At 64.6% G+C, this 43949-nt stretch carries 39 protein-coding genes and 5 pseudogenes; 25 read left to right on the top strand and 19 right to left on the bottom strand.

Annotation, left to right across the window (positions count from 1 at the left end; all coding sequences use genetic code 11):
- Positions 1 to 1028 (bottom strand): phosphoenolpyruvate carboxylase (locus BN9444_RS06195; RefSeq protein WP_141681570.1); only part of this gene is annotated, 1028 nt, incomplete at its 3' end.
- A 282-nt stretch (positions 1029 to 1310) separates the two neighbouring features.
- Here BN9444_RS06195 and BN9444_RS06200 point away from each other — a divergent pair.
- Positions 1311 to 1541 (top strand): helix-turn-helix domain-containing protein, encoded by a 231-nt coding sequence (locus BN9444_RS06200; RefSeq protein WP_068801604.1) that lies wholly within the window; start codon positions 1311 to 1313, stop codon positions 1539 to 1541.
- Between the two features lie 39 nt (positions 1542 to 1580).
- On the top strand, positions 1581 to 1823 hold the full coding sequence (locus BN9444_RS06205) for a helix-turn-helix domain-containing protein (protein ID WP_068801605.1): 243 nt from the start codon (positions 1581 to 1583) through the stop codon (positions 1821 to 1823).
- Here BN9444_RS06205 and pdxT read toward each other — a convergent pair.
- The gene (gene pdxT, locus BN9444_RS06210; protein WP_068801606.1) at positions 1820 to 2470 is read right to left on the bottom strand and encodes a pyridoxal 5'-phosphate synthase glutaminase subunit PdxT; all 651 of its coding nucleotides are present in this window, start codon (positions 2468 to 2470) and stop codon (positions 1820 to 1822) included. The genes BN9444_RS06205 and pdxT overlap by 4 nt on opposite strands.
- Positions 2471 to 2474: 4 nt before the next feature.
- A complete protein-coding gene (gene pdxS / locus BN9444_RS06215; protein ID WP_066484911.1) occupies positions 2475 to 3362 on the bottom strand; it encodes a pyridoxal 5'-phosphate synthase lyase subunit PdxS in 888 nt (295 codons plus the stop codon).
- An 80-nt stretch (positions 3363 to 3442) separates the two neighbouring features.
- Between pdxS and pdxR the strand changes: the two genes are divergently transcribed.
- On the top strand, positions 3443 to 4792 hold the full coding sequence (gene pdxR / locus BN9444_RS06220; protein WP_068801607.1) for a MocR-like pyridoxine biosynthesis transcription factor PdxR: 1350 nt from the start codon (positions 3443 to 3445) through the stop codon (positions 4790 to 4792).
- 35 nt (positions 4793 to 4827) lie between these two features.
- Here pdxR and BN9444_RS06225 read toward each other — a convergent pair whose 3' ends face one another.
- From BN9444_RS06225 to BN9444_RS06235, 3 genes and pseudogenes are all read right to left on the bottom strand, one after another.
- Positions 4828 to 5505 carry an anti-sigma factor gene (locus BN9444_RS06225; protein ID WP_068801608.1) on the bottom strand — a complete coding sequence of 226 codons (678 nt, stop codon included), beginning with the start codon at positions 5503 to 5505 and terminating at the stop codon, positions 4828 to 4830.
- A pseudogene (locus BN9444_RS06230) lies at positions 5502 to 6048 on the bottom strand (sigma-70 family RNA polymerase sigma factor). Before BN9444_RS06230 ends, BN9444_RS06225 begins: the two are co-directional and overlap by 4 nt.
- A gap of 53 nt (positions 6049 to 6101) precedes the next feature.
- Entirely contained in the window at positions 6102 to 6461 is a 360-nt protein-coding gene (locus tag BN9444_RS06235; protein WP_066484898.1) for a hypothetical protein, read from the bottom strand.
- A gap of 189 nt (positions 6462 to 6650) precedes the next feature.
- Here BN9444_RS06235 and BN9444_RS06240 point away from each other — a divergent pair.
- The 4 genes and pseudogenes from BN9444_RS06240 to BN9444_RS06255 form a co-directional block, all read left to right on the top strand.
- Positions 6651 to 6830, top strand: a pseudogene (locus BN9444_RS06240) (hypothetical protein); the annotation flags it as partial.
- A 126-nt stretch (positions 6831 to 6956) separates the two neighbouring features.
- On the top strand, positions 6957 to 8279 hold the full coding sequence (locus BN9444_RS06245) for an ISL3 family transposase (RefSeq protein ID WP_066509688.1): 1323 nt from the start codon (positions 6957 to 6959) through the stop codon (positions 8277 to 8279).
- A gap of 123 nt (positions 8280 to 8402) precedes the next feature.
- A complete protein-coding gene (locus BN9444_RS06250; RefSeq protein ID WP_478219559.1) occupies positions 8403 to 9725 on the top strand; it encodes a cytochrome c biogenesis protein DipZ in 1323 nt (440 codons plus the stop codon).
- A gap of 41 nt (positions 9726 to 9766) precedes the next feature.
- On the top strand, positions 9767 to 10375 hold the full coding sequence (locus BN9444_RS06255; RefSeq protein WP_066484883.1) for an MBL fold metallo-hydrolase: 609 nt from the start codon (positions 9767 to 9769) through the stop codon (positions 10373 to 10375).
- A gap of 98 nt (positions 10376 to 10473) precedes the next feature.
- Here the strand turns inward: BN9444_RS06255 and BN9444_RS06260 are convergent, their stop codons facing one another.
- From BN9444_RS06260 to BN9444_RS06270, 3 genes are all read right to left on the bottom strand, one after another.
- Positions 10474 to 11259 (bottom strand): SPFH domain-containing protein, encoded by a 786-nt coding sequence (locus BN9444_RS06260; protein ID WP_369799410.1) that lies wholly within the window; start codon positions 11257 to 11259, stop codon positions 10474 to 10476.
- Positions 11260 to 11325: 66 nt separating this feature from the next.
- A complete protein-coding gene (locus BN9444_RS06265) occupies positions 11326 to 11982 on the bottom strand; it encodes a hypothetical protein (protein ID WP_066510784.1) in 657 nt (218 codons plus the stop codon).
- Between the two features lie 24 nt (positions 11983 to 12006).
- A complete protein-coding gene (locus BN9444_RS06270) occupies positions 12007 to 14604 on the bottom strand; it encodes a nitric-oxide reductase large subunit (RefSeq protein ID WP_068801610.1) in 2598 nt (865 codons plus the stop codon).
- A 500-nt stretch (positions 14605 to 15104) separates the two neighbouring features.
- Between BN9444_RS06270 and BN9444_RS06275 the strand changes: the two genes are divergently transcribed.
- The 3 genes from BN9444_RS06275 (at position 15105) to metX (ending at position 18391) form a co-directional block, all read left to right on the top strand.
- A complete protein-coding gene (locus BN9444_RS06275; RefSeq protein ID WP_066484867.1) occupies positions 15105 to 15320 on the top strand; it encodes a hypothetical protein in 216 nt (71 codons plus the stop codon).
- A gap of 153 nt (positions 15321 to 15473) precedes the next feature.
- Complete coding sequence (locus BN9444_RS06280; protein ID WP_066484858.1) at positions 15474 to 16805, top strand: O-acetylhomoserine/O-acetylserine sulfhydrylase; 1332 nt, start codon at positions 15474 to 15476, stop codon at positions 16803 to 16805.
- A gap of 437 nt (positions 16806 to 17242) precedes the next feature.
- Positions 17243 to 18391 carry a homoserine O-acetyltransferase MetX gene (gene metX, locus BN9444_RS06285; RefSeq protein ID WP_066484850.1) on the top strand — a complete coding sequence of 383 codons (1149 nt, stop codon included), beginning with the start codon at positions 17243 to 17245 and terminating at the stop codon, positions 18389 to 18391.
- 146 nt (positions 18392 to 18537) lie between these two features.
- Here metX and BN9444_RS06290 read toward each other — a convergent pair whose 3' ends face one another.
- Positions 18538 to 18930, bottom strand: a complete 393-nt coding sequence (locus BN9444_RS06290; RefSeq protein WP_082723159.1) for a DUF3017 domain-containing protein — start codon at positions 18928 to 18930, stop codon at positions 18538 to 18540.
- A 13-nt stretch (positions 18931 to 18943) separates the two neighbouring features.
- Positions 18944 to 19801, bottom strand: a complete 858-nt coding sequence (locus tag BN9444_RS06295) for a bifunctional methylenetetrahydrofolate dehydrogenase/methenyltetrahydrofolate cyclohydrolase (protein ID WP_066484849.1) — start codon at positions 19799 to 19801, stop codon at positions 18944 to 18946.
- 24 nt (positions 19802 to 19825) lie between these two features.
- Between BN9444_RS06295 and BN9444_RS06300 the strand changes: the two genes are divergently transcribed.
- Positions 19826 to 20296 carry a tRNA (cytidine(34)-2'-O)-methyltransferase gene (locus BN9444_RS06300; RefSeq protein ID WP_066484846.1) on the top strand — a complete coding sequence of 157 codons (471 nt, stop codon included), beginning with the start codon at positions 19826 to 19828 and terminating at the stop codon, positions 20294 to 20296.
- Positions 20297 to 20387: 91 nt separating this feature from the next.
- Here the strand turns inward: BN9444_RS06300 and BN9444_RS06305 are convergent, their stop codons facing one another.
- The 3 genes from BN9444_RS06305 to BN9444_RS06315 are packed head-to-tail and all read right to left on the bottom strand — an operon-like array spanning position 20388 to position 24459.
- Positions 20388 to 21812 carry a PH domain-containing protein gene (locus BN9444_RS06305; RefSeq protein WP_369814865.1) on the bottom strand — a complete coding sequence of 475 codons (1425 nt, stop codon included), beginning with the start codon at positions 21810 to 21812 and terminating at the stop codon, positions 20388 to 20390.
- On the bottom strand, positions 21809 to 22282 hold the full coding sequence (locus BN9444_RS06310; protein ID WP_420888711.1) for a PH domain-containing protein: 474 nt from the start codon (positions 22280 to 22282) through the stop codon (positions 21809 to 21811). Before BN9444_RS06310 ends, BN9444_RS06305 begins: the two co-directional genes overlap by 4 nt.
- Before the next feature lie 38 nt (positions 22283 to 22320).
- The gene (locus BN9444_RS06315) at positions 22321 to 24459 is read right to left on the bottom strand and encodes a BCCT family transporter (RefSeq protein WP_082723158.1); all 2139 of its coding nucleotides are present in this window, start codon (positions 24457 to 24459) and stop codon (positions 22321 to 22323) included.
- Positions 24460 to 24678: 219 nt separating this feature from the next.
- Between BN9444_RS06315 and BN9444_RS06320 the strand changes: the two genes are divergently transcribed.
- Both BN9444_RS06320 and BN9444_RS06325 read left to right on the top strand, forming a co-directional pair.
- Positions 24679 to 24873 carry a hypothetical protein gene (locus tag BN9444_RS06320; RefSeq protein ID WP_066484840.1) on the top strand — a complete coding sequence of 65 codons (195 nt, stop codon included), beginning with the start codon at positions 24679 to 24681 and terminating at the stop codon, positions 24871 to 24873.
- A 160-nt stretch (positions 24874 to 25033) separates the two neighbouring features.
- Positions 25034 to 25360: a hypothetical protein gene (locus tag BN9444_RS06325; protein ID WP_141681509.1), complete on the top strand. Its 327-nt coding sequence runs from the start codon at positions 25034 to 25036 to the stop codon at positions 25358 to 25360.
- On the opposite strand, the pseudogene BN9444_RS06330 reads toward BN9444_RS06325, so the two are convergent.
- Positions 25353 to 28275 (bottom strand): annotated as a pseudogene (locus BN9444_RS06330) (helix-hairpin-helix domain-containing protein). The gene BN9444_RS06325 and the pseudogene BN9444_RS06330 overlap by 8 nt on opposite strands.
- Before the next feature lie 130 nt (positions 28276 to 28405).
- On the opposite strand from BN9444_RS06330, the gene BN9444_RS06335 reads away from it, so the two are divergent.
- From BN9444_RS06335 to BN9444_RS06345, 3 genes are all read left to right on the top strand, one after another.
- Positions 28406 to 29284, top strand: a complete 879-nt coding sequence (locus tag BN9444_RS06335; protein WP_066484834.1) for a MetQ/NlpA family ABC transporter substrate-binding protein — start codon at positions 28406 to 28408, stop codon at positions 29282 to 29284.
- A 211-nt stretch (positions 29285 to 29495) separates the two neighbouring features.
- On the top strand, positions 29496 to 30539 hold the full coding sequence (locus BN9444_RS06340) for a methionine ABC transporter ATP-binding protein (protein ID WP_231724972.1): 1044 nt from the start codon (positions 29496 to 29498) through the stop codon (positions 30537 to 30539).
- Complete coding sequence (locus BN9444_RS06345; protein ID WP_066484832.1) at positions 30536 to 31213, top strand: methionine ABC transporter permease; 678 nt, start codon at positions 30536 to 30538, stop codon at positions 31211 to 31213. Before BN9444_RS06340 ends, BN9444_RS06345 begins: the two co-directional genes overlap by 4 nt.
- Before the next feature lie 56 nt (positions 31214 to 31269).
- Here the strand turns inward: BN9444_RS06345 and BN9444_RS06350 are convergent, their stop codons facing one another.
- Positions 31270 to 32148 (bottom strand): sucrase ferredoxin, encoded by an 879-nt coding sequence (locus BN9444_RS06350; RefSeq protein WP_066510975.1) that lies wholly within the window; start codon positions 32146 to 32148, stop codon positions 31270 to 31272.
- 96 nt (positions 32149 to 32244) lie between these two features.
- On the opposite strand from BN9444_RS06350, the gene BN9444_RS06355 reads away from it, so the two are divergent.
- The gene (locus BN9444_RS06355; protein WP_066484829.1) at positions 32245 to 32874 is read left to right on the top strand and encodes an AMIN-like domain-containing (lipo)protein; all 630 of its coding nucleotides are present in this window, start codon (positions 32245 to 32247) and stop codon (positions 32872 to 32874) included.
- On the opposite strand, the pseudogene BN9444_RS06360 reads toward BN9444_RS06355, so the two are convergent.
- Positions 32871 to 34353: pseudogene (locus BN9444_RS06360) on the bottom strand (Y-family DNA polymerase). The gene BN9444_RS06355 and the pseudogene BN9444_RS06360 overlap by 4 nt on opposite strands.
- 47 nt (positions 34354 to 34400) lie before the next feature.
- The gene (locus tag BN9444_RS06365) at positions 34401 to 35120 is read right to left on the bottom strand and encodes a hypothetical protein (protein WP_233423558.1); all 720 of its coding nucleotides are present in this window, start codon (positions 35118 to 35120) and stop codon (positions 34401 to 34403) included.
- Between the two features lie 227 nt (positions 35121 to 35347).
- On the opposite strand from BN9444_RS06365, the gene BN9444_RS15445 reads away from it, so the two are divergent.
- The 3 genes from BN9444_RS15445 to BN9444_RS15115 all read left to right on the top strand — a co-directional run bounded on the left by BN9444_RS15445 (position 35348) and on the right by BN9444_RS15115 (position 36643).
- The gene (locus BN9444_RS15445) at positions 35348 to 35488 is read left to right on the top strand and encodes a hypothetical protein (RefSeq protein WP_478219568.1); all 141 of its coding nucleotides are present in this window, start codon (positions 35348 to 35350) and stop codon (positions 35486 to 35488) included.
- Between the two features lie 290 nt (positions 35489 to 35778).
- A complete protein-coding gene (locus BN9444_RS14220) occupies positions 35779 to 36036 on the top strand; it encodes a hypothetical protein (protein ID WP_141628582.1) in 258 nt (85 codons plus the stop codon).
- A 10-nt stretch (positions 36037 to 36046) separates the two neighbouring features.
- Positions 36047 to 36643, top strand: coding sequence for an SDR family NAD(P)-dependent oxidoreductase (locus BN9444_RS15115; protein WP_077210054.1), 597 nt, complete (start codon positions 36047 to 36049; stop codon positions 36641 to 36643).
- Between the two features lie 1069 nt (positions 36644 to 37712).
- Here BN9444_RS15115 and BN9444_RS15675 read toward each other — a convergent pair.
- Positions 37713 to 38366, bottom strand: a pseudogene (locus BN9444_RS15675) (FAD/NAD(P)-binding protein); the annotation flags it as partial.
- A gap of 48 nt (positions 38367 to 38414) precedes the next feature.
- Between BN9444_RS15675 and BN9444_RS06380 the strand changes: the two are divergent.
- The 5 genes from BN9444_RS06380 to BN9444_RS06400 form a co-directional block, all read left to right on the top strand.
- On the top strand, positions 38415 to 40067 hold the full coding sequence (locus BN9444_RS06380) for a TIGR04028 family ABC transporter substrate-binding protein (protein WP_068801614.1): 1653 nt from the start codon (positions 38415 to 38417) through the stop codon (positions 40065 to 40067).
- Complete coding sequence (locus tag BN9444_RS06385) at positions 40067 to 41080, top strand: ABC transporter permease (RefSeq protein WP_068801615.1); 1014 nt, start codon at positions 40067 to 40069, stop codon at positions 41078 to 41080. Before BN9444_RS06380 ends, BN9444_RS06385 begins: the two co-directional genes overlap by 1 nt.
- Positions 41080 to 41901, top strand: coding sequence for an ABC transporter permease (locus BN9444_RS06390; RefSeq protein WP_066484813.1), 822 nt, complete (start codon positions 41080 to 41082; stop codon positions 41899 to 41901). The genes BN9444_RS06385 and BN9444_RS06390 overlap by 1 nt, the downstream gene beginning before the upstream one ends.
- A complete protein-coding gene (locus BN9444_RS06395; RefSeq protein ID WP_066510754.1) occupies positions 41898 to 43508 on the top strand; it encodes a dipeptide ABC transporter ATP-binding protein in 1611 nt (536 codons plus the stop codon). Before BN9444_RS06390 ends, BN9444_RS06395 begins: the two co-directional genes overlap by 4 nt.
- Positions 43509 to 43521: 13 nt before the next feature.
- The coding region (locus tag BN9444_RS06400; protein WP_068801616.1) for a CMD domain protein at positions 43522 to 43949 on the top strand (428 nt) is incomplete at its 3' end.

The raw sequence follows: 43949 nt of genomic DNA on the forward strand, positions 1-43949 counted from the left end.
GTCAAGGGGGCGACGGTCGCCGCCTCGTCGCCGAAGAAGTGCCTACGCGTGGCGGCGACGCGGGCACGGATCCCGAAGATAGCGCGGCGGTAGGGCTCGTCGACGCGGGACTCCCAGTCATTATGGGCGGCATCGGCAAGCTGCTCCAGCTCCGTGGAACAGGAGGAATAGCGGTCCGAGAGGGAGAGCTCGCGCTCGAGCTCCGCGAGCTGATCTTCGTAGTACTTGAGCGCCGTCCCCGCCGCGCGCGAGGTGGCGTAGGTGAGCGTATCCGCGTTGACGAAAGGGTTGCCGTCGTGGTCGCCGCCGATCCAAGAGCCGGGGCGCATGAGAGCGGCTTCGGGAAGCTGCAGCCCGAAGGTCTCCTTGAGGCCCTCGCGGACGGCACGGTTGAGCGCCGGAATCTGCTCGAGCAGGGAAAGCTTGTAGTAGCGCAGCGCGACGTCAACCTCGTCTTCGAGGGTCGGGCGCGCGATGCGGATGAGCGCGGTCTGCCACAGCAGCGTCATACGCAGGTACAGCTCGCGTTCAATGTCCGACTCATCGCCGCCGAGATGCCACTGCTGGAGGAGCTTCTTAATGCGTGTCTGAGTATCGAAGACCGTGCGGCGGCGAGTTTCCGTGGGGTGCGCGGTAAGGACCGGCGCGACCACGGCATCACGGACGACGCGGGAAGCCTGAGCCGCGGTGACCGGCGAATCCTTGAGCTTGTCAAAGGTCGTGCGCAGGGAGACCGGCGCAGGCACGGACTCGTCCGCAAGGTCCTCGACCAAGTTGGCAAGCAGCGCGAAGTAGGAGAAGGCGCGAGCGACGAGGTTGGCCTTCGTGATGTCGAGGTCGCGGAAGACGGCAAGCAAGTCCTCAGCGCTGGCGTCCCCGTGGGCGACATCGAAAGCTAGGCGACGCGTGGACTCGACGAGTTCGTAGACACTCTCACCCTCCTGCTGCGCAATGACGCGGCCAAGTACCCGTCCAAGCAGGCGGATATCGTCTTTGACGAAGTCACGGGACGAGCTGGCAGTGGTCATGAGGAGTCCTTTCTATGCCGACTCGGCGCGGATTCTGTACTGTCTCAGCACAGCCGCTGAGTTAACACACTGTGGTTTACAGGATTTACATAAATGTAGCCCACGTCACTATTCTGCGCCGAGTTAAGGTGGCGCACTACCCCCAGTTGTGGTGCAAGCACGGGAAGCACGACCAGCACTCGCCCGCCGCGCCGCAGCCCCCTTTTCAAGTAGCGGCACCCGCCACGACGTTTTAGACTGGCGGGACACCATGCATATATCGGGGAGACGGGGGCCTACGCCATGCTCACGGCTGAAACAATCGGGGATATCGCGCGCGAACGCCGCCGCGAAGGAGGACTGACACAGCGACACGTCGCCCGGCGCGCCCGCGTGTCCGAGCGCTTCGTGCGCGACTTAGAAACAGGGAAAGGCACAGTACAGCTCGACAAGGCGCTCGCTGTGCTCGCAGCGATTGGACTGCACGTCCGTGTCGAAACGGCAGGCGCACTGCCGTTCGACGCGATGGCATAAAACGGCACGATCATGCCGGTTTTCCGTCGGGGAGGTTCGATGGACACACAGGAATTGGGCCGCTTCGCGAAGGAACAACGCCGCGAAGCTGGCCTGAGCCAGCATGACGTCGCTCTCCTCGCGGACGTGCCTGAGCGCTGTGTCCGAGCCTTCGAATCCAGCAAAGGCAGCGTTCACCTCGATAAGGCCATTTCCATCTTGTTTGTCGCGGGTTTCGACCCCCGGCGACGCCGCGACCTCACCCACGTGCTCGCGTATCGCTGCCGGTTGTGGGGCGCTTAGGCCACAGCCGAGGCCGCCGGAATCTGCGCCAACCACGCCGCATGGACGCGGGCATCACCATTTTCCTCAGGATGGAAACTCAGCGCGGTGATGGCGCCAGAGCGCACGCCCACGATGAATTCGCCCTCGCCAGCGTTACCGGAGACGGTGGCGATAGCCTCCACACCCGGACCGGTACGGGTAACGATGGGCGCGCGAATGAACGAAGCGTCCACGTCGACGACGTCGCCGCCGACTCCGGCTTCGCCGTCGACTCCCGCTTCGCCGTCGTCGAGAATGACTGGAACGACGCGCTCCGCGGAGAAACGCTGATTGCCAAACGCATTGCGGCGCACAGTGACGTCGAGCGCGCCCAGGGTCTGTTGGCCAGCGGCGGGATTTTCGAGCTCGCGTGCGAGGTAGATGAGCCCAGCGCAGGTGGCGAGCACGGGCAGACCGGCGTCGATGGCGGCGCGCAGCGGTTCGGCCAGGCCGAAGGACCGCGCGAGGCGGTCAATGACGGTGGATTCGCCGCCGGGAAGAACAAGGCCGTCGAGGCCCTCAAGGTCCGCCACCTGGCGCACTCGGCGCGTGTCCGCGCCAAGAGATTCGAGAACCTCGATGTGCTCTTCGACCCCGCCCTGGAGGGCAAGCACTCCAATGCGCATGGGATTACCAGCCGCGCTCAGCGAGGCGGTGCGGGGCCGGGACATCGGCGACGTTGATGCCGACCATGGCCTCACCCAGGCCGCGGGAGACGCGAGCGAGCGCGGACGGGTCGTCGTAGAGGGCGGCTGCCTCGACAATGGCCTTGGCGCGGGCGGCCGGGTTGCCGGACTTGAAGATGCCGGAACCGACGAACACGCCTTGGGCGCCCATCTGGCGCACGAGGGCGGCATCGGCAGGCGTAGCCACGCCACCAGCAACGAAGAGAACGACGGGTAGTTCGCCGGTCTCGGCGACCTCGGCGACGAGGTCGTACGGAGCCTGCAGTTCCTTCGCTGCGACGTAGAGCTCGTCCTTGTCCAGGTTGCGCAGGCGGGCGATCTCGCCCTTGATGGTGCGCAGGTGCTTGACGGCCTCGGAGACGTCGCCGGTGCCAGCCTCGCCTTTGGAGCGGATCATGGCAGCGCCCTCGGTGATGCGGCGCAGGGCCTCGCCCAGGTTCGTCGCGCCACAGACAAACGGCACGTCAAAGTCCCACTTGTTGATGTGATTGACGTAGTCCGCCGGGGAGAGAACCTCGGACTCGTCGATGAAGTCCACGCCCAGCTCGGCAAGAATCTGCGCCTCGACGAAGTGACCGATGCGCGCCTTGGCCATGACCGGGATGGACACGGCATCGACAATGCCCTCGATGAGGTCCGGGTCAGACATGCGGGCCACGCCGCCCTGCGCACGGATATCGGCAGGAACGCGTTCGAGCGCCATGACGGCGGCGGCGCCGGCGTCCTCCGCGATCTTGGCCTGTTCCGGGGTGACGACGTCCATGATGACGCCGTTCTTGAGCATGTCAGCGAGCCCGCGCTTCACACGGGTAGTTGCAATCTGTTCAGTCATGGCGACTATTTCAACGCCGCAAGTGGTCTATTACAAGAGCCAATTTCACCCAATTGAATTAGACCACTTACCCTTACCCCATGCACGTCATCCTCGACCCGGCTGATACCCGCACCCTTCCGGTGCAACTCGCCCACGCCATCCGCGACCAGATTTCCGCACGCATCCTCTCCCCCGGCGAGGCCCTGCCGTCGACGCGCCAGCTCGCCGCAGAACTCGGCATTTCCCGAGGTAGCGTCGTTGCTTCCTACGATCAGCTCCTCGCCGAGGGCTACCTCGAGGCCACCGTCGGCTCCGGCACGCACGTGAGCCGCCGCCTTCACCACAACCCCGTTTCCCCAGCCCCGGAACCGGCCATACAGAAGCCTGCCCGCGCGCTCGTGGAACTTACCCCCGGCGCCCCAGACACCGCGGGCATCATTACCCCCGAATGGCGCTCCGCATGGCGTCGCGCGGCGTCCACTCCGCTTTCCGATGCCCCCGCCTCCGGCCTCCCCGCCCTCCGCCACGAGGTGGCTGCACACCTCGGCACCATGCGCGGACTCGCCGTCGACCCAGCGCACATCCTCATCACCTCGGGCGCCCGCGAAGGACTGGCGCTATTACTCCGCGCGCTTGCGCCAGCGCTCGGCGGCGCACTCACCGTGGGCGTGGAGTCCCCCGGTTACCCCAGCTTGCGCCGCATTCCCTCGGCCTTTGGCCATGCCGTCGCGGAAATCCCCACGGACTCCGAGGGCGTGCGCGTCCCCGCCACGCCGCTCGACGCGCTCATCGTGACGCCCAGCCACCAGTACCCGTATGGCGAATCACTGTCGGCCGCGCGCCGTACGGAGCTCGTCGCGTGGGCACGACGGACGGACGCCCTGCTCATCGAGGACGACTTCGACTCGGAGCTGCGCTACGCGGGCCAGCCACTGCCAGCGTTCACGGCTTTGGAGCCCGCGCGCACGACGTTGCTGGGAACCTTCTCCTCGGTCATCTCCCCCGGCGTGGCCTGCGGCTATCTCGTCGCGCCATCCTCGCTCGTGCCGCGGCTACGCGCGGAACGCGAACTTACCGGCCAACCGGTCAGCCTCATCACGCAATCCGCGCTGGCACGCTATCTCGCTAGCGGCGCGTTGCGTCGCCACACCGGCTCCGTGCGCCGCGCCTATCGCCGCCGCCGCGACCTCGTAGATTCTTACCTCGGCGACCTTCCGGGCACGCAACTGCTCCCCATCCGAGGTGGCCTGCACGCGGTGTTGCTCTGCGAGAAACCCGCCGATGAGGTTGTTGCGGCGGCTGGGCGTCTGGGCGTGGGGCTCACCGCGCTCGCGGAGTACTGGGGCGGCGAGGACGCACCCGGCGGCGTGGTTCTCGGCTTCGGTCACTTAGCCGATAGCGAGCTCGACGCCGCGCTGCGCGTCGTCGCGACGGCAGCGCGGCTTTAGGCACAGCTCGACATGCCAGCTGCCCCGCGCGCGGCTTAAGCGTTGAGAGTCACCGACGCGAGCATGCGTCCAGAGGGCTCCGCGCTGCCAGCCATGGGCTCTTCAGTGACGAGCACCTTGGTGACGTCACCGTCGAAAGGCATCCACACGCCGTCGTGCGGGTCCTGCCCGATGACGCCGGCGGAGCTCATCTCGCCGGTGCTCGACACGGCCCACACCTGCGCGCCCATGCCAGCGTCTAGTTCCGGCTCGCCGTCGACCATCGCGCCGGCTTTGCCCATGTCCTCGGAAGACACAATCTGGAGGCGTGCGCCTTCGGCTTCGGCATCGGCGCTGCGCAGATCCTCCGCGCCCATGATGGCGTGCATTTCCTTCTCGCCAGGGCTCTCCGGGGCCGGTGCGTCTTGGGCCAGCTGCGTGTCCTCGCCAGCCGGAAGGAACTGCGCGACGGTCACGCCGCCGATAACGAGAACGAGCGCCGCGGCGACCACCGCGAACCAAGGACGCCGGCGCCGCGCGCCGAGATCAATGACGCCGCCGTCACCACTGCCGGTGTCGTTACCGCCCCCGGCAACCACAGTGGTCGGTTCCTGTGGCGTGCGCTCGAGGCGCTCGAAGACAGCGTCTTTCAGACGGGCCGGTGGCTCGACCTCGGGCACGGAGTCGAGGAAGTTCTCAAAGCTCGCGTCGTCGAATTCACGCGTATTACTCATCGTTCCTCCCTCGCCATCAGTTCCTTAAGTTTGCGGACGCCATCGCGCACGCGCGTCTTTGCGGTGCCCAGCGGTACTCCCGTTGATTCTGCCAGCTCGGCGTGGGTGAGGCCACCGAAGAAGGCCAGCTCCACCGCCGTGCTGTGGGGTTCACCAATAGCAGCGACGGCGGCGCGCAGACGCTGCGACTCCACACGGTCGAGCGCGTCTGTTTCCACGTCATCACCCCGCAGCGCCGCGCGGAGCGTGGCTTCGCGGTCATCCCGTTCGACGCTCGCGATGTGCGAGCGCAGGCGATCCACCGCGCGGCCGTGGGCGATGCGTCCCACCCAGGTGCGTGCCGAACCCCGCGCCGGATCGAAGTTTGCGGCCTTAGACCACACCTCGACGAAGACGTCTTGGGCGACTTCCNCGCAGACCGGGGAGCGTCCCGCCGTAGACGAGCGGTGCCAGTGCGTCGTAGAACTCGGAAAAGGCATGCGTATCCCCCGCCGCAGACGCAACGAGCAAGTCGTTGAGTCGATCTAGCTTATCGGGAGACATTGTCGACACAGACGTTGATCTTACCTTCCCCTCGAGGACGGGAGCGGACATCTTTAGTGTGACATTGAGCCGGACATAGGCGCTTCGGTCATCATCTCGTCCGACATCATCTCGTCAGTCATCATAGCGTCTGACGGCTTCATCTCATCAGACATCATCGAATCCGAGGGCTGCATGGAATCCGACATCATCGCGTCCGAGGGCTTCATCTCGCCGGACATCATGGAGTCAGAAGGTGCCATCGAGTCAGAAGCCACGGCACCGGACGGAGCCATGGAATCCGACATCATGGCATCCGAAGGAGCCATCGAGGGAGTCTCCGTCGCCGGAGTGTTCTTCGTGTCATTGCAGGCAGCCAAGCCAGTGGCAGTGAGCGCGAGGGCGGTAGCGGCGGCGATGAGTTTGATCTTCATGAGTGTTCTCCTTTAGAGGTAACGGGTTCTGCCGTGCGGGGGTGCGCGGCCTTACGTGAACTCATTCGGAGCACGCGGCTGGGGCGGATTGGAATCGACGAAAACTTTTTTCAAGCCATCCGCACTGGGGCTCGGCGCCGAATAAAGGGCAGACCGTACGAAAGAACCGTCTGAAAGAAGGAAACCATCATGGTCTCGACTACGCTCAACACCCTGGCAGTGGGGCTTGCCGGAGGGCTCATCACCGGCATCTCCCCCTGTATCCTGCCTATTCTCCCGCTCGTGCTGGCCGTGAGCGGCGCGCCTGGCGAGGAGCGCTCACGAGCGCGGCCGTGGCTCATCATCGCAGGCCTCGTCACGAGCTTTACCGGCTCTTCCGGTTTTAGAGTGCATTGATTAGTTCGCCGGGGGTTCGGGCGTGGCACAAGATATTGGGGTCCTTGGCTTTGTAGGAATAAGGGTGTCTAATCCATCCGTACAAACCAAGGACCTACTGTGCAGCCTAACGGAAATGTCATCGTCGATACCATCTGCCGCACCGCAGAACTAGGAGTTACTATCACCGGGGCCGCAGAACACGGCGATGTCACCGTCATCGAAGCCGAGCCCGTCGAGCCCATCAATGAATGCCCCACGTGCGGTCAGCCTGGAGTATTCCGCGACCACGTCATCCGCAGCCTGGTCGATCTGCCCATCGTCGGCCACCCAACACGCCTTCATGTGCGCCTTCCACGCTACCGGTGCACCAACAAGCGCTGCTTGCAGAAGATCTTCCGCGCGGGCCTTACCTGCGCGCCCGACAATTCAAAGACCACGGACAGGGTGACCCGCTGGATACTGCAACGACTCTGCCTAGATCGGATGAGCGTTGCCGCTGCAGCCAAGTCATTAGGCCTGGGGTGGGATACCACCAACGCCTTGGCCTTAGCCGCTGTCCAGGACTTGATCTACAACGACGAGCACTACCTCGACGGGGTCAAGGTCATCGGTGTTGATGAGCATCGCTGGTCGCACAACCGACGCACATGGCGCGACGGATACGTCACCGTCATCGTTGATATGACCGACCACCACGACAAGGATGGAAACGTCATCCGCCCCGCTCGGCTTCTTGACGTTGTCCCAGGCAGAAGCGCTGACGCGTTACGAACATGGCTGAATAATCACAGCGAGCAGTTCCGCGATCAGGTCAAGATCATCAGCATGGACGGCTTCCAAGGCTATGCCACCGCCGCTGGCGAAGTCATTCCCAACGCCACCCAAGTCATGGACCCGTTCCACGTTGTACGCCTGGCCGGTGACAAGCTCACCAAGTGCCGCGCCAGGCTCCAGTTAGAAACAACAGGCCGACGTGGCCGCAGCAAAGACCCGCTCTACCGCAACCGGAAAACTCTGTTGACCACCGAGGGCTTGCTCACCGACAAGCAGCGCGGGAGGCTTGAGGAACTGTTTGACTTCGACGACGACTACGCGCCGCTACAAGAGACCTGGACCTACTACCAACAAGTCATAAGCTGCTACAACAATCCCAACAAGCAAGCAGCCAAGAAAGCCATGAGCACGCTCATTGACACGCTTGTTGACATCAAAGACGCCGGGATCGCTGAGATCGCGCAGCTAGGCAGGACCATGAACAAACGCCGCAAGGACATCCTCGCCTACTTCGACCACGGAGTATCCAACGGACCTGTCGAAGCGATTAACGGTCGGTTGGAATTCCTACGCGGCATCGCCCTGGGATTCCGCAACCTCGACCACTACATATTGCGGTGCCTGATTCACGCCGCCAACATCCGACACAAAATCAATGCACTCTAAAACCGGAAGAGCCGCTTTACCGCCGTCACGCTCTTTGCCACGACGGCGCTCAACGCCCTGCATCTGCCCGGTGACCTCGTATGGAAGGTGGGCCTGGGGCTCCTCGTACTCGTGGGACTGGGCATGATCTTCCCCAAGGTCCAGGAGCTCCTCGAGTGGCCGTTTCTCAAGCTGCCGAAGGCCGGCGGGTTGCAGGCCAAGGTTCGCGACAAGGGCGGGTTCCTCGTGGGGCTCGCGCTCGGCGTCGTCTTTGTTCCTTGCGCCGGGCCGGTCCTCGCCGCCATCAGCGTGGCGGGCGCCACGGGCCACGTCGACGCCCATATCCTCGTGCTGTGTTTGTCCTTTGCCGTGGGCGTGGCCGTGCCGCTCCTCATCTTTGCACTCGGCGGTGAGCAGATCGGCCGGCGCGTGAGCTTCTTCCAGTCACATCAGCGCGGCGTGCGCCTCACCTCGGGCTTCCTCGTCATCGCCATGGCAGGTGCGATCGCCACGGGCGCACCGGCCTGGCTCCAGCAGAAGCTGCCAAGTCTCAGCCAACCCGAGGTACAGGCGGCATCGGCAAGCTCGGGTGCGGTCCCGGAATTTGCCGGGCTCACCGGCTGGTTCAACACGGATACACCCGTGGACCCGCGCACGAATGGCAAGGTGACGCTCATCGATTTTTGGGCGTATGCCTGCATCAATTGCCAGCGCAACAACGTGCATATCGCGAAGCTCTACGACACGTACAAGGACTACGGCCTGGAGGTCGTGGGCATCCACGCGCCGGAATACCCGTTTGAACGCGAGTCCTCCAACGTGCGCCGCGCGGCCGCGGAGCAAGGCATTGCCTACCCCGTCGCACAGGACAATGACTTCGCGACGTGGCGTGCTTTCGGCAACCAATACTGGCCGGCGCATTACCTCGTCGACGCGCAGGGGCAACTGCGCGGCAGCCACGCGGGCGAGGGCGACTACGCGGAGACGGAGCACCAGATTCGTTCTTTGCTGCAGGAACGCGACCCGCAGGTACGCCTACCCACGCCGGTCGAGAGCACTGAGGCCGCCGTGGGTGCAGCCGACCGCAATCCGGAAACGTACCTGGGCACCGACCGCGCGCGGTATTTCGACAACCCGGCGGCCGAGTATGTCGATGGCACGCATTCCTTCACGGCGGTGACGCCGCGGCAGGGGCGCTACGCGCTGGGTGGCGAGTGGACGCTGGCGGGTCAGCCGATTACCGCGGGCCGCGACGCGACGGTGGATCTGGCCTACCACGCGGCGTGGGTCCAGGTGGTCGTTGCAGGGCGCGGGACCATCACAGTGTCCGATGGCGACACGACTCAGGAGATTCCGGTTACCGAGGACGGGACGATTGACCTCCTGCGCGGGGACGCGGCCCGAGAGGGCACGCTCCATCTGGCGGTGACCCCGGGCGTGGAGCTGTTTTCGTTCACGTTCGGATAAACCTCAACGGCGCGTCGTGTGGCGCAGCTAGGCTGGGACGCATGAAGCTCACCATGCTCGGCCACTCCGCCATCGCCATCGACGCGCCTGAGGGCACCATCATTATCGACCCGGGTTCACTCACCGACCCGGCGTGCCTGAAGTCCGCGGACGCGGTGCTACTCACGCACGCGCACCCGGACCACCTCAACGTCGACGCGGTGCGCGACTCCGGCCTGCCGGTGTGGGGCACGGCCGAAGCTATCGCGGCTTTGGGTGACCGCGCGGAAGACACGGTGGTGCAGCGTGACTCGGAGTTCGACATTTTGGGCCAGCACATTCGCGTCTTTGGTGGCCAGCACGCAGAGATCCACCCGTCACTGCCACGGCCAGAGAACCTGGGATATTACATGGATGGCTTGCTCCATCCGGGCGACGAATACGTCGAGTGTCCTCTGCCCGTTGAGGTACTCCTCCTGCCGATTGCGGCGCCGTGGGTCAAGGGGTCCGAGGCCGCAGACTACGCAGTCAAGGTTGGCGCACGCGTGACCATCCCCATCCACGACGCGGTGCTCTCCCCCGGCGGCAAGGCGATTACTGACGGCATGCTGGGCAAGGTGGGCGTGCCCGGATACCAGCGTGTCGAGACCGGTGAGACCGTCGAGTTCTAGGCACTCATACACGACGCCGGCCCGCCCCATCATGTGATGGGACGGGCCGGCGTTGGTGTCTGCGGAGTTACACCGCGTAGCTCCTTCTCAGGTGCGTTCTAAGACTCTTTCTCAGACTGTGCAGTCTCGGTCTTGCCGGAGAGCTGCGACATGTTCTTGTTGAAGTCCTGGAAGCCCTTGGAGAAGGTGCCCAGGTTTTCCATGAAGCCGCCCATGATGTCGATGGGCAGCGGGAACACGATGGTCGAGTTCTGGTCTGCGCCCAGGTCGAGGACGGTCTGGAGGTAGCGCAGCTGCAGCGCGGCCGGAGCCTTGCCCAGCTCCTCAGCGGCCTCACGCAGCTCACGCGAGGACTGAAGTTCGCCGTGCGCGGAAATGACCTTTGCGCGACGCTCACGCTCGGCCTCCGCCTCGCGGGCCAGGGCGCGCTGCATCATCTCAGGAATTTCCACGTCCTTGATCTCCACGATGCGGGTGATAACGCCCCAACGTTCGGTCTGGCCGTTAATGATAGTGGCCAGGTCCTCATTGAGTTCCTCGCGGTGAGCAAGGAGATCATCGAGGTCCGCACGACCCAGCAGGGTACGCAGGGTGGTTTGGGCGATCTGGGAGGTCGCGACGGCGTAGTTTTCGACCTGCAGGACGGCCTTTTCAGCGTCCGTCACCTCGAACATGACCACGGCGTTGACGCGCACGGAGACGTTGTCCTTGGTGATGATTTCCTGCGGCGGGATGGTCAGCGTCACCACACGCTGATCAACGCGCTCAAGCTTGTCGATTCCCGGCCACATGAAGTGCAAGCCCGGCTGCAGGAGCGGACGCAAATGGCCAAAGCGGAACGCCACACCGCGCTCGTATTGCTTGATGACCTTCAGGGAATACATCAAGAACACGATAATGAGCGCGATAATAATGCCGATCACGATCGGCCAAAAGACGAATGCTGACATTTAACTTGCTTCCTTTTCCTTGCGGCGATCCGAGCCATAACGCGTCCGCGTACTATTTCCGTACTTCGAGCTGAAGCGGTCAATCTGCGCAGACAGCTCGGCTTCGCGGTTACTCATCTCCGGCACCACAATCTTCGGTGCGTTCGACGGCGTATTCCACAGATGGCGAGCCAACGGGTACACGCCGAGGCCCGTGATGACGATGAGGGTGCCGACGGAGATGAGAATCTCCGAGAGCGAGTGGTTGGTGATCATCGAGCACAGCGGCAACAGGTATGCCATCGCAGCGACTCCCAGAGCGATACCGCGATGGAAACGCCCGGAATCCGAGTGCGGCCACGGATCGAGCTGACGGGTGACCTCGCGGCCATGGTGCGAGACCGTGCAGGCGTCCTTGACGGGGCAGGTATTACACACCGTCGGGTTTGCGCGGTAGCGCATGACGCGGTTTTCCGGATCGAAGCTCGATGGCCACAGCCACTGATCCTCGGGGCACTGCCAGGCATCGTGTTCCTCGAGATAACGGAACGTGCCCGCCTGATTACTCATCGTGCGGTTCGCGGTCTGCTTCGCCATAAGGTCGAAGCCCCACGCCACCGCGACGAGAAAGAGACCATAGGCCGCCGCGAGGACGGTAAAGATTCCAGGTGCGTCCATAACGAATGTTCGCTTGCCTTTCTTTTACTTCTTATCAGCGTCGGTGCCGTCAGCACCGTTACGCTTGTCGGACCCGTAGGTGCCGCCCCACTTCGTGCGGGAATCGAACTTCGGATCCTGCGGACCGGAGGCCGCCGAGTCGCCGCGACCGGAATCCGGATCGACTTCCTCAACGAACGCACCGCGCTCGTCGATGTAGCCGTACTTCCGGCCAGCCACGCGGCGACGATCGTCGACACGGCCCTTGCCACCAGAGACCAGGCCCACGGAGGAGCCGACCGGAATCTCACCGGCGTGGTCATCGTCATCCGGAGCGATGATGTTAAAGAGCGGATCGGTCGGGTGCTCCTCGATGGTGGGGATCTCCTTGTTGTAGAGCACGCCCTTGAGCGCCATCCACAGGAACGGGAAGATACCGGCAAGGAACATGACGTCACCCGGCATACGCAGCCACTCCATGATGAAGTTGCCCGGCTCCGTGATGTAGCCCAGGGAGCGTGCCTCGACATACCCGGAAGCAACAGACTCGTAGAGCTGCATGATGCCGAGCGGCAGAAGGGAAATGACAACCATCCACAGCAGACCCAGGTTGGTGAGCCAGAAGGACCATGCCATGGCCTTATCTGACCACTTGTCCTTGGGGATGAGGTAGCGCAGGGCGAAGGCAGACAGGCCGAGGGCCAGGAAGCCATAGACACCCATCATGGCGCCGTGCGCGTGGTTGGCGGTAAGCGCCGTACCGATTTCGTAGTAGGAGACGATAGGCAGGTTGACCAGGAAGCCGAAGATACCGGCGCCCAGGAAGTTCCAGAAGCCCACGGCAACCAGGAACATGACGGCCCAGCGGTGCGGGAACGGACGCTCGCCTGAGGCACGCTGACGGGAACCGAGCTGCATGAAGGTCCAGGCCTCTACGGTAAGCAAGGTCAGCGGGACGACCTCGGCTGCGGAGAAGAAGGCACCGAGAGCCATGTGTTCGACCGGCGTACCGGAGAAGTACAGGTGGTGCATGGTACCCAGGACGCCACCCGTGGAGTACAGGATGATGTCGAGGAAGATAATGCCCAGGGCGATCTTTTCGCGAATGACGCCCAGGAGGACGAAGACGTAGGCCACCATCACGGTGGTGAACAGCTCAAGGAAGTCCTCCACCCAGAGGTGGACGACCCAGAAGCGCCAGAACTCGGCGACGGAGATGTGCGTCTCCGAGCCAGCCAAGTTACCCACGGCGTAGAACGCCGGGATGGCAATGCCGGCGTAGAAGAACATCCACGGCATGTTGGATTTGTTCTCAGTCTTCAAACGGCCACGCAGCTGGCGGAAGAGGATGAAGATCCACACGAACATGCCCACGGTGAGGAGCACCTGGAAGAAGCGAGGCAGGTCAAGGAACTCCCACTGCTGAGAAAACAGCGTGCCTTCCTTGATGTAGCCCATGGTGGACAGCCACTCGAAGGCCATCGAGCCGAAGACAACAAAGGCGATCGCGCCGAGCAGGAACCACACGAGCCAGTGCTGGCCCTTCGGTTCCTTCTTGCCCACGAAGGATGCAATGAAGATACCGGCGGCAAGCAAACCACCTGCGGTCCACAGCAGGGACAGCTGCAGGTGCCAGGTACGCGACACGTTGTACGGGAGGATCTCCTGCAACGGGATGCCGAAGAAGCCAGTGAGCTCGGTTCGGTAATGCTGCGAGGCCGCGCCTAGGAGGGCTTGGATGAGGAAGAGTAAGACGATGACGAGGACGAACCAGGCGACAACCTTCTGGGACTTGGTCAGACCCACCTCGCTCGGCTGAGTGAAGTCAAGGTTCGGAGCCTCTTCTGCGTGCCAGCCGATGGACTTGGACCAGCGGCCGTAGATGGCGAAGATGAGGCCGGTGCCGCCGATGAGCGCGATGAGCGAGAGCACAGACCACACGACGAGGTCAGCGGTCGGGCCGTTATCCACACGCGGCTCAGCAGGCCAGTTGTTGGTGTAGGAGTAATCGTGGCCCGGACGCTCAGCGGCCGAGGCCCACGCGGTCCAGCCAAAGAAACCGACCAGGTTGTTGATCTGCTTGTCATCGGTGATGAACTCGGAAGGAAGGCCCTTTTCATGGGAATCCTCGCCGAAGTACTTGGCGTAATAGGCCTTGTTGGACTCAAAGGCAGCAATCTGGTTGTCCGTCCACTCGAGAACCTTGGTGTCCTCGTTGTAACGGTTGGTACGGAATTCGTCGATGACCGCTTGTTCCGGCGTGACGTTTTCATCAATGAAGTCCGGGTAGCCGTTCTGGTCATTGAGTTCGCGCGCCTTGTCGGCCGCCATGCGCAGGTACTCTGCAGTGTAGTCGGGGCCGAGGTACGCGCCGTGGCCCATGACTGAGCCATACTGCTGCAAACCACGAGCCTGGTACAGAGCCTGGCCGTTGAGGATCTCTTCCTTAGTCAGGATGGTCTCGCCGGTCGACTGTGACACGATTTTGTCGGGCAGGGGCATTGAGGCGGTGTAGGTACGGTACGCCAAGAAACCCATGACCAAGAAGCCAAAGATCATGACGAGAGCGACACCCTGCACCCACACGCTACTCAGCTTCAGTACCGGCTTGGACCGGTCTTCGCTGCTAGTGGTGATAGACATGTATCTTCCTGTCGATTCAGATAGTGAACACCGCTTCCACGTCGCCGTGCACACCAATGAGATACAGCGTTGTGCTCAGTGTTGTACTCACACGGCTGTACTCACGCGGTTGTACTCACACGATGCACACGGAACGAGCGAGAGCGCGGTGCATTAGAGATATTCATGGGCCCCAAGGACGGAGTCCACCACGGATAATTATGAACGGAAAATCCAGTTTTAAATAGAGCGCGGCACTTCCACTGCCACAAATGAAGTCAACCGAAAGAGGTAGAGCGCGCCTTGACGCACGAACAGAGTGACCATTCACACCCCAAAGGATGTAGCCACACCAATCCCGCTCGCTGCAATTTTTACGGTAGAACCCGGATAATTTAACTTCATTATTCAACTTATAGCCCCTAATATATGACTTTGGCCACTAGTGGCCATATAGGAAACTTTTCCAATCGCGCGGCCGAGATATTGAATTAAACCGAAAAAGCCGTATTATTTGGATCATGAACTTCGCAGAACACACCAAGCGCAACTGGGTCATCACCCTCTTTGCCGCCATCTTCTTCGCAGCCATCGTGTCCATGATCTTCCTCAACGACCCGCACGAGACCATGCTCGTCGCCGTCGTCTTCGTCGCCTCAGCCCTCATCCTCTTCGGCGCCATCCTGGGCATCTGGTACCTCATCCAGAACCGCAAGAAGAGCTCCGCCGCCCAGTAGCGGCCACACTCCACCCCTCTCCCTGCGGAGCCCTAGATCGAGCGTATCTATTTACCGCTCGGTCTAATTTTATTCGTACCCCTACCGGGTGAAATGCGCGGAACTCCTGGAATCCTTGGCCACGTTTGGACAGCTTGGTCTAGTGTTTCTGGCATGACTACGAAATATGACAACACCAACTTCGCCGACTGGTCCATCGAAACCCGTGCCCTCCACGTAGGGCAGGATCTGGATGGCTCGACGAACTCGCGCAACATTCCGATTTACCAGACGACGTCCTACGTCTTCGACAGCGCCGAGCACGCTGCCGCTCGCTTTAACCTCTCGGATGCAGGCCCGATTTACACTCGCCTGACCAACCCGACGGTGGACGCCCTCGAGCGCCGCATCGCAGCCCTGGAAGGCGGCGTCGCCGCCGTGGCTTTCGCGTCCGGCCAGGCCGCTGAGACCGCCGCCATCCTCAACGTCGCTTCTGCCGGCGACCACATCGTCTCCTCCGCGCGCCTTTACGGTGGCACCACCACCCTGTTCGCCGTCACCTTGAAGCGCCTGGGCATCGACGTCACCCTCCTCGAGAACCCGGATGACCCGGCCGAGTGGGAGAAGGCCGTCCAGCCGAATACCAAGGCTTTCTACGGTGAGACCTTCGGCAACCCCATCGCTGACGTCCTCGATATCCCAGCCGTCGCCGAGGTCGCTCACAAGCACCATGTTCCGCTCATCGTCGACAACACGATCGCCACCGCGGCGCTTGTTCGCCCGCTGGAACTCGGCGCCGACGTCGTCGTCGCCTCCACCACGAAGTTCTACTCCGGCTCCGGTTCCGCCGTGGGCGGCATCCTCGTCGACGGCGGTAAGTTCGACTGGACCGTCGAGCGCGACGACAAGCCCGTCTTCCCCTATTTCGTGGAGCCGGATGAGGCTTACCACGGCCTCAAGTACGCCGAGCTCGGCGCCCCGGCCTTCGCCCTCAAGGCTCGTGCGGGCCTGCTCCGCGACACCGGCGCGGCCGTCTCCCCGTTCAATGCCTGGCTCACCCTCACCGGCCTGGAGACCCTCTCCCTGCGCGTGCGCAAGCACAACGAGAACGCGCAGGCCGTCGCCGAGTACCTCGCTGGCCACGACAAGGTCGCCAAGGTCAATTACGCGGGCCTCGCGGACTCCCCGTACAAGGCGGTCAAGGAAAAGATCGGTGCCGAGTACACCGGCTCCGTTCTCTCTTTCGACATCGCCCCGGGCGAGCGCGACGCCAAGGAGGTCGCATGGGCTTTCATCGACGCCCTGAAGCTGCACTCTAACCTGGCCAACATCGGCGACACCCACTCGCTCGTCGTCCACCCGGCCACCACCACGCACTCCCAGTCGGACGAAGAGGGCCTGCGCGTCGCCGGCATCAACCAGGCCACCATTCGCCTGTCCGTCGGCATCGAGGACATCAAGGACATCCTCGCCGACCTCGAGCTGGGCTTCGCGGCCATCGCCTAACCGCACCTCACCAGCCAACGGTCGGCAAACGCTGGACATCGGCCGGCTCATGCTGGCCCCGCTTTCTTCCGCGGCCGCTCCTCCTGGAGGCCGCGCGTGCCACAAAAGTCCCGCCGCTCGCGTCCTGGGAAACGCGAGCGGCGGGATTTCTGCGTCAAGGTTGCTTACAGGTCGAGGGTCTCGACCCACTCCTTCGCGATGCTCTCGGCGGGGACTTGGCCATTGACGCTGCGCGCGTTCATGAGGAAAAGTCATCCACTCCAATTATCGCCAACGTCCGCCGCTCCGTCACGACAGCACGCCGCCGCTACCGCACATGAATCTAATACCAAAACAGACCAAGCGGTTCATCTACACTTTGAACCAGACGCCTGGACACTCAATCCGGGTTTCGCCATGAAATCGATTCGCCCCTCCGCAGAAAGGATCGCCGCTAGATGTCGTACCCCACGTTCGCGCTCGAAGGCGAGCTCGCCTTCACCGATATCGGAACCCTGCGGACTGAGGCGGGCGCCGAAATCCCTGCGGCGACCATTGCCTATCAGCACTGGGGTGCTTTCGCCGGCGACCCGGATGGCGCCAATAACGTCCTCCTCATCGAGCACGCGCTCACTGGCGACTCCGACGCAGCGGACTGGTGGGGCGATCTCATCGGACCTGGCAAGGCGCTCGACACCACGCGCTGGTGCGTCGTATGCACCAACGTCATCGGCGGCTGCAAGGGCTCTACCGGCCCCGCCAGCAAACACCCGGACGGCGGCACCTGGGGCTCACGCTTCCCGGCACTTTCCATTCGCGACCAAGTCCAGGCGGAAAAGCAATTCCTCGACGCGCTCGGCATTCACCGCGTCCACGCCGTCATCGGCGGCTCCATGGGCGGCGCCCGCACGCTGGAATGGACGCTGCTCTATCCCGAAAAGATGGACGCCGCCTGCGTCATCGCCGTGTCCGCGCGTGCCTCCGGCTGGCAGATAGGCATTCAAACCGCACAGATTTCCGCCATCGTGCGCGACCCGAATTGGGTCGGCGGCGATTACTACTCCACCGGCAAAGTCCCCGGCGACGGCCTCGCCGCCGCCCGCCGTATCGCGCACCTCACCTATCGCGGTGAGCAGGAAATCGACGAGCGTTTCGGCGCCCAGCCCCAGCGCGGCGAAAATCCTCTGGGTCCCTACCGCAGCAACGACCAACGCTTCGCCGTGAACTCCTACTTGGACTACCAGGGCGCTCGTCTCGCCGATCGCTTCGATGCCGGCAGCTACGTTGCGCTCACGGAATCCCTCAACCGCCACGACATCGGCCGCGGCCGCGGCGGACTCATCAAAGCGCTCGCCCAAAGCAAAGTTCCCACCATGGTCGTCGGCGTGGACACAGACATTCTGTACCCCTACCACCAGCAGGAACACCTCTCCCGCAACCTCGGCAATCTCCTCGCCATGGCGAAGGTCGTCTCCCCGGTCGGTCACGACGCCTTCCTCACCGAGACACGCCAGATGGACCGCATCCTGCGCAACTTCCTCACGCTCTCCGCGCCGGATGGCCTGAACTTCGGCCCGGCCTACGTCGGCGACGAATACTACATCTAATCGCCGACGCCGCACTCACACTCTCCGGAGCATGTGCTGCCGCGCGCCTAGAACTTCACGCCGAAACGCGCGAGTGCCTCACGCGCCTGAAGCTGAATCTGGGTCCACTTGCGATCGATAGCCACCATGACGCGCTTACAGCACGACTAACTCCCCAGCGCGTCCACCGACGTCGACAGGAAAAGCATCGCCGCGCCCACAGCTGCGGTGAAGACGGCGTCAAAGTGGCGCGAACGCACCGCGAGAATTCCCACGCGCTCTGAGTCGCAGGTCAGACGCACGACGGTGAGCCACAGCAGCCCAGTACCCAGCGCAAAGGACGCACGCCGCCAGTGTTCAAACGCAGCAAAGCCTGCCGATGCCGCCACCAACACGACGAAGATCCCAATCATCACCCATTGCACGGTGCTCGGCAGCCGCGAGGCCTTGAGACCGATGTCGTGCGGATTAGCCAGGGACAGCCCCTCCGGAGTCGTCTGCGCAGACGCGGAACGAGCAACCGAGCGGCGCGGGTCGTGCTGGTCGCGCTGTGGCTCCATGCCGTGCACGCTCTTAGGCCTGGGCAGCAAGTTGCTCGGCACGCTCGACGATGTTGTAGACAAGGAACGCACGCGTGAGAGGGCCCACGCCGCCCGGGTTCGGGGAGACGAAACCGGCCTTCTCCCAGACGTCCTCGGCCACGTCGCCAGCGAGCTTGCCGTCGACGCGGGAGACTCCGACGTCGAGCACGGCCGCGCCTTCCTTGACCATGTCCGCGGTGAGCATGTGTGCCTTGCCGGCGGCAGCGATGATGACGTCCGCCTCGCGGGTCTCCGCGGCAAGGTCCTTCGTGCCGGTGTGGCACAGCGTGACGGTGGAATTCTCGCTGCGGCGGGTGAGCATGAGGCCGATAGGGCGGCCGACCGTGACGCCACGGCCGATGACGACGACTTTGGCGCCATCAAGCTCCACGCCGTAGCGGCGCAGCAGGTGGATGCAGCCGTTCGGGGTGCACGGCAGCGGGGCCGGCTCATTGAGAACCAGCTTGCCCAGGTTCACCGGGTGGAGGCCATCGGCATCCTTGTCTGGATCGATGCGCTCGAGGATTTTGTTTTCGTCGAGGTGCTTGGGCAGCGGCAGCTGCACGATGTAGCCCGTGCAGTTCGGATCCGCGTTGAGCTCGTCGATGACAGCTTCGAGTTCTTCCTGCGTGGTTTCCTCCGGCAGATCCTTGCGGATGGAGTTGATGCCCAGTTGCTCGCAGTCACGGTGCTTCATCTTCACGTAGGAATGGGAGCCCGGGTTGTCGCCCACGAGGACCGTCGCCAGGCCCGGGGTCACCCCCTGCTCCTTGAGCTTCGCCACACGAGTGGCCAGGTCTGCAAAGATCTCGTCGCGGTACAGGGTGCCGTCTAGTTTGGTAGCGCTCATGCCCACCATCCTAGACTGAGCACTATGAGCCAGCTGCACATCGTCTTTGATAACCCCGTCATTCCTACTAATACGGGCAATGCCATTCGCACCGCCGCCGTCACCGGTGCCACGCTCCACCTCATTGAGCCGCTGGGCTTCAACTTCGATGACAAGCACTTAAAACGCGCTGGCCTCGACTACCACGACCTGGCAGATCTACAGATCCACAAGGACTTCCAGGCCTGCATGGATGCCCTACCCGGCGCGCGCGTCTTTGCCTTTACCACGCACACCACCAAGTGGTTCACCGATGTCGAGTACCGCGACGGCGACGTGCTCCTCTTTGGCACCGAGCCCACCGGCCTGCCCAAGGAACATCTCGAGCACCCACGCATCACCGAGCAGGTCCGCATTCCGATGATGCCCGCGCGTCGCTCGATGAACCTGTCGAACGCCGCCTCGACCGCCGTCTTCGAGGCGTGGCGCCAGCTGGGCTTTGAGGGAGCTGTCTAGTCCCGCCTCGACGTGCTCTGCGCAAGATCAGCGCGTGGGAGGACACCCTCAAGCACAAGCCCGAATCCACGCCGGAGTAAAGCTCACCGTCTTAGGCTTCTGGCTCGCCGTCCCCGGCCTCGGGCACGGCGGCGAGCTCCGGCAGACGCCGGGCGCGCAGGCGCTCCATGAGGAGGGCGGCATCGGCAGGCTCGAGCTCTTCGGCGGCCATCTTCACGGGACCGTTGACGAGCTCGAAGCGCACCGTGCCCACTGTGAGCAGCTGCGCGAGCGGCCCCGCCTTATAGGTGACCTCCTGGATGTGCGGCAACGCGACGGCCATGACCCGGCGCGTGAGCCGCCCGCGATGGACGATGGCTACGCCCTCATGCAGGGTCACCGACTGGCGCGCACGGTCCATGGGCGACGCCCACCAGGCCCGGCGCGGCGAGGTAAACGTGGGCTGGGTATGGCCTTCTGGCAGGGCTACGGCGTCGATCTCCGCAGGCGAGAGATCGGAGACCACCGCGAACATCGCGAGCGCCTGCTCGCGCGTGCCCACCGGGACGATGCGCGTGGAACCCGACTGCTTGCCGCCTGCCGTGCCATAGCCAGCGACGGAGACGTGCACCTCGTACCAGCCGAAAGGCCGCCACGTCCACGGCTGGGACACGCGCACGCCATGGATGCGCGAGAGACGAATAGCCTGCCGGCGCCTATCCGCCAGACCATAGTTCACGTTGAGGACGCCACGGTCCGCGTCGAGGCGCGCGCTAAAACGCCACGAGGTGTCGACGAGATTCCACATAGACGGCACGAAACCAACGATGATGGGGATAACCGAGGCATTCGCCACCGGTAACGCAAGCAGGCCGAAAGCCACGGCGACCATCACGAGGGTGCCGGGTCGCAGGGCCTCTGCGAGAAGCGTGCGGCCAATGGGAATCTCCGGCAAGACCGCCGAGTGCTCCGCGTCCTCCGACTCTGTCACCGCACCGCCGTCCGCCATGGGTCGCGCATGCACGTGCGCCAAGACCTCGCGGCGCACCTCCTCCGCCTCGGGCTTGGGCAGATACCCAATCTGGATAACCGACGCGGTGCCGCCGGCGGTTTCCACGCGCACCTGCGCCAGTCCGAAGATGCGGGCGATGACGGACTCGACGACGTCGACGGCTTGAATGCGGTCATAGCGCGCCGAACGGAAGGAATTAGACAGCACGCCGTGGCGCAGCGATACCTCTTCTTCGTCGATTTTGAAGCCCAGCTTGCGCCACCACAGCTCGCTCACGAACCAGATGACGACGCACACCACGACAAAACCCGCGAGGGTGAGCAGCGAGTCGCGCCCCATGTCCCGCCAGTGGCCGTCGCGCAGGTAGGTCACGAAGTCCGCGACCATCTCTAGGTTGAAGTTGAGGATAAAGATCGCGACGATGGCCAGGATGAGCGACCAGAACCGCAGCAACGGCGTGAGGCGATGGACGCGGCGGAAACTCTCCTCGTCGACCGGCATGCGGCCACGCGCGTGACGGCTCACAGCCCGCTCATCCTCTCGCGTGCTTGGACTGCCAGCCGTTCGCGCAAGGCGTCAGCTTCTTCTGCCGGCAATCCCTTAATGGTGGCGTCCGTGCCTGCCGATGCCGTGTGCAGCTTCACCGTCTTCATCCCATAGGCCCGCGCCACAGGCCCCGCCGTGACATCGACGAATTGAATGCGGCCATAAGGCACGACCGTAAACTTGTGCCACAACTTGCCCTTGGTAATGAGCAGCTCATCCTCAGTCTCGAGCCATCCCATGTTACACACCTGCGCCGGAATGAGCCACAGCAGCCATACGAAGAGCACGGCGAAGAAGGCCGTACCGATGTGCCACCACGATCCCCAGAAGTACGCCGCCACCACGCACGTCACCGCACAAAGGACAGTCCACGTGAGGTTGACGATATAGCGCACCTTCACCAGCGCGGGCGAGACCGCATTCATATTCGGCGGAACGACAGGATTCATGATGGTCACACTAGCAAAAGGCCAGTGTTTTCTTCGCGCTACTTCTGGTTGCCAGAGTCTTCCTCCGCGACGCTGTCAGTCGCGGCGGTATCCTCCCCCATCGCCTCGACAACGTCCTGGATATCCGCGTGCCCACGCTCACGTGCTTCTTCTTCGGAGATGTACTCACCCTCCTCGTAGTCGTAGGGGATGGGCGTGCCTTCCTCGTCCGTGCGCACGTACCACTCGGTGGCTTCTTCCGAGGTGGAGTCGAAATCGGCGCCGGCCGCGTACTCCGAGTCAGGCTCGGTGGGCTCGACGGCAAGCGCGAAGTCGTCGCCGTGCTCGCGCACGCCTTGAACCACGGCGTTGGCAAGTGCGTGTTCCTCGTAAGACTGGCGAATGACGGCTGGATCAAAGCGCAGCTCACGAATGAGAGCGACGACCATGAGCACGATGATGAACGCGAACGGCAACGCCGTGACGGTGATGAAGTTCTGCAGGCCCTGCAGCGCCTGCTGGCCACCGGCGACGAGGATAACGACGGCGATGCCCGCCATACACGCCACCCAGAAGATGGTCACCCATTTCTTGGGATGTGGGTTGCCCCGCTGCGAAAGCTGGGAGTTCACCAGGGACGCGGAGTCCGCCGTCGTAATGAAGAAGACGGCGAGCATGACGACGACCACCGGTGCGATGAACTGCGCGCCCGGCAGGTGGTCGAGCACGATAAAGAAGATCTCCGCCGCAGCCGGCATGGAGTCCGCCGTGCCATCCGGCGCGATGGTGCCCTGCGTGCGCTGTATCCACATGGTCGTACCGCCCAGAATGGTAAACGCCGCAACGATGATAAACGACGGGATAAACAGCACGCCGAAGACGTACTGACGGATGGTGCGCCCGCGCGAAATCTTCGCCACGAACACGCCCACGAAGGGCGACCAGGACACCCACCAAGCCCAGTAGAAGGTGGTCCAGCTCGACAGGAACTCCTGCATGTCCTCGCCCTGGCCCATATTCGCACTGAGCATTTCCGGAGACTTGGAGATGTACTCGATGATCGTCGCGGGCAGCACGTTGGCGAGGAACGCGGTAGGGCCGACAATAAAGAAGAACAGAGCGAGGACGAGCGCGAGTGCCAGGTTGATATTAGATAACCAGCGCACGCCCTTGGCAACGCCGGACACGGCGGAGATGATGGTGCCAATGGACAAGACAACGATGATGCCGATGGCGAGCGCGTTGCCCGTCGGTGACCACCCAGAGACGACTGTGACGCCCTGGGAGATCTGCATGGCGCCGATGCCCAGGGAGGCCGCGGTACCGAAGAGCGTGGCGATAATAGCCAGACCATCAATGATGCGGCCCTGCCACGAGTCTGTGGATTTCGCACCGAACAGCGGCATGAGGATGGAGCTCATGAGCGGCACGCGTCCGCGCCGATAGGACACGTACGCGACGGCGAGGCCGACCACGGCGTAGATGGCCCACGCGTTGATGCCCCAGTGCATGGCAGCCTGGGCGAGCGAACCCATGATTGCTTCTTCCGATGCCGCCTCATAAGCGCCCGGCCGCGGCGAGAGGTAGTACGTGAGCGGCTCGAACGGACCGAAGAAGATGATGCCGATGCCGATCCCGGCACCGAAGAGCATCGCCGCCCAGCTCACCGTCGAGTATTCGACGTCCTCGCCGTCGACGCCAAGCGGGATGCGCCCGTACTTCGACACCGCGAGGTAGAGCAGGAAGAACAAGAGTCCGGCGGCGAGCGTGGTGAAGACCCACCCGAAGTTGTGCATGACCCAGGTCAGAGCCGTAGACGAGATGTCAAAGACCTGTTGTGGCTTGGCCACACCCCAGACGACGAAGGCGATGATGAGGCCACCCACGACGAAGAGGATGGGTTTATCCACGCCGTAGCGCACTTTCTGTGAGTCGATGGACACGCCAGGCACCAGCGCCGGGTGGATATTGTGCGGATAAATGATGTCTTTGAGAATCCGCTTGGCGGTGCGCGTGCGGCTGCGGTCCGCCACGGTGGGCTCCACCGTGGTCGCTGGTTTCAGCCCGTGGGCATCGGCCCGCGGGCTGGCGTGCGCGTTGCGTTCAAAGTTCGACGCGCGGTCATCGGCTTGGTCACCGGAGGAATTCGAGACCCCCGAGACGCCGTCAGAATTTTTCTTACTGCTGTCTCTATTCATTGCGTGAAAGCTTTTCCATGATTGGTCTACTAACTCCTTACCCATTCAGGCTAACGAAAATCTGCAGCGCACACACCCAAACGCTGCAGTTTCCCTAAATACAGACACATTGCTTCTGCCCCGAATGCCCGTCCCTGTGGCTCGCGCCCCGAGGCACTCGACGAGTACGAGCTCCAGCGCCTCGCCGAGGCCCGCAACGATGGTCTCCGCGCTGCGCTCATGGCGAGCATCGGGCTCCTCATCGTTACCGGCCTCATCGCGGTCAGCGCCCGCCTCACCGGCTTCATGGACGGCGTCTTCGTCGCGCACATCTACTTCAAGCTCATCTGCGCCCAGCTCGCCTTTGTCCCCTTCACCGTCACCCGCTCCCTCGCCGGAAAAATCAACCGCGACGAGCTCATCTCCTCCGAATAACCTCATCCCGCCTAGTTCAAAGGAAACGACCATGTCACGTCAGACCTTCTTGCACCTTGCACTTGTTTCCCTCGTCCCGCTACTTGTTGCAGTCGCGCTCAATTCCCTCGAGATGGAGTGGGCCGTATATCTCTGAGTCTTTGGCATAATCCTCATGTCAGTGGCGATTGGAGTTCTCCAAAAGACTATTGGCAAAGACAATTCGGATCCCGGTTTCGCTGACGAATACCAGCGTGCACGCATCGATCGCGCGCGCACCCATTCGTTGAGCTTCGCTCTCTTCGTTCTGGGCGGACTTATGGTAGCGCTGCTATTCCTCCCGCTCCTCAATCTCACTGGTTCAGACATCCCGTGGCCAGAAGTACTCCGCTCCGTGGGCATGCTCGCTGGCGTGCTTATGCTTGGAGTCTCGCTAACCCAGCTCGGCACCATCTCGCTGGGCATGAGCGCAGACGAGCGCGCCGACTCTACACCCGCCACTATCTAAAGTCCCGCGACCCCCTTGAGAGCCACTCGGATAATTCGAGTGGCTCGAGTTTGTCCGCGGCCACGGTCACCGCCCCCGAGGCATTCTGCACGATGCCGCGCACGACGAGCGCCCGCGCCGTGCGCGCGAGCGTCTTATGCCGCGCCCACAGCCCGGGCGTCACCATGACGTTGAGCAACCCCGTCTCGTCTTCCAGTCCAAAGAAGGTCACGCCGGACGCGGTCTGCGGCCGCTGGCGGTGCGTGACAATCCCCGCGATCCGCACGCGCGAGCCATCCTCCACACGCTTGAGGTCGCGCGCCGTGAGCACGCCGCGCAGTTCTAGGTTCGCGCGCACGAAATCCATGGGCTGATGGTCAGCCGTCACCCCGGTCGCCGCAATGTCCGTGGCCATGAGCTCGAACGCGCTCATCCCCGGCAGCGACGGCGCCTCAATCGCGGAGAGCCCCGGCAACATCCCGGTGCGTTCCGTCGCGGCCACACCCGCCTGCCAGAGCGCCTGGCGCCGGTCCACGCCGAAGCAATCCAGCGCGCCCGCGGTCGCAAGCGCCTCGACCTGCTCGACATTAAGGTCCGCTCGGCGCGCAAGGTCCGAGATATCCACAAACGCCGCGCTTGCCGATGCCGCCTCCACCCGCTCCGCAGCTTTCCCACCCAAGCCTTTGACCAGGTTGAGGCCCACGCGGATGCCAAAGCCGCTGGCAGAGCCTTCGACCGGCACGACGCGGGCTTCCTTGCCCGACGCATTGACGTCCACCGGCAAGATCGAAATCCCGTGCCGCCGCGCGTCTTGGATCAGCGATTGCGGCGAGTAAAAGCCCATGGGCTGCGCGCGCAGCAGGCCAACGCAGAACTGCGCCGGATAGTAGCGCTTGAACCACGCCGAGAAATAGACGAGCGAGGCGAAAGACTGCGAGTGCGATTCCGGGAAGCCGTAAGCCGCAAACGCCACAATCTTGTTCCACAGCGTGTCCGCGCTCTGCCCCGTGATGCCGTTGGTCTCGCGCAGGCCGGTGTAGAAGCGGTCGCGCAGCGCTGCCATCGTCGCCGGCGAGCGCTTGGAGCCCATCGCGCGGCGTAGGCTGTCGGCCTCCGCACCGGAAAATCCCGCAGCGTCGACAGCAATCTGCATGAGCTGCTCTTGGAACAGCGGAATGCCCAGTGTCTTGCCCAGCGACTTCTCGAGCACCGGGTGCTCATACGTCACCGGCTCAATCCCATCGCGGCGGCGCAGGTACGGGTGCACCGAGCCGCCCTGGATGGGGCCCGGTCGGATGAGCGCCACCTCCACCACGAGGTCAAAGAAGCGCCGCGGTTTCAGGCGCGGCAGCGTGGACAGCTGCGCGCGCGACTCAACCTGGAACACACCCACAGCATCCGCGCGGCAGAGCATGTCGTAGACTTCCCCGTCCGCGAGGTCCAGCTCCCACAGGTTGACCACGCGTCCGGTCGTTTCCTCCACCAGATCGAGCATGTGATGCAGAGCTTCCAGCATGCCCAAGCCCAGTAGGTCGAACTTCACGAGCCCCGCCGCCGCGCAGTCATCCTTATCCCATTGCAGGACCGAGCGAGCTTCCATGCGCGCCCACTCCATGGGCACGACGTCCGAAATCGGCCGGTCGCACAGCACCATGCCACCGGAGTGAATGCCCAGGTGCCGCGGTTGTCCCTTGAATTGTTCCGCAAGCTGCCGCACNGCGCCCTTGCGCCGGTACGTAATGACGTTGGCGACCTGCGCCGCGCGCTCGCGCCCGTGTGACTCGTAGACATACTGGATGACTTCTTCGCGCCGCCCTGACTCGATGTCGATATCGATATCGGGCGGGCCGTCACGGTCCGGCGAGAGAAAGCGCTCGAAGAGCAGGCCCGCGGAAATCGGCTCGGCGTTGGTGATGCCCAACGCGAAGCACACTGCGGAATTCGCCGCCGAGCCGCGACCCTGACACAGGATATTCGTCTTCTTACAGAAGTCCACGAGGTCGCAGACGATGAGGAAGTAGCCTGGGAAGCCGAGCTTCTCGATGACCCCCAGCTCATACTCGATCTGCGTCCACGCCCGTTCCCTAATATCGGCGTCACGCGAAGCGTAGCGGACTTCGGCACGTTCCCACGTGAGGTGCTCGAGCCAGGACATCTCCGTGTGCCCCTCCGGCACGCCATAGTCCGGCAGACGCGGGGCGAGCGAGGTCCACGTAAAGGAGCACTCCTCCACCACGCGCAGCGTTTCCGCGAGCAGCTCGGGGCGCCCCGGCAGCAGTTTCGCCATCTGCGCTCCGCCGCGCATCCAGCTCGCCCCCATGGGATGCGCATTAGGCTCCGCCTCGCCCACGGAGTTGCGGCGCGCAAGCGCCCGCTTNGTCCAGAATCGCCTCGAGCGGCGGGTAGGCAACCTCGCCTTTTGCGCGCGCATCCATGCGCGCGCGGGCGACGAGTCGACTCAGCCGCCGGTACCCCTCCGGCGTGCGCGCGAGCACCGTGAGCCGCCGACCTTCCGTCGCCACAATCCCCACCGGCCGCGTGCCGCGCGCCGTGTCGCCAGGCGCCCGCTCGACCGAGAGCTCCACGCCATAGACCGCCGGTAAACCCGCCTCCGCTGCGGCTTCCACAAACTTCATAAGGCCATAAAAACCGTCCCTATCCAGGATCGCGAGCCCCGAGAGCCCCAGCTCCAGCGCGCGGGCAACCATATCCTCTGGTTCCGAGGCACCGTCAAGGAAAGAGTAGGACGAAACGGCATGGAGCTCCGCAAAGGCGGGACCCTGCGCGCGGCCCCGCGCGGCGGCATCGGAAGCCCCGGCGAGAGCCACCTCGAGCGCCGAGGGGGCATCGGCAGGCACGGGCGTAGGCCCAGGGCGGCCGGACAGGATGCGCTCCACGCGTGACCACGGCAGCGCCTCACCTCCATTGAACCTCATGCGCCACATAATATTTCGAAAACTCGTTCCAATCAAAACTTTCCGTTCGTCCGACCCGGGATAGACAAAGCGGTTCGTTCGTTGCTACGTTGAGCAACAGCAAATTACCCCAAGTAAGAAAGTCTCCATCATGTTCCTCCGTCGCGTTCTCGCCACCACCGCCGCCGTGGCCATTTCCGCCACCGGCCTCGCCGCCTGCTCTTCCTCCGATTCGTCGGATTCCGCCTCCGGCGATAACCCCACCATCAAGGTCGGCACGACGGATGCCTCCAAGAAGGCCTGGGCCGCCTTCGAGGACGAAGCTAAGAAGGAAGGCTTCAAGGTCGAAATCCAGAACTTCTCGGATTACACCACCCCGAACCAGGCCCTCGACCAGGGCGCCCTGGATACCAACAACTTCCAGCACCTCAAGTTCCTCTCCGAGTACAACAAGGCCAACGGCACCGACCTCGTGCCGATCGTCGCCACCGAGATCGTTCCGCTCGCCCTGTTCTGGAAGGACCACGACTCCCTCGACGGCATCGAGGGCCAGGAAATCGTTATCCCGAACGACTCCACCAACCAGGGCCGCGCCATCAACGTGCTCGTCCAGGCTGACCTGGTCAAGCTGAAGAAGGAAGGCCTCATTACCCCGGCCATCGCCGATATCGACGAGGGCGCCTCCAAGGTGAAGGTCACCGCCGTCGATGCCGCCCAGACCCCGGCCGCCTACGGCGAGGGCACCCCGGCGATCATCAATAACTCGTTCCTCGACCGCGCCGGCATCGACCCGACGACCTCCGTCTTCCAGGATGACCCAAACTCCGAAGAGGCCGAGCCCTACATCAACGCCTTCGTCGTTCGCGCCGAGGACGCCACCAACGAAAACATCACCAAGCTCGCCGAGGTCTGGCATTCCGATGCCGTCCAGGCAGCCGTCTCCGAGGACTCCAAGGGCACCTCGGTTGAGGTCGAGCGCACCCCGGAGGAGCTCAAGGCCATCGTCGACCGTCTCACTGAGCAGCTCTAGTCCCGACCCCTCTCCCCTTCCCCTTTCACTCCCGCACCCCCGGCTCCCTGCGCACGCACCGGGGGTCGCGCCCCTTTTCACCACCGTCTTCTTGTTAAATACGGTGCAGCAGACGCTGTAGTGACGCTGCAGTCGACATTGTCAGCCGCGTCGGGCACACTCAAAGCCCGACAAGAACACCCATAGTTTGAACCCATAAAGGACCCCACTCGTGACCACATCTTTGCCGCAACGCCACGGCACGCGCGTCGAGTTCCGCAACTTGAGCAAGGTCTTCAAGAACAAGAAGACCGAAACCGCCGCGTTGCAGGACGTCAGCTTCGCCATCGAGCCCGGACAGATCGTTGGCATCATCGGCTACTCCGGTGCCGGTAAGTCCACGCTCGTGCGCATGATCAACGCCCTCGACACGCCCACCTCCGGTGACGTGCTCCTCGACGGCACATCCATCGTGGGCCTGCCGGAGAAGAAGCTGCGCACCATCCGCCGCGACATCGGCATGATCTTCCAGCAGTTCAACCTGCTCACCTCCCGCACCGCGGCAGGCAATATCGAATACCCGCTGCAGCTGGCGGGCATGCCCAAGGCCGAGCGCACCAAGCGCGTCAAGGAACTTCTCGAGTTCGTCGGCTTGGCCGATAAGGGCGGCAACTACCCGGAGCAGCTCTCCGGCGGCCAGAAGCAGCGCGTGGGCATCGCTCGTGCGCTTGCGGTCAACCCCTCCCTGCTGCTCGCAGACGAGGCGACGAGCGCCCTCGACCCCACCACGACGCACGAGGTCCTCGAACTCCTGCGCCGCGTCAACAAGGAACTAGGCATCACCATCGTCGTCATCACTCACGAGATGGAGGTCGTGCGTTCCATCGCGGACCACGTCGTGGTCATGGAAAACGGCCGCGTCGTCGAAAACGGCTCGGTCTACGAGGTTTTCTCGCACCCGCAGACGGACACCGCCGCGAAGTTCGTATCAACCTCGCTGCGCAATACCCCGGACCTCGTCGAGGCCGATGACCTACTCGCCCACGAGGGACGCCTGTTTACCGTCAACCTCACCGAACACTCCGGATTCTTTACCGCCGCGGCGAAGCTCGCCGAAGCTGGAGTGACCATCGCCATCGTCCACGGCGGCATCACGACGCTGCAGCGGCATTCCTTTGGCAAGGTGACGGTCCGCCTCAACGGCCCCGACGCCGCCATCGAGGAGTTCTACGCCACGCTTGCCCGCACCACCGACATTGAGGAGATTCAGCGATGACCGTCACCACCCTCGCCGCAGACTGGGATCGCCTAGGCGATACCCTCGTCACCGCCATCGTCGACACGCTCATCATGGTCTCCGTCACGCTTCTCGTGGCGGGCATCCTGGGCCTGGCGTTGGGCGTCCTGCTCTATACCACCCGCCCCGGCGGAATCCTGCAAAACAAGTTCATCTATTTCCTCATCAACGTCGCGGTGAACTTCGTCCGCCCTATCCCGTTCATCATTTTGCTGGCCTTCGTCCAGCCGCTCACCGTTGCCGTCATGGGCGGGTCTATCGGCCGTAACCCCGCGACCTTCGTCATGGTCATCGCTGCGACCTTCGCCGTGGCGCGCATCGTCGAGCAAAACCTCATGGCTATTGACCCGGGCGTTATTGAGGCCGCCCGCGCCATGGGGGCGAGCCCCTGGAAGATCATCACTTCCGTCATCGTCCCCGAGGCCCTCGGCCCGCTGGTCCTCGGCTACGCCTTCCTCTTCATCGGCATCATCGACATGTCCGCGATGGCCGGTTACGTGGGCGGCGGCGGCCTGGGTGACTTCGCCATCGTCTACGGTTACCGCTCCTTCGACTGGGAAGTCACCGTCGTCGCGACGCTTATCATCATCGTCATGGTCCAAGCAGCCCAGTTCTTCGGCAACTGGCTCTCCGCCAAGATCATGCGCCGCTAAGTCCCCGCGCATGCGCGTGGCCCCGCCCTCACACGAGGACGGGGCCGCGCTTCGTTCTAGAGCGCCTCTACGGAATCCGCGACCCACGCCTGCGACGTCTTCGGCTCGTCCCCACACGAGGAGACAATCCCGTAAACCTCGCGCTGGGTAAGCGTCACACGCCACGCACGCCCATCCGGGTGGCGCACGGTGACGGCACCCTCGCCGGGGTCTACCACCTCGAGTTCGCCGTAGTGCAGCCCCGTGATCATGGCCGCGACAGCCAGCTCCGCCACCTGCCCGCGCGGGGGCAGCAGGCCGGAGCCGCGATTGGCGGGAACAAACATCTCGCCGCGCAGCGCCGCACGCGTCATCTGGCGCGCCGCCTCCTCATTGAGCCGGCCAAAGGAGTACGCCCACGGCATAAGCAGCAGCGTCGGCGCGAAGCGGTGACCCTTCATATGCGAGGCTTCCCAGACCATCTTGCCGGGGAATTCCTCGTTGAGCGCCGCAGCGAGCGGACGGCCCTTGATAGCGCAGCACTGGTCGCGCTTGGCGTGCGTGCATACCAGCACCAAGGGGGTATCGACAGGCTCGCCGCCATTGCGGCCCGGACCGGTGAGATCCAGGTCGAGCATGTCTTCCGGCTTTTCCAGCAGGAGCAGCTCCATCACCTGCTCCTTCGCCCACACGAGGTAGCAACGGTGCAACTTACCGACGTCACGGCCCTCACGACCTGGCAGGCGAATGAGCTGCAGGCCAGCCTGGCCCTTCATCTTCGCTTTGAGTTGCGCCGTGAGCTCCTCGCCAAACGTGTGGCCGTCCATAATGTCGTGCGACCACCGGCCTGGCTGTTCAAAGAGAACATAGACGGACTCTTGCTTCGCGGTACCGGGCAGCGGCTCCGGATCGCCGTGCAGGTACGCGTCGGAGCACAAGTTGTGCGTGGAAGTCATGTCCCCCAGCATAGCTTTGACAACAATCCGGTTAAGAAATGTGCTTTCTCACGATAGTAATTTTCGCTTTCTCCAGTGAACCTTTACGGTGGAGGAATGCATCCCTCTCAGGCCACTCCGTCCGCCGCACTCGCGTGTGCTCTCGGCGCCGCCTGCGTCCTGGCTCTCACCGCATGCTCCGCCGCTCCCACCAGCACTCCGGCCGCACACGAGGCCTCGTCTGCCAGCACCACGCTGAAGACGATGGCCGCGTCCGCCGAGTCCGGGAATACCGGCGCCGGACTCACTCCCTTGGGAGACGCCAACACCACCCTCAAGACGGAGCGCCCCGGCGCGCCTAGTCAGCTGCTCGTCACCAATATCCGCACGGGCAAGCACGAGGGCTTCGAGCGCGTCGTCTTTGATCTCGAAGGCACCGGCACGCCGGGCTGGTTCATCGACTTTACGGACCGCCCCACGCAGCAGGGCTCCGGCAACACCGTCAAGGTCGACGGCGACGCCGCCCTCAACGTCAACATCGACGGCACCGTCCTCCCCTTCGAGGTAGGCCACGACGACCCCGGCCTGAAGACCACGGACGGCCACGGCGGTTTTATCACCCAAGTCGTCCCCGTCGGCACCTTTGAGGGCCGCTCCCAATTCTTCATCGGACTCAAGGGCCAGCACGCCTACTCCGTGCAGGCTCTCGAAGAACCCACGCGCCTGGTCATCGACATCCTGTCCTAAAAATAGGCCGCCTCCACACGCCACGCCCCGCGCGCGAAGTACAGCAGCCACGCCCGCTGCACCTCCTCGCCGTCGGCTTGTCCCACGAGCTGCAGCCGCGCCACTCGGCTTCCCGGCTCCGCCGTCCACCATTGTGCATCCACGGGCCAGGGCCCTGCCCAGCCCGCCACGCGGTAGACGTACGCGCCCCACTTCGCGGCATAGGGCTCGGCGTTGAGCTCCGCCTCCGCCGTAACGATAACCGGCTCATCTTTCGCGCTCACCAGGTAAAAACGCGAAGNCGCCATAGGGCACGAATTCCACGCGCTCAGCCACGCCGCGCCCGCCCGCCGGCCGCGGGACCAGCACTTTATCCACGCCCAGCTGCGACTGTACGCGCGCCACCGCGCGCCGCACCTGCTCATCGCTCGTCCGCGCGCCAAAGAGCTCACCCGCCTCCGGCGGCGCTACTTCCACCGGAACAAGCTCCAGCCTTCCGATGCCCCCAGCCTCCGCCGCCCGCGCCGTGCTCAGCCACCCATCAAGCTGCCAGCGCACCCGGTTGGCCGTCGCTTCCTCATCCAAGGCATCGCGCGTGCGCCACACGCGTTCCAGGCGCTGGCCGCTCGTGAACTCCGCGACGACCTCGAGGCGCACGCACACGAGTCCCGCCGCGTCGAGCTTGCCATGCAACAAGCTGGCGAGTTGGCGCGCGGCGAATGCAGCGGCATCGACACGCTCGATGGGCTCTTCCGGGGTAAGCCCCACGCGCAGCTCCGTGACCGCCAGCTCCGGCGCGACACGACGGTCGGGCGTGGCTTGCGCGATGGACTGGGCCTTCGCACCCGCCTGTCCAAAGCGCGTGACAACCTGCCCGCGCGGCAGCCCGGCGAGCTCGCCCAAACGTCGCACGCCAAGCTTGCCCAGTTGTTCCACGAGCCGCGCATCCACGCCCAGCGCTGCTTCCGCGATGAGCACGCCCACCGGTTCACCCGCGAGAAACTCCCGCGACTCGCCCGCCGCGACAACCGCGCCGCGCCCGGCATGCCGAGCCGCGATGAGCGCCGTGGCAATCTCGTCCGCCGCGCCCACAAGACAATCCACACCCGCGCGTGCGGTGGCGTCGATGAGCATCTCCAACGCGCGATCTTCCCCACCATGGAACGCACCCGCCGCCGCGAGGTCCACGATCACCAGCCCCGGCCGCAGGATCTCCACCGAGGACGCCACGTCATCGAGCGAGTCCGCAATCGCCCCAAAGACCGCGCCGTCACGCTCCGGGTTTGCATCGAGGACGACCAGCTCCGGGCACACCGCCTGTGCCTGACGCACGCGCATGCCACGCCGCACGCCGGCCCCGCGCGCCGGTCCGTTGCACACCTCGACGTGATGGTTCGCCGCCACCGCCACCGGCCCCGCAACCACGCCCGGCGCCACCTCCTCGTCCAAGTCCGCGGCCTGCACCGGCCAATCCGGAAACCACAGCGCCGCAACACGCATGCCCGCCGCGCGCGAGCCATGCCGCTTTCTGCGCACTGCTGGCGCGCTCATACGAGCTCCAAACGGCGCCGCTGCCCGGCGGTTACGGTGCCGCGCTGCTCGCCCCGCTTCGTCCGCGCCGTCACCGCAAGGTCCACACCGCGAATGCGTCCCGCCCCGCGGCCGATGCCCCGGTAGGTCGTCACCTCACCGCGCAACGTCAACCGCGCGCCCGGCAGGTGCGGGCCTACCGTGACGAGCGCCGCATGCCCCGCACGCAGCTTCGCTAAGATGGGGCGCGCCCGCGTAGGGCTGAGCTCCGCGGCCGCGCCGTGATGGATGACAAGATCGAGACCCTCAACGAGCACGCTCGTGGCCTCCCACGGCTGCGCACCCGGGTCCGGCACCGCGATGATCCGCGCCGCTTCCCCCTCGTCGATCACCCGTGCGAGAGAGAGTTCGGGCCACCCCACAACAGCGGCGAACCCACCCGCCCGCGTAACCCGCGCAAGCAGTTCCACTGCGAGCGCCGGACAGTCGTTCAACTCCGTGACCGCACGGCGCTCCAGCCCGCCACCCGGCAACAAGCGCGCCAAATCGCCGCCCACTTCCAGCAGGTCAGCGCCCTCGACCGGCGGTTCCGCGTCGGGCACAGCACGCAGCACGCGAGCCGCCGCACCGCTTCCCGCCAGCGCCGATCCAGACTCCATGGCCGCAACCTGGGCGCGCAAAGCCGCGACGCGGGACGCTTTGTCCTCGCCGAGCTTTCGAACACCTGATCCAGTCACGCAACACAGTTTATTCACCCGCCCGACATGTGCAAACTACTGTTCGAAAAGCATGCTCAGCGTCATGCGGTTCCCCGTTCCTCAGCGCAGAATACACCCATGTTCGACCAGACGCTCACACTCAACGACAATCACACCATCCCCAGCTCGAACTAGGCACCTGACTTATCGATGACGACGCTGTCGTCGAGCCCGTCTACCACGCCATCGCACACGGTTACCGCCACATCGACACCGCACAGGCGTACGGCAACGAGGCGGGTGTAGGCCGTAGCATCGCCCGCGCGAAGAACTTTGTGTCACCACCAAGATCCAGGGCGAGATCAAAGACCACAACACCGCCCTCGCGTCGATTACCGAGTCCCTAAATAAGCTGGGGCTTATCTCCCTGCCCAAGTCCGCGACCACGAGCGCATCGACTCCAACGCCGACGTCGAGTTCGAGATTTCGGACGCCGACATGGAAACCCTCAACAACCTGCCGCCGCTCGAGAACTACGGCGAGGACGGCTTCTTTCCTGTCTTCGACAAGGCCGCCGCTCACCGCGAGGCCTAGTTCACACGCTCAAAGGCGTGCTTCCCGCAACGGGAAGCGCGCCTTTTGCATGCGGTTTTAGAGCGCGTCGTACTCCGCATCCGCGACCGGCTCGAGCCCTTCGTTGGTCGCGCCCTCGACCGGAGCGGAGCTCGCGCACCGGGTGAACGCGGCGAACCTGCGGCATAACCGAGAGCACTTCAATCCTTTCGCGCATCTGCCCGCCGCGGAGCAGGCCATGGTCAACAATTTCATGGTGTCGAGCTCCGTGGGCCTTGACCGGCACTGGGTCACTACAGGCAAGGCGATGCCCCTGCCCAGGCTGCTGAAGCTGTCCGGCCAGTTGCTCGAACATGGCGCCGCGGCGGTCGCACGCCGCTAGGGTTGTACGCATGGATAAAATCGCAGTAGTAACCGGAGCCACCGGCGGCATGGGCCGCGAAATCATCGCGGACTTGGCCCGCACCCACCACGTCTACGCGCTGGGCCGTCGTGCCGAGGCGCTCGAGGGCCTCGACAACATCACGCCCGTCGCCATCGACTTAGTCGCCGATATCGAGGACCTCCCGCTGCCGGAGCTCGAGCGCGTCGACGTCCTCGTCCACGCCGCCGCCCGCGCCGAGCACTTCTCGGTCGACTCGGCCCGCCCCGCGGACTGGCGCGCGCAGATGGATCTCAACGTTCACGCCCCCGCCGAGGTCACCCGCCTGCTCCTGCCTGCTCTGCGCGCAGCGGGCGGTACCGTGGTCTTCATCAACTCGGGCGCGGGCCGTCACTCCTATGCAGACAACGTCATCTATGCCGCAACGAAGCACGCGCTCTACGCCCTCGCGGATGGCCTGCGCCTCGCCGAGCCCGATATTCGCGTCTNCGCTCGTCCACCGCGCCGTCCGCGTGCACGGTCCGGCGCTCGTGCGTCGTCTCCGGCGAACCGGTCTCCTGCCCGTCATCCACGAACGGCCGCACGCGCTCCCCCAGCGACAGCGTGAGCGGGTCCGCGCGGTGCCGCACGTCCGGGCCGTGCATCCACGCATCAATGAGCACGCTTGCCGATGCCGCCTTCGTCCCCGCCGTGAGCGTCACCTCACCGTCGGCGAGCGCCAAGGCTGGGCGTGCGCCGAGAAACGTGACCAGCCCGGCATCGACGAGCGCGAGGAGCTCACGCGTACGGAACAGCGGCGGGCCCGAGCCCACCATCTGCCCTAGCGCCATGAACTGGTTGAAGGATCCCGAGCGCGAGTCCCAGCAGAACCGTCCATTCGAGCCTGCGATGGACGAGGGCTTGCGGCCCGCAGAGATCGCCCACAGGCCCGCCTTGAGCGGCGAGCGACGCGCGGCGACGGCCTCCGCGATGTCGCGTTCCATGCCCGTTGCAATATGTGCGGTGAGCTCCTCGCGCGTCATGCCTTCGGTGCCGGCGAGCGGGTAGAACCAGTCGGTAAGAACAAAGGGCTCGGAGGTGGCACGGCCAAGCTTGGCCTCGAGCGCGGCCGGGGTGACCGTCGCGTCGAACTGGTCGACGGGCAGGTCCTCGTCAATGGTCGCGAGAATCTCGGCGAGCGGGACGGTGAGCGCCTCGGGGCGTACCTCGGCGAGCGTGCGGTAGTACTCCGCAAACGCATCGCGCACGAGCGCCGGCCACAGCACTCGGCCAAAGTTGAGCGAGTTGGAGCCCGCCTCCACCTGGTTATCCGCGATGGTCGTACGCAGGCGCTCAAGGTTCGCCTTGGGCGGCAGCGAGTGATACTCGCTCTTCGGCAAGTACGGGTAGCCGCGGCCCGAGGAGACGATAAGGCGCGGCTCGCGGCCGGATGCGATGTAGCGCAGCCCGGCGCGCGCCGAGTCATCCTCAATGAAGCGGCCGCCGCGGTCCATGGTGAGGCGCGCCATGACGTCGAAGAAGCCCATGCCCAAGCCACGCACGAGCACGTCCTCGCCCGCAGGCACGGCGCTCAGGTTCTGCTCCACCGGGTTGGCCGGCGCGACCCACTCAATCTCCGCAGCCGCGAGCGCGCGCTCCTCCGCGTTCAGCGCAGGCGTCGTCCAGCCCGAGGCTATGACGGTTGTCGCGGCTTCAATGCGCGTGCCGTCGGAGAGCTCGATGCCGTCCACGCCGTCGCTCTCAGTCAGGCGCACCGCGCGGGCTGCGTGGCGCTCCACCGTCGCCGTCTCCGGCAGCTCGCCCAGCGCGACCTCGAAGACCCACGCGATGTACTCGCCGTAGAGCGCGCGCGACGGGTTCGACTCCGGCACAGTGGCATCCAGCTCGGCTTTAAATTCATCCGGTACGTGCGCGGGGTAACGCTCCACGAGCGCGGCCTTCGCGGCCGGAATTTCCTCGCCGCGCAGCGCCTGAATCCACTCGAACATCGTAGGGCCTTCAAGCACCGGCGCACCCACCGTGGAGCCCGGCTCGGTAAAGAGCGTCACGGCGCCGGCCAGCGTGTTCATGCACAGCGTACGGGTCTGTTCCGTGTTCCAGATGCGGCCGGAGCCAACCTGAGCGTCATCGATGATGTGGAGCTCCACCGCACGTCCCGCGTAGGCAGGCTCGCGCAGGTAGGCACCCAGGCGCTCGACGAGCGAGACGCCGCGCGGACCCGCGCCCACGATCGCAATCGCCGGAGCGGCGGAAGGAATTTTATTATCAGTCACCTCGTTGACAGTACTACTAGACAGATCAGTATGTAAAGATGAGACAAAATCGTCCACCGTGGTGTACTGTTCACTCTCGTTAAACTTCAACGCTAAAGGAAAACCGTGAAATCTCCCTTCCGTGCGACGCTCGCCGCCGCGCTGGCTCTCGCCCTCGCCGGGGCGGTGACGAGCTGCGCGTCTCCATCCTCATCGTCGGCGTCTACCGACGAGAATTGGATTACCTACCTCGAGCCCCAAATGTTTAGGACGCTTTATCCGCCGGCCGCAGGCTTTTACCCCAACGGCGGCGTGGTCAACCAGGTCACCGACCGCCTGCTCTACCAAGATCCGGAAACGCTTCAGCTCTCCCCGTGGATCGCCACCGACCTGCCTAAGATCAACGCGGACGCCACGGAGTACACCTTCAACATCCGCACCGATGTTACGTACTCTGACGGCACGCCGCTCACGGCCGAAAACGTCGTCGCGAACTTCGACCTCTACGGCAAGGGCGATAAGTCGCGCACGCTCAACTCCTCGGAGCAGATTACGAACTACGACCACGGAGAGGTCGTCGATGACGACACCGTGAAGTTCTACTTCTCGGCGCCCTCGCCCGGCTTCGCCCAGGCCACCGCCGGTTACAACGCGGGCCTCGTCGCCGACTCCACGCTGCAGCTCGACAACGAGGGTTTTGCCCCCGGCAACGCCGAGGCCGTCATCGGCTCCGGTCCCTTCGTCATCACAGGCGAGACGCTCAACCCCGCCCTCGACCTCACCGCGCGCGACGATTACAACTGGGCCCCGCCCGCCGCCCGCCACCAGGGCCGCGCTCGTCTCGATGGCATCCACTACCGCCTCGCCGCGGAGGAATCCACCCGCGCCGGCGCGCTCGTCTCCGACCAAGCACAGATCGCCCGCCAGGTCTCCGCACCCGTGGAAAAGCAGCTCGAGGCCCAGGGCATCAACATCATCGCCCGCGGCACTAACTCGATGAATAACCAGCTCGCCTTCCGCTTCAACCACCCCATCCTCAAGGACAAGCGGGTGCGCGACGCGATCATGAATGGCATCAACCGCGAAGAGATCATGCGCATCCTCTTCTCGCCCACCTACCCCCTGGCCACGTCCACCGTCGCCGCGACCGGTCTGGGCTACAAGGACCAGTCCGCCGCCTACTCCTACGACCCCGAACACGCCACGGCGCTCCTCGACGAGGCTGGCTGGGTCCCCGGCGAAGACGGCATCCGCGTCAAGGACGGCCAACGCCTCACCCTGCGCGTCAACACCGCCCTGCCGCAACCGCGCTCCAAGGAGGTCCAGACCATGGTCCAGGAAGACATGCGCGAGCTCGGCATCGAATGGCTCATCAACGCCGGCGACCAAGCCACGCAGAACGCGGATGCCAAGGACATCGACAAAATCCAGGTCTATCACTCCATGGTCGGCCGCGCGGATTACGACGCCATCCACTCGCTGTACTCGGTCACCAACCGCGACGCCTTCCTCAACCAGGACGCCAAGGGCAACCCCATCGACCAGCACCTCGAGGACCTGCTCACCACGGTCATCTCCGCGCCCGCCGACGCCGAGCGCAAACAGGCCACCGAGGACGTCCAGGACTACATCACCGAGCAGTCCTACTCCCTGCCGCTCTTCGAAGAACCCGTTGTCTACGCCGTCGCGCCCTACCTCAAGGGATTTAGCCCCGAGGCCGTCGCGCGTCCCTGGTTCTACGAGGCCTACATCGACCACGCCGCCAAGGAGGCCCAGTAATGGCCCACATCGCACGCCGCATCGGACAGGCCGTCCTCGTCCTGTTCATCACCTTCACCGTCGCCTTCCTCCTGCTCTCGGCCCTGCCCTCTGACGGCGTCATGGCCCGCTTCGGCGACCCGGCCCTGGGCCTCTCCCAGGCCGAGATTGACGGCATCCGCGAGGAGATGGGCATCGACAAGCCCCTGCTCACGCAGTACCTCACCTCGCTCGCCGGCTTCGTCACGGGCAACTTCGGCATCTCCACGCAGACCGGCACCGCCGTGAGCTCCATGGTCGCCACCGCACTGCCGCACACGCTCGCGCTCGCCGCGAGCTCCATCGCCCTGGCCATCGTCGTCGCGNCCGCCCCCGCCGCGAGCTCCACCGCCCGGGCCATCGTCGCCGCGCTCGCCTCCGCGTTCCCCGCCACACCGGCCCCCGCCGTGGGCGGCTTCTTCCGTGCCCTGCCGTCGTTCATGGTCTCCCTGCCGGGCTTCTGGATCGCCATCCTCCTGCTGCAGTTCTTCTCCTTCAAACTCGGCTGGGTCCGCGTCATCGACCCGAGCCCCTTCGAGGGCCTCATCCTGCCCACGCTCACCCTCGCCGTGCCCATGGCCGCACCCCTCACTCAGGTGCTCATCCGGTCCATCGACGACACCCGCGCCATGACCTTCGTCCAGGTCGTCCGCGCCCGCGGCGCCTCCGAGTCCTGGGTCTTCTGGCGCAATATCCTGCGCAACTCGCTCCTCCCCGCGCTCACCATGGTGGGCCTCCTCTTCGGCGAGCTCGTGGGCGGCGCCGTCGTCACCGAGACCGTCTTCGGTCGCCCCGGCCTGGGCTACCTCACTGTCCAGGCGGTCTCCAACCGCGACACCCCGGTCCTGCTCGCCATCGTCATCATCGCCGCCACGGCCTACGTGCTCATCAACCTCGTCGTCGACCTGCTCTACCCCGTCCTCGACGTCCGCCTGCGCGAGCGCCCGCTTTCCGATGCCCCCTCCACCTCCGCCCAGCTTGAAAGGACCGCCTAATGCGTCGCTTTACCACCACTGTCCCCGTGGTCCTCCCAGTGGTCCTCTCCGCGGTCATCCTCGTGGTCGCCTTCGCCTGGGCGCTCTTCCCCGGCGTGTTCACCTCCGCGGATCCGTACTCCGGCACAGATGTCGCCCTCCAGGCCCCGAACTCCGCGCACTGGTTCGGCACGGACGCCGTGGGCCGCGACGTGCTCGCCCGCGTTATCTTCGGCGCCCGCCAGTCGCTCCTCGGCGCGCTCATCGCCGTCGCCGTGGGCCTCGTCCTCGGCACGCTGCTCGGCCTTCTCGCCGGCACGCTGCGCGGCTGGGTCGACACCGTGCTCATGCGCGTCGTCGACGTCCTGCTGTCCATCCCCGGCATCCTGCTGTCGCTGTCAATCATCATCCTGCTCGGCTTCGGCTCACTGCAGGCCGCCTTCGCCGTCGGTATGACCACCGTCGCCGCCTTCGCCCGCCTCGCGCGCTCGCAGGTCATGACGGTCGCCAACTCCGAGTTCGTCGAGGCCGCCTACGGCTCCGGCGCCACCACCGCGCAGGTGCTCGCCCGCCACGTGCTGCCCAACTCGCTCACGCCTGTCCTGGCCCTGGCCACCCTGCAGTTCGGCACCGCCATCCTCCAGCTGTCCATTTTGGGCTTCCTCGGCTACGGCGCCCCGCCGCCCACGCCGGAGTGGGGCCTCATCATCGCCGAGGGACGCGACTTCATGGCCACCTCCTGGTGGCTCATCATCCTGCCCGGCCTGGCCATCGTTGCCGTCGTGATGAGCGCCAACTACCTGTCCCAACGCCTCCAGAACCGCGAAGGAGCCCGCGCATGACGCTGCTCACTATCGAAGACCTTTCGGTCTCCTACGGCGATAAACCCGCCGTCCAGGGCATTAGCCTGCACGTCGAACCCGGCGAGATGACCGCCATCGTCGGCGAGTCCGGCTCCGGCAAGACCACCACCGCCATGTCCGCGCTCGGCCTCAACTCGGCCAACGCACGCATCGACTCCGGCCGCATCACCTTCGACGGCCAGGACGTCACACACTTCACGCACAAGCAATGGCGCGCCCTGCGCGGCGCCCGCGTCGGGCTCATCCCCCAGGATCCCAACAACTCACTCAATCCGCTGAAGACCATCGGCCACTCCATCGAGGAAGGCCTGCGCATTCACGGCCGCACGCAAAACCTGCGCGCCACCGCCCTCGACTGGCTCGCCCGCGTCGGAATCGACGACCCCGAGCGCCGCTACGGCCAATACCCGCACGAGCTCTCCGGCGGCATGAAGCAGCGCGTGCTCATCGCCGCCGCGCTCGCCCTCGAGCCCGACCTCATCGTGGCTGACGAGCCCACCTCTGCCCTTGACGTCACCGTCCAGAAGACCATCCTCGATCTCCTCGACGACATGCGCCGCGAGCTCGGCCTGGGCATCCTCTTCATCACGCACGACCTGTCCGTGGCTGGCGACCGCGCCAACCGCATCGTCGTCATGGAAGAGGGCGAGGTCCGCGAAGAAGGCCTCGCCGCACGCGTCTTCGCCGACCCGCAGCACCCCTACTCGCGCCGCCTGCTTGCCGATGCCCCCTCCCTCACCGTCGCCGACGTCGACCGCCACCCCGAGTCCTTTACGTCGCCGCGCAAGATGGCGGCATCGGAAACCTTGGTGCAGGTCCGCGACCTCACGCGCACCTTCGGCGACTTCACGGCCGTCGACCACGTGAGCTTCGACGTCGCCCGCGGCACGACCCACGCCATCGTGGGCGAATCCGGCTCCGGCAAGACAACCACCGGCCGCATCATCTCCATGTTCGAGCAAGCCAGCTTCGGCACCGTGACCGTCGGCGGCCACGATGTCACGGCGCAGCACTCGAAGGCTGAGCTCAAGGAGCTGCGCCGTGGCATCCAGCTCGTCTACCAGAATCCGTACTCCTCGCTGAACCCGCGCATGTCCATCGGCGATATCATTGCCGAGCCGCTGCGTAACTTCACAGGAGCCTCGAAGTCCGCCGCCCGCACGAAGGCCCGCGAGTTCCTCGACCTCGTCGCCCTCGACCCACAGTTTGCCGAGCGCCGTCCCCGTGAGCTCTCCGGCGGCCAGCGCCAGCGCGTCGCCATCGCCCGCGCCATGATCGTCGAGCCGGAGCTCGTCATCCTCGACGAGGCCGTTTCCGCTCTCGACGTCACCGTCCAGGCCCAGATCCTGCGCCTGCTCGACCGCCTGCAACGCGAGCTCGACCTCACGTATATTTTCATCTCGCACGACCTCGCCGTCGTCTCGCAGATTTCGGACACCGTCTCCGTCCTGCGCCACGGCAAGCAACTCGAATCCGGCACCACCCGCGAAGTCTTCGCCCACCCGGCCAGCCCGTTTACCCGCGAGCTCATCGACGCCATCCCAGGCCAGCGCTACCGCGCCGGCGACCTCAATCTGGGGCTCTAAGAAAGGACCAGACATGTCTGACATCATCAACCTCCTCGCCGGCCTCGAATCCGAGTCCGACACCGCGACCGGCGCTGCCGCCGCTATCGCGACCGCCCGCTCCGCGCGCCCCGACGCCGTCTCCAACGCGCAGGCCAGCTTCGAGGCCCTCCTCGAGCCCGCCGAGCCCGGCACGTTCACCTATGCCGAGCGCTACGCCGTCGCCGCCTTCGTCGCGGGCCTCACGCACGCCGGCGGCAGCTTCTACCTCGATCTGCTAGCCGACGAGTCCGAAGAGCTCGTCGCCCCCGTCGAGGCCGCCATCGCCGCCGGCCGCACGCAAGGCCCCTATATCGCAGGCCCCGCCGCGCCCGCTTTCGCACTCCACAACGCCGCGGCACTCGGCGCGCGCCTCGCCGCCGCGCTCGACTACGCGCACCTGCTCACCTTCCATCCCAAGGA

Origin of the sequence: Corynebacterium phoceense, assembly GCF_900092335.1 — a bacterium.
Taxonomy (GTDB): domain Bacteria; phylum Actinomycetota; class Actinomycetes; order Mycobacteriales; family Mycobacteriaceae; genus Corynebacterium; species Corynebacterium phoceense.

Coding starts and splice junctions, on each gene's coding strand:
- BN9444_RS06200 (WP_068801604.1), top strand. CDS start 1,311: ATGCTCACGGCTGAAACAATCGGGGATATCGCGCGCGAACGCCGCCGC.
- BN9444_RS06205 (WP_068801605.1), top strand. CDS start 1,581: ATGGACACACAGGAATTGGGCCGCTTCGCGAAGGAACAACGCCGCGAA.
- pdxT (WP_068801606.1), bottom strand. CDS start 2,470: ATGCGCATTGGAGTGCTTGCCCTCCAGGGCGGGGTCGAAGAGCACATC.
- pdxS (WP_066484911.1), bottom strand. CDS start 3,362: ATGACTGAACAGATTGCAACTACCCGTGTGAAGCGCGGGCTCGCTGAC.
- pdxR (WP_068801607.1), top strand. CDS start 3,443: ATGCACGTCATCCTCGACCCGGCTGATACCCGCACCCTTCCGGTGCAA.
- BN9444_RS06225 (WP_068801608.1), bottom strand. CDS start 5,505: ATGAGTAATACGCGTGAATTCGACGACGCGAGCTTTGAGAACTTCCTC.
- BN9444_RS06235 (WP_066484898.1), bottom strand. CDS start 6,461: ATGAAGATCAAACTCATCGCCGCCGCTACCGCCCTCGCGCTCACTGCC.
- BN9444_RS06250 (WP_478219559.1), top strand. CDS start 8,403: ATGATCTTCCCCAAGGTCCAGGAGCTCCTCGAGTGGCCGTTTCTCAAG.
- BN9444_RS06255 (WP_066484883.1), top strand. CDS start 9,767: ATGAAGCTCACCATGCTCGGCCACTCCGCCATCGCCATCGACGCGCCT.
- BN9444_RS06260 (WP_369799410.1), bottom strand. CDS start 11,259: ATGTATTCCCTGAAGGTCATCAAGCAATACGAGCGCGGTGTGGCGTTC.
- BN9444_RS06265 (WP_066510784.1), bottom strand. CDS start 11,982: ATGGACGCACCTGGAATCTTTACCGTCCTCGCGGCGGCCTATGGTCTC.
- BN9444_RS06270 (WP_068801610.1), bottom strand. CDS start 14,604: ATGTCTATCACCACTAGCAGCGAAGACCGGTCCAAGCCGGTACTGAAG.
- BN9444_RS06275 (WP_066484867.1), top strand. CDS start 15,105: ATGAACTTCGCAGAACACACCAAGCGCAACTGGGTCATCACCCTCTTT.
- BN9444_RS06280 (WP_066484858.1), top strand. CDS start 15,474: ATGACTACGAAATATGACAACACCAACTTCGCCGACTGGTCCATCGAA.
- metX (WP_066484850.1), top strand. CDS start 17,243: ATGTCGTACCCCACGTTCGCGCTCGAAGGCGAGCTCGCCTTCACCGAT.
- BN9444_RS06290 (WP_082723159.1), bottom strand. CDS start 18,930: ATGGAGCCACAGCGCGACCAGCACGACCCGCGCCGCTCGGTTGCTCGT.
- BN9444_RS06295 (WP_066484849.1), bottom strand. CDS start 19,801: ATGAGCGCTACCAAACTAGACGGCACCCTGTACCGCGACGAGATCTTT.
- BN9444_RS06300 (WP_066484846.1), top strand. CDS start 19,826: ATGAGCCAGCTGCACATCGTCTTTGATAACCCCGTCATTCCTACTAAT.
- BN9444_RS06310 (WP_420888711.1), bottom strand. CDS start 22,282: ATGAATCCTGTCGTTCCGCCGAATATGAATGCGGTCTCGCCCGCGCTG.
- BN9444_RS06315 (WP_082723158.1), bottom strand. CDS start 24,459: ATGAATAGAGACAGCAGTAAGAAAAATTCTGACGGCGTCTCGGGGGTC.
- BN9444_RS06320 (WP_066484840.1), top strand. CDS start 24,679: ATGGCGAGCATCGGGCTCCTCATCGTTACCGGCCTCATCGCGGTCAGC.
- BN9444_RS06335 (WP_066484834.1), top strand. CDS start 28,406: ATGTTCCTCCGTCGCGTTCTCGCCACCACCGCCGCCGTGGCCATTTCC.
- BN9444_RS06345 (WP_066484832.1), top strand. CDS start 30,536: ATGACCGTCACCACCCTCGCCGCAGACTGGGATCGCCTAGGCGATACC.
- BN9444_RS06350 (WP_066510975.1), bottom strand. CDS start 32,148: ATGACTTCCACGCACAACTTGTGCTCCGACGCGTACCTGCACGGCGAT.
- BN9444_RS06355 (WP_066484829.1), top strand. CDS start 32,245: ATGCATCCCTCTCAGGCCACTCCGTCCGCCGCACTCGCGTGTGCTCTC.
- BN9444_RS06390 (WP_066484813.1), top strand. CDS start 41,080: ATGCGTCGCTTTACCACCACTGTCCCCGTGGTCCTCCCAGTGGTCCTC.
- BN9444_RS06395 (WP_066510754.1), top strand. CDS start 41,898: ATGACGCTGCTCACTATCGAAGACCTTTCGGTCTCCTACGGCGATAAA.